Consider the following 52904-nt stretch of genomic DNA (forward strand, 5'->3'; position numbering starts at 1 on the left):
TGTGACGATGTGCTGAACCAGATTGCGGCTGTCCAGTCCGCCCTGAATGGTGTCGGCAAGCTGCTGCTGGAAGGGCATATGAAAAGCTGTGTCATTGAGCGCATGCAGGCCGGAGAGCCGGAAGTGATCGACGAGCTGCTGGTTACGGTCAAGAAGCTGATCCGTTAAGAGCAATACCCATACACATAAATCGGGTACATAAAGTACCCCGGAGGAGGAAACAGAAATGGCACAAGTAACGTTGAACGTAGAGGGCATGAGCTGCAATCATTGCGTGAAAGCAGTAGAAGGAGCCTTGGAGAAAGTCGGCGCTTCCGGCAAGGTCAGTCTTGAAGCGAAACAAGTGGCTGTAGAATACGATGAGTCCAAGCTGAACGTTGAAGCTCTGAAAACCGCAATTGAGGACCAAGGCTACGACGTCGTTTAAGTAAAGGATATGTAGCGCGTAAAAAAATTTGTTTTAAAGGAAAAGCTTCCATGAAGAGGCTTTTTCTTTTGAACATGAATATACCCCATGGGGGTATGTAGGAGGAGAGTAACCATGGAAAACCGTGTGACCGACGGTGACAAGCAGACAACGCTTCATATTACAGGGATGTCCTGTGCTGCCTGTGCCAGCCGTATTGAAAAGGGATTGAATCGAATAGACGGTGTGGCGCAGGCTAATGTGAATCTGGCTCTGGAGCAGGCGTCGATATCGTATGATCCGAAGCAGGCCGACATTCCGGATTTTCGTGATAAAATTGCTTCGCTTGGCTTTGGAACCGTGAGTGAGGAAGCCAATCTGAATGTGACGGGCATGACATGCGCAGCCTGCGCGACCCGGATTGAAAAGGGTCTGAACCGGATGCCGGGTGTGACGGGCGCTGCGGTGAATTTGGCGATGGAAACAGCGCATGTGGAATATGCGGCGGGAAGTATTGCGGTCAGTGATCTGGTGAGCAAGATTGAGCAGCTTGGCTATGGAGCCATCCCGCAGAGTGCCGAGGATAACATCGCAGACGTGCGCAGCAAGGATTTGAATCGTAAAAAATGGAAGTGGATCGTATCTGCGGTACTGTCACTTCCGCTGTTATGGGCGATGGTCACTCATTTTTCATTTACCTCATGGATGTATGTACCGAGCTTGTTTTTGAACCCTTGGTTCCAGTTCGCACTGGCTACGCCGATACAGTTTGTGATTGGTTGGCAGTTTTACGTAGGAGCATACAAGGCGCTGCGCAATGGCAGTTCCAATATGGATGTATTGGTTGCTCTGGGCACGTCTTCGGCTTATTTTTACAGCCTCTATCTCACCTTGCGTCCGTCGACCGTGATGGATGGCATGGGCGGTATGGCTGTTATGAAAATGCCTGAACTGTACTATGAAACAAGCGCGGTTCTGATTACGCTTATTCTCGTCGGTAAATGGTTTGAGGCAGTAGCCAAGGGCCGTTCGTCCGAGGCGATCAAGAGTCTCATGAGTCTTCAGGCGACGACAGCGCGTGTAGTACGTGATGGGCAAGAGCTTGATATACCGATTGAGCAGGTTCGCGTGAAGGACATTTTTATTGTACGTCCCGGCGAGAAAATCCCTGTAGACGGTGTGGTGGTGGACGGACGCTCGGCGGTGGATGAATCCATGCTGAGTGGCGAAAGCCTTCCGGTGGAAAAAGAGGCGGGTTCTGTGGTCACAGGAGCTACGCTCAATAAAAACGGTGTGCTTCGTATCCAGGCTGAGCGTGTCGGTGGAGATACGGCGTTAGCACGTATTATTAAGGTCGTGGAAGATGCGCAAAATTCCAAGGCTCCGATTCAGCGGATTGCTGACCAAATATCAGGAATATTTGTTCCAATCGTTGTAGCTATAGCTGTATTGGCCTTTATCGTCTGGTTTTTCCTTGTGACTCCGACTGATTTTGCAGGCTCCCTGGAGAAAATGATTGCGGTGCTTGTCATTGCTTGCCCTTGTGCGCTCGGATTGGCTACACCAACGTCTATCATGGCGGGATCGGGACGCGCCGCTGAATACGGCATTCTGTTCAAGGGCGGCGAGCATCTGGAGATGACTCGTTCGGTCAATGCTGTGGTGCTGGATAAAACGGGCACGGTCACGAACGGCAAGCCTGAGCTGACGGATGTTGTGGTCGGAGAAGGGAGCTTGGGCGAAACGGATTTGCTGCGGTTGTTGGCTGCGGCGGAAAAAAGCTCGGAGCATCCACTGGCGGAAGCCATTGTAAGGGGCATTGCGGATCGCGGCATTGAGCTAGTGGAGCCGACAGATTTTGAAAATATTCCGGGCTATGGCGTGAAGGCTCATGTGGAAGGCAAGCAAGTGCTGGCAGGTACACGTCGGCTGATGAGTCGTGAGGGCATCACGGTTGGCGAATCGGCCGAGCAGCATATGCATGAGCTGGAGAACGCGGGCAAAACAGCAATGCTGATTGCGGTGGACGGTTTCTATGCCGGACTGGTAGCCGTGGCAGATACGATTAAGGAAACGTCACGGGAGGCAGTTGCCCGTCTGCGTGCAATGAACATTGAGGTCATCATGATTACGGGTGACAATGAACGGACCGCGCGGGCTGTGGCTGCCGAGGCCGGAATTGATCGGGTGCTGGCTGAGGTGTTGCCAGAGGGCAAGGCGGAAGAAGTAAAACGCCTTCAGGAGCAGGGTCTGATCGTAGCTATGGTCGGGGATGGCATTAATGATGCGCCCGCGCTGGCTACCGCTGATATCGGGATGGCAATGGGCACAGGTACGGATGTGGCGATGGAAGCTGCGGATATTACGCTCATGCGCGGCAACCTGAACAGCATTCCCGATGCGATCGAAATGAGCCGCCGCACGATGACGAATATACGGCAAAATCTGTTTTGGGCGTTAGGTTATAACGTGATTGGCATCCCGATTGCAGCATTGGGCTTCCTTGCCCCGTGGCTTGCGGGAGCGGCCATGGCATTTAGCTCTGTTTCGGTTGTGCTGAATGCCCTGCGTCTCCAACGGGTGAAGCTGTAATCAGGTTTGTTTACCAGAGACGGGATACGAACAGCAGACATCACGATAAAGCGTGGACAGTTGTTCATCAGGCAAGTACGCAGGGATTTAATCTCCTGGGTGCTTGCCTTTTTGCTATGTTCAGCTTTTTTTATCAATGCTGTCCCCCTTCATCCTGTCGGGTTGCTTATCATTCCCGAAAGTTTCATAATACTTGTAGTAGTGCCATGCAAACATGCAGAAACCTCTTCGTATATGCACAGTTTGACACAGATAAAAAGCTTATATTATGGATTAGGAGTGAAGCAGTCATGAATGATACGATTTCCTTGTTGATGAATCATCGGTCTGTACGAAAATTCAAGTCAGATGCCGTTACTGACGAGCAGCTCGCAGCTATTGTGGCAGCAGGCCAGATGGCTTCCTCGTCCAGCAATGTACAGGCTTATACCGTCATTGCCGTTACAGAGCCTTCTTTGAAAACAAAGCTGGCTGAGTTGGCAGGTGGTCAGGCTTACGTTGAGCAATGCCCGGCGTTCCTCGTGTGGTGTGCAGATTTGTACCGCTTGAAGCAGGTCACGGTTCATCATCAACCGGGCAAGTCCTCCTATGAAGGTTCCGTCGAAAATTACACGGTTGCGACCATTGATGCCGCGTTAGCTGCACAGAATGCAGCGGTAGCCGCCGAATCGCTCGGTTTGGGCATTGTCTACATCGGGGGTATCCGTACAAAAATAGCCGAGGTATCCGAGCTGTTGGGATTGCCTGAGCTGGTATATCCGGTGTTCGGTATGTGTATTGGTGTACCGGATCAGGAAGAGGGCTTACGTCCACGTCTTCCACTGTCCGGTGTTTTGCATATGAACGGCTACGACAAAAATCAGACGATGAAAGCTGTGGATCTGTATGATCACACATCGGCTGAATATTTGAAGGAACGCACAGGTGGTCAGCGGTCTACCCCATGGTCAGAGCAGATGGCAGCAAGACTGACCGAGCCTACACGTTTGCAGATGAAGTCTTTTTTGGAGCAAAAGGGATTTTTGAAGCAATAAAGGTTGGGTAGGCGATAAAAATAACGCAGCAACATATAAATGGCATAAAGCCGTAGGTATGTTTGAAAAATACAAAGAACCTCCTTTTTGCGCATGATGAAGTCCGCGTAATAGGAGGTTCTTTGCTTTTGTTGTAAGCTTGGCTTGTATATCTTTTCAGGGAATAGCTGATATGACTTTATAAATTAGACAGTGCGTAAAAGCGTCTCGTATTGTCATAAAATAATTGCCGAACGACAGTTTCATTTTGACCTGTCAGCTTGCTGTACGCCCGAATGACTTCGGCGGTCATGCACGGATGGGTCTGTTGTCCGGCAAAAGGCCCTTCAAAGGGCCAAGGGCCGTCCGTTTCCGCCATCACCTGACCGGATGGATACTGTGTTGCCAAATTTCGGATTTCGTCCTCATACAAGAGATCCGGTGTGAGGGAGACATAATAGCCGTTACGGGCCATGCGTTCAGTCGTGGCGGCAGAGCCTTTAAACCAATGGAAATGCGCCTGCGTGACGCCGTGGCGTTCCAGTAAGTCGCAGGTAATGTCCGCGTCCTCGTAAACAGCATGCAGCACAATCGGCTTGTTATGTTTTCCCGCATATCGGACAAAACGTTCCAGCAGTTCTATGTAAGGAGCAAGGTCAAAGGAAACGCCTCTCTCCAAGGCTTCCAGCCGATTATAGTAGGGCAAGCCGACTTCGCCTACGGCAACCATATGCTCTGCATGCTTGTCCATCCAGTCGAACAACAGATCAAGCTCAGCTTGTGATGGAAGAGGCTGTTCGGGATGAAAGCCAAAGGCGGGTCGTACCAGCCCGGGAAAACGCTCAGACAAACGCAAATTGGCCCGGCTGGAGGCAAGTTGCATGGACACGGCTATGACGGCTTCGACGCTGCTATCTGCAAGCGAAGCGAGCAATAGCTCCTGCTGCTCAGGCGGATAGCTATCCACATGAATATGCGCGTCGATGAGCGGTGCGGGTGCTGGCGATGGTGTTCTCACGTCCAGTTTCATGTCCTTCAAGTCATTCATAACGGCTTTACCTCGTCACCTGAAGCATCCTCACGGACGCCTTCAGGGTTGCCCGTGTCGCCTTCCAGTCTGTGCTTTTCCTCGCGCATCCAGCCTGTCATTTTCCGCTTCCATTCGATAAATCGCGGGTCGAGGGTGATTTCTTCCCTGCGAGGACGGGGGAAGGGAACGTCTACGACATGTATCACCGAAGCGGGTCGTGCCGACAGTACGTAGATGCGGTCGGAGAGCAGCAACGCTTCCTCAATGCTGTGGGTAATGAACAGCACGGAGCGGCGGTTCTTTTCCCACATCCGCAGGAGCCATTGCTGCATGTCTCCACGCGTCAGCGCATCCAGTGCGCTGAACGGCTCATCCAGCAGCATCAGCTCTTGCGGACTGAGTAGCGCACGCAGGAAAGCCGCCCGCTGCTGCATGCCGCCAGAGAGCGTATGCGGATATGCCTTTGCGAATGGGCCAAGCCCGACCTGCTCCAGCCATCGCAGGGCATCCTCACGGCGTTCGCGTTCGCTGGCGTGCCGGGGCTGCGCCGCTGTATCTTTACGCGGCGCGTTTTCCTGCCCGAGCAGCACATTGTCCAGCGTGGTACGCCACGGAAAAAGCGCGGGCTGCTGTGGCATATAGCTGATATGCCCACGCTCACCGGTCACGTCTTGTCCGTGCATACGGATGTGTCCTTGCTGGGGCTTGAGCAGCCCGCCGATGATGTGAAACAGCGTGCTTTTGCCGCTGCCGGACGGACCGATCAGGGAGACGAATTCCCCGGGTTTGACGGTCAAGGATACATCCTTCAATACAGGCAGTGAGCTTCGCTTTTCACGGAAGGCCAGGCTGATGCCGTCCAGTTCCAGAGCTGGAGGAGTGGAGGAACGCTCCTGCTGTTCCACGGCCCCTTGGACTTGTTGTTCATCAGCCATATTTTGCGGTGATAAGTCAGTCGGATGCAGACTCATACGCACCACGTCCTTTCTTTGGTATCCTGCGGTTCCAGCGTATTCTGGTCATATCATTTGAAAGCTATTCCTGATCGGGTTTCCAGCGTACCAGCCATTTTTCCAGCAGTAGAATAGCTACGAACATTAGCAAACTGAGTGTAACAATGATGCCAATGGCGGCAAAAATCAGATCCGTACGGTAGGCTGATTTTTGCAGATTCATATAATATCCAATTCCTTCACTGGCTCCGATCCATTCAGCAATGATTGCGCCCATCACGCTGTAGGTGGCAGCAATCTTGATGCCCGAAAATACTTGTGGCAGGGAATGTGGTAACTCCAGCTTCATGAAAATAGTCATGCGGCCTGCGCCCGACATGCGCATATAGCTCATCATCGTGCGGTCCGTCCGTGTCAGCCCGTCCATGGCCGCTACAGCCACGGGGAAAAAGCAGACCAGTGTAATCACCATCAGCTTGGGCAAAACGCCAAAACCAAACCACACCATCAGCAACGGACCGAGAGCGATGGTCGGAATGTTTTGACTAAGAATGAGCAGCGGGTACAGAGCCGATTTGAGAAAAGGGATGGTATGAAGAACGATAGCGATCAATAGCCCTGTCGCTGTACCGATAGCAAATCCTGCCAGCGTTAAGCGAACGCTAGCCCAGGTATGTGCGCTAATCAGCACCGATTGGGCCATTCCTTCCTGCACGATCAGGGACGGAGCAGGCAGTATCCATGATTCCACATGCCAATAGGAAACCGCTCCCTGCCAGGCCGCTAAAAAGAAGAGGACCGCCACAAGGGGCGGCCATACGCTTTTCCACCAGGATGCGTTTTTGCCTTTCGGGTTCATGGGCGATATTTCTCGGTCAGCTTATCCATGCTGATACCCTGCGGGTTATGTGCGATTTTGATCTGTGAAATGACACTTGGACTGCCCGCTTCTGTCAGTGCCTCGTGCATGTCCTTAACCACTTTCAGCAGCTCATCCAGCTCACCTTCCATGGTTGTGTCCAATGGGTTCACCTGATGTTTGACACCAGAGCGCTGAATAACTTCAATCGCCTTATCTACATATGCGTAAGAGTCCTCGTTATTGGGGGTTTTAGGAATCACTTGAATACTGAGCAGTGTGTTAGCCATGTGAATTCACCTGTCCTTTATTTGGAGTGTTTTTAGGGAAATATGGTGGTTTAAGGGGGGGAGACCGCTTCGCGTTTCATTTGATCTTACGATCGCTGTTGCCGTGGGATTCTTTGAATAGTTTAAAAGGTGAGAATCCCACGGCAAAGGCGAACGCTGCGCTTCTTCAGATTCAAATGTAACGCTACGCTGCCAACCGCCTTAAAAGCAACATATTATCGGGTTTTGTTGGTGTGGAATTTTTACACATTTAGCGTTTTAACAAAATGATTAACGCTTGGGCAGGAAGTCGTTGGTAAAGGCTTTATCGACTTCCAAGGGTTTGCTGAGCAGCTTGCGCTCATACATCCAGTCGGAGTAGTTTTTCCATATCTCCGCTTTTTGTACGCCCCATTGGGTGGCATCGTCCTGATAACGTGGGCTTAGCCATTTTTGGCTGGCGAGCACCAGCTTTTTATCCAGCTCCGGAACCGCTTTGGTCAAGATGTCTGCGGCTTCTTCCGGGTGAGCGATGGTATATTCATAGCCTTGAGCGGTTGCGTCCATGAAGGACTTGACCAGCTCAGGATCATTTTTAATGGTCTGTTCGTTGCTCACGATGACAGGTGTATAGTAATCCAGGCTTTTGGAATAATCTTTTACATACAGCATATCCAGTGGCTCACCCCGTAATTGGGCTTCCATCCCGGTCCATGCGTAGAAAATCCAGGCAAAGTCGATATCCCGCTTCACGGCTGTAAAATAATCGGCATTGCCCATGTTGATGATCTTCACCTTGCTTACGTCGCCTTTGTCTGCGTCCATGATGGATTTCATGACCGCTTCTTCTACGGGCGAACCCCAGCCGCCGTAGGTTTTACCTTCAAAATCCTTCGGGCTCTTAATCCCGCGGTCAACCGGGGCTGCGAAGCCTGATGTATTATGCTGGATGACCGCAGCGATGGATACGAGCGGTACCCCTTGCGTACGAGCTTGTGTGACGCCCTCCTGATAGCTGATACCAAAAGGTACAGCATTGGAAGCAACCATTTGATCGGCTCCGCCTGAGCCGGGTTGAACGATCTGGACATTCAAGCCTGCTTTTTCATAAAATCCTTTGTCCTTGGCGACATAGAGGCCCGTATGATTCGTATTTGGCGTCCAGTCGAGCACGACTTTAACGTCCTTGAGTCCCTTTGTCGGGGAGGATGATTGGGTGTTGGCGGCAGGAGTCTCGCCTTGTGGGGCAGAGGGGGAGCTTCCGCCGCAGGCGGTCAGGGTCAGGGCCATTAACCACAGGCTGATCAGCCCGAGGCTTAACATTTTCATGCGCTTCATCGTTGTGTTCTCTCCTTTATTACCCGTAATCCGTCGGATCAGACAGCTTATGTTTCCCATTTCACAAAAATAACTTCTGCCGGACGCTATCTGTTCCAACAACATCATCTTCAACAAAAAAAGCGCCCCGATGTTCCGGGACGCTTGCGCATGTATATACCAAAGTAAGGGATGGGCCTGGTCAAAGAAAAGGCGCATCTTGCTTAAGCATTCCTACGCTGGCATTACCCAGATCAGGTTGTAAGGGTCAGTGTCTTGGGACACACTCTCAGCCGGCCGATTCCAGCACCCCTGGCATTGTATAGTCGAATGGGTTATTCATTCGGGTTTACTACGACGATTATATGCCTAGAAGGCGGGTCTGTCCAGCATATAGGAAGAAGTGGCGGTTCATTTGCCAAACGACAGGGTACACTTTTACTGTGAGCTTTGTTCTGAAAATGACCATGATTCAATCGCTTAAAGTTGTTTTTCAGAATAGCTACGCAGGTATGGTTTGATGAGCTGGTGTTGGATCATGGCATAGGCCTTCAAAGGAATTCTAATTTGCGAAAAGGAGTTGTTGTACCGTGGGTAAAACGGAATCATTGGATCGCAGCCAACTGGAACAAGCCATTGTAAAGGCTTTGGATAACAACAAATTTTGCTCGTTGGGTACGGTGGAGGGCGGCAAGCCGAAGGTACGCTATATGGCTCTTTTTAACGAAGGGTTGAACATCCATCTGGCGACAGATCGCAAAACACATAAGGTGGAGGAGCTCAAGGACAACCCAAACGCTTATCTGCTGCTGGGCTATGAGGTTGGCGGTACAAAGGAAGTCGTAGAGGTTGAGGCGACTGTCCGTGTAACGGCTGACGAGGGATTGCGCAAACAAGTGTGGAATGATTCGTTGAAGGAATGGTTTTCTGGCCCGGATGACCCCGATTATGTCATTCTGGATGTAAATCCTACTCGAATTGAGTATGTGGGCAAGCAAACCGGACGTCAGGTGTGGGAAAAATAGAAACGGATAGAGTATGAGAAAACCAGCAATTCTCCGAGTTTTTTGGGAGGCTTGCTGGTTTTTATGTTTGCGAAAAATTAATTATTTTTTCATAAATAAATAGGGTAAATGACTACTCTTTTGTCCCGCGTTGGATTAAAATAGAAATGGTGGGTTCTAAACTTACATATATGTGCAAAAGTATGTGTATGAGGCCTACACCTTAATGAGGAGGGATATATTTTGTTATTTCATAAAAAATGGTTTAAAGGGTTTACAGCAGCCGTCGTAGCCTGTAGTATGCTGGTGTTTTCAGCCGCTCCGTCTTGGGCTGCCAGCGAATCCAAGGATAGCGCTACAGTGAATTTGCGGATCATGGAAACAACGGATATTCATGCGGCCTTGATGAATTACGATTACTATGCGGACAAGGAAACGAACGAATATGGCTTGATTAACACAGCTGGACTGATCCAGCAGGCGCGCAGTGAAACGAGAAACAGCCTGTTGTTCGATAACGGCGACTTGTTGCAGGGCAATCCACTGGGTGATTATATGGCCAGAAGCAAAACCTTCGAGAAAGAAGGCGGTGTCCATCCGGTCTACAAGATGATGAACTTGATGGACTATGATGCGGCTACGGTGGGGAACCACGAATTTAACTATGGTCTCGACTTTTTGGAAAGATCGCTCAAGGGAGCTGATTTCCCTTACGTAAATGCGAACGTGTATTACGATGATGGGGGCCAAGGTACTAAAAATTATTTTACCCCTTATCGCATTCTGGATAAAGAAGTGACGGATGAAAAGGGTGAAGTTCATTCACTCAAAGTGGGCGTGATTGGCTTGGTAACACCACAAATTACGCAGTGGGATGAAAGTAATTTGAAGGGCAAAGTCGTTACCAAGGATATTGTGGAAACGGCGAAAAAGTTTATTCCTCAAATGAAAACCGAGGGTGCTGAAATTATTATTGTGCTGGCACACACAGGTTATGAGGATGTACCGCAAACTCCATTGATGGAGAATGCCGTTAAATATTTGAGCAAGGTAGACGGAATTAACGCTATTTTATTTGGACACGCGCATAAATCTTTCCCCGGCCCTGATTTTAAAGGAATGGGCGGTGTAGACCTGGATAAAGGAACCATTAATGGCGTACCGGCTGTAGAAGCTTCCTCATGGGGCAAGGAGCTGGGAATTATTGACCTGAGCCTTGAAAAGAAAAACCGCGTGTGGAATGTAACCAACTCTCAGTCGGAAGTGCGCCCGGTTGTGAATACTACCAATCCAGCGGTGCAACAGATCAAACCCGAATTCAAACTGACAGAGGCGGTCCAGGACGAACATAAAGGAACATTGGATTATGTTCGTCAACCGGTGGGAACAACGACTGCACCGATCAACAGTTATTTTGCATTAGTGCAGGATGACCCATCCATTCAGATTGTGACGAATGCACAAAAATGGTATGTACAAAACCATCTTAAAGGGACCGAATACGAAAATCTTCCCGTATTGTCGGCTGGCGCCCCATTCAAGGCTGGTGGTCGAAACGGTGCCGAGTATTATACCAGCATTCCTGAAGGCACGATAGCCATTAAAAACGTGTCCGATCTGTACGTGTACCCGAACACGGTTCAGGCCGTAGAAGTTACCGGTGCTGAAATTCAGGAATGGCTGGAATGGTCTGCGGGCCAGTTCAACCGTATCGATCCAAAGAAAACCGAGGAACAATCGCTGATTAACAAAGATTTCCCTACCTACAATTTTGATGTCATTGACGGTGTGAATTACCAGGTTGATGTGACTCAGCCTGCACGATATGATGCCAAGGGAACCGTTATTGATCCTTCTGCTCATCGTATCAAGGATTTACAATACAACGGGAAAGCAATTGATCCTGCACAGAAATTTATCGTAGCGACCAACAACTATCGTGCTTCCTCATCCAAACTGGCAAATCCAGATGGCAAACGTATTGTGATGGCAGCACCGGACGAAAGCCGCCAGGTCGTTATTGATTACATCCGTACGAACGGAACGATTAATCCGTCTGCGGATGGCAACTGGTCTATTGCTCCTTTCGGTGAGGCTAAGATTACCTTCGAATCCTCGCCTGATGCTAAAGACGTGCTTGCCGGAAACCAGCAGATTTCATTCCTCGGCAGCACGGCTGACGGCTTTGCTAAATATAGTCTTAAAGCTGGCGCGAAGCCCAATGCAGCAACGACACCTGTAAAGGAAACCGTGACTCCAGCGAAAGCAACAGCGAAGCCTGCCGTAAAAGCAACCAAACCTGCGGTGGTTAAACCAGCTAAAACAACCAAGCCAAAGGCTTCCAAATAAGTTTCTCAAATGTAATGTGTAAAACGGGATTTATATCTTTCAAAGGGAGTGTCAACAGCTATTACTAGATGTTGACACTCCCTTAATTTTAAGGATTTAGGTAATGAAGTGATTTGGTGGAGAGGGGACTGAACGTGTATTTGAAATGGGACAAAACTTATATTTCCCTTAAGTAGCTCTTTTATAAATGCGTGTTACATTATGCTTAGATCGTCTTGTTGTACGTCGTCGGCGTTGGTGTAATAATCGTTTCTTTTTAAATCTTGATTTTTCTTCGCGTTCATATCTATGCCGAGCTACAATCGAAACAGTGTGGCTTGGTGGAGCAGCCTGCTTGTTCGTAGGATTAGCCGCTGTTATGCGGTTGACTAAAAATGATTCTGGATAATACCACTTGCCATGCCATTCTTTTTGTAATCCAAGTTGGATGTATGCATTGTCTGGTGAATGCAAATCATAGATAAAGAACTCGCATGATAAAGCGCTTGTAGTACTTGGAACATACTTGATCATCAAAGAACCTGTATTCATTAGACGAGGTAAAAAATAAAAATGAAGCATTTTATCTTTCATAGGATTCAGATTGACACCTAAGTTACGTATACTGGCTTTATTTAATACTCCTTTAAAGATGTTATTTAGACCTCGCATACCTTTGTATTCTTTTAACTGTCTTCCACGTAGAGTCCGTTGTTGCTTTGCAGTCTTTTCAATGCCAACCAAGTGACAAAATTTATTTAAGTCAAACTTTAGCGTAATTGTTTCCCCCGTACTTAAGATAAATTCAAATGTGTAGGGATAAAGTTCTTTATAAAATAGCTCTCGCAGAACTGGTAAGTCAATGTCTGCGAAATTTGGTTTTTTATTTAAGCTGAGTAGCGTTGTCAAATCAAGCATTTATTTTTCCTTGTCCTTTAATATGTATAGTTGTAATGTCACAAAAAAAGCTCTGATGTATCCCATCAGAGCTTGCATATTTAAAGAATGGCGGCACATTTTGGATGAACAAGGTATTTATAAGACCCGCCCGTCGGGTACCAGACGCCACCAATGTCCGGCTCGGTTTCCTAAAAAACGCGACGTAATTTATTTGTGTTTCAGTGAAACCATAAAAGTTGATGTGATAGCCGTTTTAAGGTAAACAAGGTATTTATAAGACCCGCCCGTCGGGTACCGGATGCTATCTTATCCAGCTCGGTTTCGGAAGAAACACGACTACGTATTAATATCTACATTATAACGTAAAATATCCTCTTTGCCAACGGAGAGTTGTTCTAAAAAATAAAATAGGCAGAGGTTATATCCCAGAAAAATTATTTCAAGTTTAATCAATGATGTGATTAATTTTTAAACACTCCTTAATATTAGTTCAAAAGACTTTATTTTTTGTCGAATATACACTTAAGTCCTAGGTTGTAGCCGAAAATAACCTTATTTTTTGTAAAAACACGTAATTACATAGTACTTTTGTTCTAGTTATTTGTGATATAATGGTGAAAAAACCGGAAAATTGTTCCGAGGAGGACCATTATGACTTGCAGCAATTGCAGCATCATATTACCTATTAAGGACCAGGGGTTGCTAAAAATCAGGCATTCCAGGGTGTCGCTTACTCAAGCGTTGGACAACTTGGGTATGCTGTCGGAACAAATGAAACAGGAACAAGGGAGCGAGGACGACATTGCGTTTCGCTATGACAGTCCTTTAGAGCTGGAGCAATGGATGGACAGACTGGCTCTTCTGCCGAAGGAATGGTTGTTACATATGGAGGTTGTGGTGACCGGAACGTTTCATGTCGAAGGGTATGAGGATTGGCTTCCATTCAGCCAACTGCAAGCCCGAATCAAGCATCCGAATGTCATGGACATTATTGCGGATCAAAGCTTTTCCAGCCATATGCAGCCTATTGTTGACCACAAGCTGAATATTATCGGGTTTGAGTTTTTGCTGCGTCCGTCACATGCAGAGAGACCTTTTCAGCCTTTCCGGCTGTTTGAAATCGCCCGTGAAGCTGGCTTGCATGCTCATCTGGATCGCTCGGCTCGTATTTCCGCTATTGAAAAAAGTGCAACATGTCTTTCAGCGGGAATTAAACGTTTTATTAACTTTCTCCCTTCCACCATTTATAATCCGGCTTATTGCTTGAATCACACTTTTGAGACGATTGATCGGTTATCCATGAATAGGAAGGATTTTGTATTTGAGGTCGTAGAAACGGAAGAGATAGACGACCTTAATTTTTTGCATCATATCTTTGATCAATATCGCAATCGAGGAGTTTCGGTTGCCCTGGACGATGTGGGGGCAGGTTATTCTACGACAGAGCTGATGAACTGTCTCCAGCCGGATTATGTCAAAATTGATCGCAGTTTAATTGATGGCTGTTATCGCAACAGTGATCAGAAGCGACAAATTACAGGGATCGTGGAATCGGCTTCTCGTTTTGGCGGCCAGGTACTGGCTGAAGGCGTTGAACAGATGGAGGATTTTGAATTTTGTCGTGAAGCAGGTGTGTCCCTGGCGCAGGGTTATTTGTTTGGCAAGCCGGAGTCGAGTCCGCCCCCCAATTTTATGCTTAGTAGCGTAATATAGTCAGGAACAAATTTAAGGAGACGTAGTTTATAAAAATTGGAGCTAGAATAAGGCTGTTGCATAAGCAAATTCCAATTCTATTGGACAGCGCTTATATCACCATTAATGTAAAAAAACGCGAGTTGCAGGGGTGAAAAAACCTCTGCAACTCGCGTTTTTTGGTCTATGCTTGCCCACCTGAGCAAGTTCTGGACAAGCGAAGCCACCCAGTCTCCAATTTTACTTGGTAAGGAACGTTAAAAGCCCGGAAGCAGTTTACGACCGTTTTTATTTTTAAAGTAAAGATTGACGTCTTGAATACAATTGGATACAGTGTATTATATAAGAAACAGTGTTTCTTGCGTAATACACCGTATCCATACTAGGTAAAAAGTTTAACATTACAGGGAGGACAACCAAAATGAAAGCAGTGCAACTGAAAAACGGTTTTGGCTTTGAAGAGTTAACCTTGACGGAACTTGACATACCGGTGCCGGGACGGCTGGAAGTTCTGATCCGCATAAGGGCAGCGTCCCTAAATTATCGAGATTTGGTCATACTCAATGGAGTAATGCCGATCGGCATTCAATTTCCCTTCATTCCGTTATCCGATGGAGCGGGTGAAATTGTGGCTGTGGGCGAAGGGGTGACAAAATTTCAGATTGGACAAAGGGTAGCGGGAAATTTACAACAGAAATTCATTGGCGGGAGCACGAGAGCGGAGGTATTAAAGGACAGTCTGGGAGGCCCGCTCAGTGGAGTGGCGGCTGAATATATCGTTCTGCATGAAGAAGGGGTCGTCGCCATTCCGGATCACCTTTCTTGGGAGGAGGCTTCCACTTTGCCGATTGCGGCATTAACCGCATGGAGCATGCTGATGGAATCCGGCGGGCTGCGAGCGGGGGATACGGTGCTCTTGCAAGGAACAGGCGGTGTTTCCATCTTTGGGCTTCAATTCTCTCTGATGGCGGGAGCACGGGTAATTATCACATCGAGCAGCAATGACAAGCTGGAACGGGCAAAAGCTCTCGGCGCATGGCAGACAATCAACTATTCGGAAGTTCCCGAGTGGGATAAGGTGGCCCTGGAGCTGACAGGCGGCGGAGTCGACCATGTCCTGGATGTAGGGGGAGCGGCAACAATGGCGCAATCCATCAATGCACTTCGTACCGGAGGGACAGTGAGCATGGTCGGATTCTTATCGGGCTTGACCATTCCTGAGTTCGATGTCACCAGCATTTTGCAGAAGGCTGCGACGATTCGCGGCAGCCAAGTCGGTAACCGGGAATATTTCGAAAACATGAATCGCGCCATTTCCCACCATCGTTTACATCCTGTCATCGACAGGGTATTCCCGCTCAGCCGAATCGGCGAAGCCTTCGCACTTTTGGCTGAAGGAAAACAGTATTTCGGTAAAATCGTCGTTCAAATATAAATATTATTCACATCACATAGGAGGCACTCTAATGCCCAGTAAACCTGATTTGTCTGTCAAAGATTCTCAAGGAAGAAAGAATAAGAAACCGCGTAAATGGGTACGCAGAACCGGATTATCGCTGCTGGCGGTAATCCTTCTGGGAGTGGTTATTTTTATGCTCATCCCTTCCCCTGTCCAGCCTGCAAAATGGCTTGCACCTTCGGCCCCCTCTTTTGAACAAGCGGGGCCATGGCAACAAAACAATAAACTCAGCTCCGCAGAGCTTATTACAGATGCTCCTAAGTTTCCGGAATTTATCACCTTTGACAAGAAAGGAAATTTATATACGGGAGACTCCGACGGGAAAATTTATAAGGTTGCCTTTGATACAAAGGGCAATCCGCAAAAGGCCCAGCTATATGCAGATACCAAAGGAACGCCCAATGGACTTATGTTTGACGCAAGTGGAAATCTGATCGTTACGGATGTTAAGAAGGGGCTGCTGTCGGTAGATCCTTCCGGAAACGTGACGGTGTTGGCCAATCAAGTCGACGGCACACCGATCTATTTGGCCAACGAGCTGGATATTGCCAAAGATGGTACCATTTATTTTTCTGACACCTCCAATTATGGCAGTGTAGTCTTCAAAGAAATCGCCGAGAACAAGCCGCATGGACGTTTGCTGAAATATGATCCGGCGACCAAGCAGACGACAGTTCTGTTGGAAGGCCTTTATTTTGCGAACGGGGTTGCCTTGTCTGCGGACGAAGATTTTGTGCTTGTGGCAGAGTCGTATCACTACCAATTGACCCGATACTGGCTCAAAGGGCCGAAGAAGGGGACTTCGGATATTTTTGCGGATAATCTCGCCGGTTTTCCGGATAACATTACGCGTGATGATCAAGGCCATTTCTGGGTCGGTCTCTTCACGACACGTATTCCCTTTGTAGATCAGATGCATGGAAGCCCGTGGCTGGCTGGAATGATGGCCAAATTGCCTCAATCGCTGCTCAGCGGTGCAAGCGCACCTGTGAAGCATGGGCTTGCTGTGGAGCTTAATCCGCAGGGTAAACTCATCGGAAGCTGGCATGATCCTGAAGGCTCGCTTTATGGGGTAACCACGGCTGTAAACCATGACGGATATTTATATATAGGTACAGCTCCTGGAGGCAGCCAGGGTGTTCATCGCGTGCTTTTAACCAAATAAGCTTGGGGAGGGTTTAACATGATATTGGATGAGTTGAAATTATCCTGGAAAGCGAAGGAAAGCCTGGCCGGGAAAGTAGCTTTGGTAACAGGCGCAAGCAGCGGCATTGGGGCATCGATTGCAAAAAAACTGGCAAAGCGAGGCGCGTATGTAGCTGTATTGGCCCGCCGTCAGGAACGATTGGACGAATTGGTTCGCGACTTGCACCAAGAGGAATTGTACGAGGTCATGGCAATACCTGCCGATATCCAAAAAGCGGAAGACGTACAGCAGGCGGTGCACGCCATTCTTGAACGCTGGGGGCGGCTTGACATTATCGTTGCCAATGCCGGCTTCGGGTATCGAAGCCCACTGGCAGAAGTGGATCTGGAAAGATGGGAGGAGCTTTACAAGACGAATGTGCACGGTCTTGTCCTGACACTGAAGTACGGGCTTCAGCCAATGAGGGAACAGGCCAAGGGGGATGTTGTCATTGTCTCCTCTATTGCAGCGAAGGAAGTGGTTGCCGGAGGAGGACTATACAGCGCTACCAAGTACGGCGTTAGCGCCATAGCCTCCGCATTGCGTTTGGAGACCAGTACACAAGGAATTCGTGTAACTGCGATTCACCCCGGGGCGGTGGCGACGGAATTTTCGCAGGTGGCCGGATATCCCGAGCAGGAAATTCGGGCGTTTGCTTCGAGCGTTTTGCCGCTGCATCCCGATGATGTTGCAGAAGCTGCCCTTTATGCACTGGAGCAGCCGGAGCATGTCAATATTCCAGAGTTGACCATTATGCCTTCGAGGCAGGTCCAGCGGTTCAAATAGAGCGATATTTATTCTGACACAAACCGGGTATGGTCATCGCCGATGCCGGTATGGCGGCGAAGAGGACTACGTGCCTTCGCTTGACCATAACCTGCTCAATTGGGTGAGCATGAACCAAAAAGCGCGAGCTACAGGGGGGAATAACCCTTGCACTCGCGCTTTTTTACATTAATGACGAAGCGTGACAGCTCCATTTACTATAGAGCAGACCATATCCTGTGAAAATTTTGGCCCCACGTTCGCTCATCCAGTCATCGTGAGCACAGCTATAGTGTAATGACGTACAGACCTAGCGGCGTAGTTGCACTGCCGGCGACCATGAAGCTGAGAGAATAGCTGGATCTGCCGGGAGGGACGCTGATATCAGCCAATCGGCATACCTTGGTATTATCTCGTAGCAGAGGGATACCATATACACGATCATCCACACGCACAGACCCGGCGAACGCTCCGCCACGCGGATTGGCGTAGATGCGGACCGTACGTTCCTCGTCATCATCGTTAACGATGGGAATGGTTGCGTTATAGATAACACCGAATTGTCCGCGGTTATCAAGTGCAGGGCCCAACTCGCTGCGGGTCCCGGTAAACAGCAGATCGGCGGGAGTCTTACCGTCCAGTTTTTTGGTGGCACATGTCCGGTAGTTGGCACTTTGCCCGACCACGTACTCCGGCATCCGCGCGTTCGTTTCGGAAAAGGACCATGCACCACGCGGATGTGCCTGCGGCGGTGGTACGGGTGGTAGCGGCTCCGCATGAATCCCGCGCAGGTCGGTCTGTATATCCTTGCTGACCACAGTGCGAATGACATAATCCAGCGTACCGTGGCCTTCGGCATATTCTACGGTGAAGTCATAGGTGAATCCGGCAAGGGACCCCTCGGGAAGTTCGAATTCTTCCAGCAGCGCTGTGCCTTTGCCAAATTTATGACGGTCTACTGGCTTCAAGCGCTTCATCGTACCGGCCAAACAGCTTTTGGCAATCGACTGCCCGACATCCATAATCCAGTTACCATCCTCAGGCGCAATCTCAAGAGCTCGCTCGATATGACGTACTTCCAGCGCAGCATCGCTTTTGTTCTCTACGGTGATGCCCAGTTTGACGGGTCCGCCGATTTTGTTGTAATGCCAGCCGAAAATGCGATGCTTGACCGTCCGGGTTGTCGTGCGCACCACGTCATGCCACAGGGTAGCTTGCCGGTCAGGTACAGTCACGGGGGTGAGCGTCTCCGGGTTATCGCTAAGCATCAGGCGGCGCTTTCCTCCTTCGGTGGCTGATTCCACATCCACATTGATATTCGGCGGGATCACAGCCGACTCCACAATCAGATCCTTTGGTTCTTTCGGGCGATGGTTCATGTGACTTCCTCCTTTGATTTAGAGAATGGGACCGCTTCTGGTTCATAGATAGGGCGGTTCATATTTATAGGTAACGCCGGAGTAACTTTTACAACCTGTTTTTAAAAATGTTATTTCAATCTCCCTTCTCCCCATCATACAAACGATTCGCCAGCAGGTATTGCGTGTATGTTAAGAGCATATGCTATTGGATGTACAGAGAAGCTACAGGAGGGAAACATGCCTAAAAAGATATGGTGGAAGGAAGCCGTTGTGTATCAGATTTATCCGATTAGCTTTCAGGATTCGGACGGAGACGGAAAAGGAGATTTGCGAGGCATTCTGTCCAGGCTGGACTATCTGAGTGAGTTGGGCATTGATGTCATCTGGATTTGTCCGGTGTATAAATCACCCAATCATGATAACGGCTACGATATTAGCGATTATTATGCCATTATGGATGAGTTCGGAACAATGGAAGACTTTGATAAACTCCTTCACAAGGCGCATGAACGAGGCATTAAAATTATGATGGATATGGTTTTAAATCATACATCGGATGAGCATCCGTGGTTTACGGAATCACGCTCGTCCAAGGATAATCCGAAACGGGACTACTACATATGGCGAACAGGCAAAAATGGCGGATATCCAAACAATTGGGAATCGTATTTTTCCGGTTCTGTGTGGAAATATGACAAGCTTACAGACGAATATTACATGCATCTGTATTCCGAGCATCAGCCGGATCTTAACTGGAACAATGAAGAAGTGGTCGCTGAATTGTACCGCATGGTGGAATGGTGGCTGAAAAAGGGAGTCGATGGCTTCCGGTTTGACGCCATAGCCCATATTGTCAAAGCCGAAGGGCTGCCGGATGCCGATAATCCCGAGAAGCGGACATTGGTACGGGCCTATCAGCTCTTTTCCAATTTGGAACAAGTGCATGTGCTTCTTCGCATGCTGAATGAAAGAGTGCTGGAGCGGTACCCCTTAATGACCGTCGGTGAAACATCGGGTTTGGGTCCTGAACAGGCACTCGATTATGTGGGAGATCAGCGGCATGAGCTGAATATGGTTTTCCAGTTTGAACACATGTTTATAGATGCCCAGGGACAGGGAACAGAAAAATGGAAATCCAAGTCGTGGACACTGGTAGAGTTAAAAAAAATTATGAGTCGATGGCAGACGGTGCTTCATCAGGAGGGGTGGAATGCGAATTATCTGAACAACCATGATCAGCCGCGCGCCCTCTCACGATTCGGGAATGATGGACAGTACCGAGTGGAGTCGGCCAAAATGCTGGCAACCTTCACACATATGCTTGAAGGTACGCCGTACATTTATCAGGGCGAGGAAATCGGCATGACGAATATCGCGTATTCGTCGATTGATGATTACCGGGACGTGGAGACATTGAATTATTATGAGCAGCAGCGGAAGCTGGGCGAACCGGAAGAGCAGATTATGGCGGCAATTTGGAGAAAAAGCCGGGATAATGCGCGGACACCCATGCAGTGGAATGGAGGGCGTGCGGCCGGGTTTACCGATGGAGAGCCGTGGATGAAAATCAACGATAATTACACGCATATCCACGTTGAAGCGGAAAGACATAACCCGGATTCGATTTTTCACTATTATCGCAAGCTGATTGCCCTGCGTAAACAGCTTGAGGTAATCGTTTATGGTGAATATAAGCTGCTGCTGCCGCTGGATACCGAGCTGTATGTGTTTACCCGCACGTTGGAGAAGGAGCAGCTGCTAGTTATTTTGAACTTTTTTGGTCGTAACCCGGTATTCCACTGGCCTGAGGAGGAGGGCTATCCTGCCGCCAAAGCAGAGCTGCTTCTGTCCAACTACGAGTCGGTAAAAGGGGAGAATCTGAACGCCCTGAAGCTGCGTCCTTATGAAGCCAGAGTGTATAAGTTAAACTTGGAATAGGCGTGCTTTTTTTGCGCCCGCTTGCCGATATCCAGATTGTTGAGTATAGGGTGATTGGCTGCGCCTGTATAGGCATAATCCCAATCGCTGTCGATCAGATAGGCGGTTTGATGTTCCTCCAGGAGTGCAAGCAGGGCTTCCGCCACTTCCGGCAAGAAGGCTTTCACATGAGTCACAGTTATCAGTGAACCGTTCCCGCAATCAGGGCATAGGAATGAAAACGTTCAGGAAGCACAGGCAGCATGTCGCGGATCGGCCGGGCCGAGGGTCCTCCAAATATTTGTCCGATCTATTATATACAAACCCTTCTTTGAACGTAAAGTAAAAAGCCCGATCCCACTGTCTATACCAGGCAGTGGGATCGGGCTAGTACATACAAGACTTACCGGATTAAGATGCTTCTCTAGTGGTAATGCTTGACCTTAAGGTCGTCCAGACTTTTGAATTCATACCCTTGCTTGCGAGCTTCGTCAATGATAGAACCAAGCGCTTCGGCATTGTCCTTGGACACGGAATGGAGCAGAATGACCGCTCCGGGGTGGAGCTGATTCATGACCTGACGATAGGCATAGTCTGTACCTTGCTGGATATTCGTATCCCAGTCCTTGTAAGCCACAGACCAGAATACGCTTGTATATCCGGCTTCCCGGCAGGAAGTCAAGGCTTTTTCGCTAAAAATGCCACGTGGCGGTCGGACGTATTTCATTTCTTTTTGTCCGGTCAATTCGGCCGACGCGCTTCGTACCTTATCTAGTTCCGACCGGATCTGTGCCGAAGAAATTGTACTCATATCAGGATGGCTCCACGAATGGTTCCCGATGATATGACCTTCGCTGGCCATACGGCGCATCAAGGCAGGCTGGTCTTTTACAAAATGCCCAGTCACAAAGAAGGCAGCCGGGACTTTTTTAGCCTTCAATACATCCAGCACTCTGGGGGTAAATCCATTCTCATAGCCGTTGTCAAAGGTGAGATACAGTTCTTTTTTGGTCGTATCTCCCAGAAAGATGCCTCCCTGTCTTTCGATCAGGTGCATAAAGCCCTCTTGCGCGATGGAAGGCAGCTCGCCTCCTTTGCTTTTTTTAAATCCAAAATGATAAGGCTGTCCGTCAACAGCCTGCGTAGCTAGTGCGGGTTGACTCGTAACTACCAACATGCCAACCATCGCAGTGCATAACCATAAGGCAAATATTCGCTTCATCTATGTTCCTCCGTTTCTCCGTCCCGTTCGGGTAAGGTGTGTATGCATATTCCATAGATTCTGCAAAACGGTTCTTTTTTATGCAATATGAATTAATGGGAAGAGTGACTGTAATTCCCTCTAATCTTAAAACTTGGTTTTTTGATGAGATATGTATGATATTAATTCATAGAAGAGGAACGTAAATGATAATGTGTATTAAAAAACTCATATTGACATGAATATTAATTCCAAGTAGTATACTTTTTAAAACATACTTCATTACTCGGATTTGGATATAAGCAAAAATTGACCTGTACGTTTGTTGCTAGCGTTGGCAGAATCCGCATTGACAGGTCTGGAGGACGAATTAATAGAGGTCGGAACGGAAGGGGCTCCCAGTAATGATTGAACTCAAAAATGTATCCAAAACCTATGTAAGAAAAGGCTTAAGCATAGAAGCGTTAAAAAATATAAATATCAAAGTGGATAAAGGTGATATCTTTGGCTTTATCGGATTCAGCGGCGCAGGTAAAAGTACGCTGATCCGGTTGGTTAACCGTCTCGAAAAGGTCACCACCGGGGAAGTTCTTGTCGAAGGAGAGCGGTTGAATACTTATTCGACATCGGGGCTTCGGAAGGTAAGGAAGAAGATCGGAATGATTTTTCAGCATTTCAATCTGTTGGAGTCGAAAACGGTGTTCGACAATATTGCGATTCCGCTGGTGCTGCTCAAGCGCAACAAACGGGAGATTGAGCAACGGGTAAAAGAGTTGCTGGAGTTCACAGGCTTGTCCGATAAGGCGAACAGCTATCCGAGTGAGCTGTCCGGCGGACAGAAGCAGCGTGTCGGCATTGCGCGGGCGCTGGCAAGCAACCCTTCCATTCTGCTCTGTGATGAGGCCACTTCGGCACTTGATCCGCAGACCACGCAGTCGATTCTGGATTTGCTTCGTAAAATCAACAAGGAATACAAGATCACCATTCTGATCATCACGCATGAGATGTCAGTCATTCAGCGGATTTGCAACAAGGTGGCTGTGATGGAAAAGGGTGAAATCATCGAGCAAGGCAATGTGCTGGAGGTATTCGGACAGCCACAGCACCCGACAACGCAAAGCTTTGTGCGTACGGTTATTCACGATACGGTGCCGGATAGTGTACTGCAAACGTTCGAACAGCAAGAAGCACAGCGGATTTACAAGCTGGAATTTATCGGACAGGCTGCTTCCGAGCCGGTGGTTCATGAATTGATACGGCACCATGAGGTCTATGTCAATATTTTGTTTGCCAATATGACGGAAATACAAGAGACGACCATTGGCTATATGACAATCCAGGTGCGCGGGGAGGAGCATGCTGTCCAGCAGGCTGTTGATTTTATCAAGAGTAGAGGGGTCAACATTCAGGAGGTGAAGGCCATATGATGATTACAGGAACCTCTATAACCTGGGATCAACTGTGGGAGGCTTTATATCAATCCTTGCTCATGGTCAGTATCTCGCTGTTCATTGGCGCATTAATCGGTATACCTATCGGTATCTTGCTGGTCATTACCCGTCCGGGCGGGATTTTGGAGAGCAAATGGTTTTATGGCATTTTTAATCCGATCATTAATATTGTTCGTTCCTTGCCGTTTATCATATTGCTGGTAGCGATCATTCCGTTGACGCGTCTGATTGTGAATACATCGATTGGAACCAGCGCGGCGATTGTACCATTGATTTTCTATATTGCGCCATATATCGGCAGACTGGTCGAGAATTCGCTGTTGGAGGTTAATCCAGGCATATTGGAGGCAGCCGACGCGATGGGAGCGACCCCTTTTCAGGTTATTCGTTACTTCTTGCTCCCCGAAGCGTTCAGTTCCCTCATTCTGTCGTTAACGACAGCCGCAATCGGCTTGATTGGAGCCACTGCCATGGCAGGCGCAGTCGGAGGGGGCGGGATTGGCGATCTGGCGATATCGTATGGTTATCAGCGGTTCGATACGGTCGTTACGCTCATTACCGTCGTAATTCTTGTTGTATTTGTACAAGTTGTTCAGTCCTTGGGTAACCTATTGTCCCGTAAAGTACGCAGGGGTTGATTTTTATAATGAATTTATGGACTTTAGTTGTGAACCCGCCAATATTGGCGGGTTTTTTCGTCGCGGACGACAAAGCCCGGCACGTGGAGAGAAGCAAAGATCGTTCTTATATTTTGACTTGCGGTTGTTAGGGAAGGTCTGTAGTTACTTATATTAGTGGGGGGGAATGATGCTGACATCCAATGAATGTGGAGCCATTCCGATGTACAGCGACTCCATCGCATCTCTTCAATACTATTTTAGGGGGAAACAAATATGGAAAGAACCGCAAAAACCTATGCAGCAGCAATTGACTCTTTAAATGTTGAATCCAATTATTTACCTAAGGGGGGTGTTAGTCATTGTAACGAATTTGCACAAGATGTAATGAAGAAGATGTCGGCCGCCCTGCCTGGTGGTTTAGCTAATGAAATGGCAGATGCATTGAGTAATAAAAAAGCTCCCGGTTGGTATGCTGTCACATTCAGCGACGCTCAAAAAAGGGCCAACCTCGGTTATCCAACAATCGGTATCAAAAAAGAGACAGGTCATGGTCACGTGGTGGTGGTCAGACCTAAAGGCTCATCCATTACAGCATTGAAAGAAGTACAGGTTGCACAGGCAGGTACTTCTAATTTTAACAGTAAAACGATCAATTGGTCGTGGAAGGCGGCAGACCTGCCAGGAGTAAAATTTTATACGCACGATTAATTAGGCTGAAAGCAGCAGTAAACAACTCAAAGGCGCGGCTTTATGCTTTCCGCACCTTTGAGTTATAAGATTTACTTTGAAGGTAAGTGCTTGGTAAGGAGAAATGCAATACCCTGTTCTTTCGATGCCACGGCGTAGCCATTTGCAAAAGAAGAGGATATATTCAAATATTGAAGTTTGGTCAGCAGCTTGCCTTGGCGGTCAATGTAGCCGAACTTACCGTCAGAATTCGTTCCAACACCCACGAGGGCAATGCCTTCCTTGAAAGACTCGGCTCGGGTATATTTCTGATAAACAATGACCAATTTTCCTTTGGGATCAATGAAACCGACTTTGCCGTTTTGATTATAAACAGCGGCTAAACCTTCGCTAAAATAATTTGCATCCGTATACCGAAAAGGAATAACGTTCTTTCCCAGCTTATTGATAAAGCCCCACTGACCTTTGGTGTTTTGCACGGCAGCCAGCCCTTCGGAGAAATCGCCCCCGGATTTATATTGCAGAGGAATAACAACTTTCCCTGTCGTATCAATGTACCCATACATTCCTTTACTGCTTTTAACCAGAGCCAGCCCTTCGTAAAATCCACGGGAAGTGGCATAGTGATAAGGAATAGCTAATTGTCCTTTTTTATTGATAAACCCGATTTTATCGCCTTTTGGATTGTATACCAAAGCCAAGCCATATGTGAAATGATAATCTGAACTATATTTTTGCGTCAAACGGGTAACGGTCTTTCCTGTTCGGTCGATGAGGAAATCGCTTTTGTTATCTGCTGTTATTACGTGGGCCAAGCCTTCGGAGAAATTAGCTGCATCTGTATATTGGCAAGGAATAGCCAGTTGTCCTTTCGTGTTAATGAAGCCGTACAAATTCGTTTTATTGTTTTTAACCAGCGCACGTTGCTCGTTAAAATCGCTGACAGGTGAAATATAGTCGGGAAGGGTAAAGGCTTCTTTCCCTTTCGCGTTATAGTACACGAGCGAGCCGTTGGATTGTTCCGCAAATAACAAGCCATCATGAAAGTTCCCGTCACTTTCAGGTATAACCATATTATAATCGAGAGGTGTTTGAGAAACTTCAAGAGTTGGCGTGTTGCTAGATGCGAAGCCTGTGCTCGTCGTTGTGAATGCAGTACATAACAGTAGTAAAGCTAATGCTAACTTTTTTTTCATTTCAATGCTCCTTCATGGGTTCCATTTTATAGAAAATAATTCCATGGATATAGACGAACAATTTGTAAATAAGTTTCTTTATACTGTGTTTTTTATTCAGGGATATGAAATGATTTCAAATAGTTTTGGATATCGGTCTGAGGGGTTTTAAGCAAGCCCAACAGTAACGATTGCAGGGTATGCAGCGTGTCTATATGGGCTTCAATCTCAACAATCTTTTTTTGAACAATTTCCCTCAATGTGGTTTTGTCCATCTCCTGACTGAGCAGTTGGAGCGTTTCTTGTATTTCCTTAAGTGAATATCCTAAGGATTTGGCATCTTTAATAAACTTGATCTTTACCAGATAGTCATCCGTATATATACGGTATCCATTCGCAGCCGCTTGGGAGCAGGCAAAACACCATTATTCTCGTAATAACGAATGGTTGCCATGCTCAATCCGGTACGCTGTGACAGCTCGCCCCGTGTCATTCCCTCCATGCCTGAACCTCCGATTTTCTAGTAAAATTGCTACTTTTTATATCAGAAACAGTTATGATCTCTTTTTCGTATATGTGGGATCGAACGACACTACAATATAGCCATGACTCACCAGTTCCTCCACAGCCGTCATGCTCTGAAATCGGGTAGAACGGATACCGGGTGAGAACAGCAGCACCGGATATTTTGCCTCAGCGTTTGATATTTCTGCACCTTGGACGACGTGTGTAGGAATCGTTGTGAGGTAACTGAACAGTTGCTTCGGTATCCCGAACACAAGACTGATGGCTTCTCCCAGCTCAGCAGGGTAAGGCTCTTTCGGCTTTTGCTTTGCTACATCGGGATCAACAGGATACCAGACATTGATCATCAATTCCCGCTTGTCGCCCGGTGTCGCACTGAGGGTTTCGTCACGGCTTTGATCGGTCAAATGCTGCGAAATGGTGCCAATGGCATATTTCCCCGTCGGTTCAGGGAGGGAGAAGGCAGGCAATACATGCGCACTTTAGATGGGTTCCTGGTAATTCTAAGGATGAATCCGATGATAAGTATCCATGCAACAAGATAGGTCGGAAGCATTTGCAAGCGAAAATGACTCATAATTCCATGCAGCAGCACAGCGATCTCAAGTGTCCTCATGATGTAAGACCTCCATCCTTTAGATCAAGCATAAACGTTGAAGTATACTACAAGGTCAATCACCTAATATTTTTCAATCCGTAGCCTCTTTTCTCTATGATCTGCTATTCGCCGATACAACTTCTCCTACTCTAGCATATTCATATAACATATCTCTTCGCAGTTGAGATCGACTCAAGGATGGTTTATATCCGTCTGAACAGGGGACTCGCAAATGAGAGATTTAAAGGAAAATCAATGTATTTAATCAATGTATTTTAAGGAGGTAATTGTTTTGGGAAGAAAGAGACGAAGCGGTTTTAAAAATAAAAGAATTTCGGTAGACGTCAAACAATCTTCTTCAGCTCAGACAGGACAAGGTGGCAACCCCATTTCTATCAATGCTTCTGATGTCGGGGTCGTAAGAACAGATATTCAAAATAAGTAATCAGATAAAAAAAGCTATGCAAACAACGCGTACCAGTACATAATCGGCGCGCGTTGTTTGAGTTTAGCCTGAAAGCATGCTATTCATCATCTTTCAAGTACATTCCGGTCATTAACCTCTTATACTCTGCATCAGTCTCACGGGAAGCAAATAAGCGAAAACGTTCATATAGCCCTATACATTTGATTGTATACGATTTATTGTCGACTTCCAGGGATTTGTCCAAGCCGTCGATTAAATAGCTAAAGCCAAGGTCAAAGGCTCCTCTGCTTAAATAATAGTGAGCCAGCTCATGCAGAAATAGAATATATAAATCTGGCGTGATCTTGTACGTATACGTAACGATAGCTTTTTCCCGCGCCATAAAGGCTGTAATGTCTGTTTCGAACTTTTTAAGAAAATAATCTACCTTGATATCCTGCTGATTGGCAGCTCTGACGATTTTAAATAAACCCGGTATCAGCTCCGTTTGTGAAGCCTCAATGCATGTAACATAATCCAAAATAGCGCTTACATCTCCGGTTAGCATTTTATATAAAAATATACTGGAGCGTGCCCATTCTTTGCATTTGTTCAGCCAGTATTGTGTTTCCTCATCCGTTTCCTTCACCCAGCTTAGATCAGCATACGCGTACGTATATTGTAGCGCTTGCTTGTAGTCTCCCTGGGCCTCGCAAATATTCGCACGAAGATAGTTAGAGTAGGCCATATAAAAGAACATCGGTCTTTGTGGCTTTTTGAGTGGTTCCTGATTAACCATATTGGGCTGGTGCATAAGAAGGTATTGAAAATTAGCCTCATCGTCCATATCCTGAGCCAGGTCCTTGGCTAAATCCCACAATTTCCTTTGGATATAGGCAATCGCCAGTTCTCTTAATGCGTCAAGTCGGTCTATATCATCAAGCTGATCCAAAAGTGGAAAAACCCGGTTAGCAGCATCGACGTTTTGTTCTTTATCGGGTCCCAGCCCAAGAATAAACAGGCGATACTGGCACAAGGCCAGTCGTTCTGAACGTCGGCCTCCCTCCCTTTTGACGATATTTTTGTAGAGCAGGGCTGCGGCGGCATGTTTGTCATGTATGAAAAAATCCTCAGCTACTTCGAACAACAGAGGGGCGTAATTCGTGTTATCCAACCATAAATAGCTGGTTTGCCGAATACACTCCAGCTTGCCCAGTTCTTCACATCGGTATAAAAAAGGTTTAATGTGACGCCAATCAGGTAAGGATTCGACCAGATATTCTTCGATGTAATGCTCATAAAAATGGCCTGGATTCAGTCGCATACCGTATGTAACCCGATCCAGTTGCTCTACCGAGAATGGCATTTTTTTGCCCAAAATAGCATGGACTGTTTCCGTTTCTACATCCGCCATTTCGCAAAATTGGATAATGCTTAGGTCTTCTCGTGCCATGAATTGCTCCAGCTCTGTGCGTATCGTGGTTGTATGTTCCAAATGAACCACCCCTTTCACAATCCGGATGCTAAATCAGCGATTATCTGAATATATTATACCACCGTTTTGGGAATGTTTGTATATAGATAGGAGTGGCCTCAAGGGATGAGACTACTCCGTTTATTAAAAGGAGAGCGTCTATTCCACCCGCTTCGCAGGCGCTGCCTTCAGCACGGCGTAGCCATAGGCTGGAAGCTCAGCGCGTAAGCCCTTCGCTCCTGCGGACCACTGGCTTTCGCCAAAAGCCAATTCCCATTCCTGCTCGGGAATGTCCAGCTCAAACACGTGGCTCTTACCGGAACGGTTAAGCAGCACGAGCAGCACCTCTTCCTCGCTGCTGCGTTCGTAGGCGAGGGATGTGCCCTCCGGCTCTGCCTCCAGAAAAGTGAGGCTTCCCGCGGCACGCAGCGCCGGGTGCTCCTTACGCAGCGCAATCAGCTTGCGGTAAAAGTCGAACAGCTCGCGGTCCTGCTTGTCAGGGTCCCACTCCATGCACTTGCGACAGCCTGGATCGGCATCTCCATCCAGACCGATTTCATCACCGTAATAGATGCAGGGCGCGCCCATGTACGCGAACTGGAACAGAGCGGCCAGCCGCATCAGCCGCTTGTCATCGCCACACAGCGTCAGGAGGCGCGGCGTGTCGTGGCTATCCAGCAGATTGAAGGCCACTTCAGAGGCCTGCTGCGGATAGCGGGCCAGCTGCCGTCCAATAGCAAAAGCGAAGCTTTGGGCATCGGTTTCTTTTTTGACGAAAAAATCATTCACCGCGTAAGTGAACGGATAATTCATCGTCGCATCAAACTGGTCGCCCTCTAGCCATTCAGACGATTCATTCCACATTTCACCCAGAATGTACGCATCCGGGTTAGCCTGTTTGACCGTGGTGCGGAACTCCCGCCAAAAGGCGTGATCCACCTCATCTGCCACATCCAGCCGCCACCCGTCGATGCCGATCTCTTCGATCCAATATTTTGCCACATCCAGCAGGTACTTTTTCACCTCGGGATGCTCGGTGTTCAGCTTGGGCATCATCGGCTCCAGCCCGAAGGTATCGTAGGTCGGTGTATCATCAACGACTTCCAGCGGGAAGCTATGTACGTGGAACCAGTCCTTGTAAGGGGAGGCTTCGCCTTTTTCCAGTACGTCCACGAACGGCTTAAAGGTACGTCCCGAATGGTTAAACACTGCATCGAACAGTACCCGGATTCCCCGGTCGTGGCAGGCATCCACCAGTTTTTTTAACGTCTCCTTGTCCCCAAAATGCGGGTCCACCTCCATATAATCCTCAGTATCGTATTTATGATTGGTCGTCGCCTTGAACACAGGAGTCATATACAGGGCGTTAATCCCCAACTCGTTCAGGTGGTCCAGATGATCTATGATCCCCTGTAGATCGCCGCCGAAAAAATTGTCGGTTTGCGGCGTGTCGCCCCATGCCTCGGTACCTTCCGGGCTAATAGAGGGGTCACCGTTTGCGAAGCGTTCCGGGAAAATCTGATAAAAAACCGCATCCTTCACCCATGCAGGTGGTTTGAGAATATCAATTGGATTCAAAAACGGGTATTGGAACAGGCCGTCTGCATTTTGAGGTTCTTGGGTGGTAAAGTCGTTCTCGTTCATCCATAGTTGTTCTTCTTCGTCTTCCAGCAAAAATCCATATTTCAGCCGGCGATGAGTGGGCTTTACGGTACACTCGTAGTAATCAAATCTGCCGTCGGTGGCGAATTTGGACATCGGAATGAGCTGTCGGGTGCGATCCCAGTCGTATTTGTCTCCGGTTAGAGCGTGTACAGCGGTCAGGTCATTTTTCTTCACACGAAGCCGTAAAAATAGGGTTGCATCATCATAACCAAAAGCCCAATTGCGCTTCGGATGATGGTATATCGCTTCCAGCAGCATATGGTATTCCTCCTATTTTGCAAGCAGTAGAATTTGAAATCATATAGCATATGTCGTATAAGGTAGTTATTAACCTTTTTATGCGGGTTATGTACCATCAATGCTATAATGCCCATTACTATAAAAGAAAAACGATAAGTAGGTGTGCGTGAATGAAAACAAATGTGTTATACATCGAGGACGATCAGGATATCGGCGCTTGGATGCATCGGTATTTGGAAGAGCGGAATTACGCTGTGGTGTGGCTGCGCAGCGGGGATGGAGCTGTGGAAGCATCCCATACATGCCAGCTTGTGATTCTGGATGTGATGCTGCCCGGTCTGGATGGATTTACGATTGGAAAAAGGCTCAAGAAGGAGCGGCCGGAGCTTCCGATTCTTATGCTGTCCGCCCGAACCTCCATTGACGATAAGCTGCAAGGGCTGGATTTTGCCGACGATTATGTGACGAAGCCCTTTCACCCGGACGAGCTGATTGCACGTATGGAGGTTTTGCTGCGTCGATCAGGTACGGTGCCCGAGGAATCCTTGCAGTTGGGACATCTGACAGTGTACCTTCCCGATAACCGTATTGTGAACCGTGATACCGGGGAAGAAATTGCGCTGACAGGCAAGCAATATCATATTTTTGCTTATTTGCTGCGGCATTTGGGCCAGATTATGACGAAGGAGCAAATGTATGAAGCCGTGTGGGGCGATCCGTATATCGACGGGGACAAAACCTTAATGGTCCACATTCGACATCTGCGCGAAAAGCTGGAGGTTGATCCTGCCACTCCCCGCATCATTGAGACGATCCGTGGCGTAGGCTATCGGGTGAAAGCATAATGAGCAGGACGCGCAAGAGTTGGGCGAGGTTGCGTCGCAGCTCCAGGCCAGGTCAGGGAGGTCGGTTTCGCAGTTCACTGTTGTTCCGCTATCTGGTCATTATTGTGGTTGCTATGATGCTATTGCCGATTATGTTGCCTGCTACGTTAATTGTAAGTAGTGTCTTGTCTGCTTGGGTTACGGATATGAAGCCTGCAAATTCACATTATCTCTCCAGTTCACGGACCGAAGATAGCTGGCATCGTGAAGCTGTAGCCTTAAAAGGAGCCACCCCGGAGCAAATCTCAACCCATTTAAAAAAAATACAGGGAAATACGTTTCCCGATTCACAGATATTTTGGGTGGATGCAGGGGGGAAAACAAGGCTGGAGTTGCCGACACAACCAGACCTTCCAGAGCATTGGGACGCGATGCAAGCTATTACATTCATGAAACAAGCAAGCTATCAGGGGCCGTTTACTGTAGTCGCATTTATTGGTGGTGGCCAGAAGAACGCCGATCAGGGCTATATGGTATTGAAAGTTCCTCGTTCGTTTTTTGATCAGTCGCGTACGGACAATAGCATGGCACTGTACTATCTCTTTTTTATTTTACTGATACTCGCAGCATTTATATTCGTATCTCTCCTGTTTTTTGGAGGCATTCGGCGCAGACTGGTGCGGCTTCAGGCAGCCATGTCGCAGAGGGGAGAGGATGGATTACCCATTTTCGTCAGCACCGGACGACCGGATGAAATCGGCAAGCTGGAGGAAGCGTTCAACCAGATGGTTGAGCAACTGGCCGAGAGTCGAGGACGTGAGCGCCAAGAGGAAGAATTGCGAAAAAGGCTGGTCGCCGATCTGTCACACGATATCCGGACACCGCTTACCGTCGTGCGCAGCCATCTGTACTCATTGGACGACGAAAACCTGAGTAACAGGGGAAGGCAGTCTATTACACTGATGGAAAACAAGTTAAAAGACCTCGGAAGCCTGATCGACAACCTGCTCGCCTATAATCTTCTTTCCAGCGGCAAATATACATTGAATAACGAACCGCGTGATATCCTGCGGCTGGTGCGGGAATGTGCGGCCAGCTGGTATCCGGTTTGGGAGAAGGAAGATTTGGAGGTGGATATCGACTTGCCTGAGCATAGTATCGTGTGGAAGGTCGATGAGCAGGGCTTCCGCCGTTTGCTGGACAATCTCTTTCAAAATGTAGTTCGCCATGCTGCCTCAGGCCGATATATTGGTATCCATGTAGAGGAACTTAACGGGAAAGAGGCATTAGTCATTGCGGATAAAGGACCGGGAATGGAGCAGCAATCCAGTGAAAAAGGAGCCGGGATTGGCTTGGCGATTACAGAATTACTGGCCCGTGAAATGAATCTGGAGAGGGATATTGTCAGTTCATCCGCCGGGACACAAATCCGTTTCTTAAACAAAACTTAAACTAAGAGTTCCCTTGGCTTTAAACTTGGCACGTTACGATAAGTGTCGAGGTGAGGAACTTGAACGAATACATTATTGAAACGAACAGTCTCAGCAAAATATACAAAGGCCGCCCTGCGGTCAATCAGCTGGATCTGAAAATAGGGCGGGGAGATATTTACGGCTTTCTCGGTCCGAATGGAGCCGGGAAAACGACAACCATTCGCATGTTACTTGGACTCATTCGCCCGACAAGAGGAACGATCCGCATATTCGGTAAGGATATCCGCAGACATAAGCTGGATATTTTGCGTAAAGTCGGCTCGCTGGTCGAATACCCTTCGTATTACGGTCATTTGAACGCAGTGGAAAATCTGGAGGCCATTCGTCGCATTTTAAATGTGCCCAAAGAGAACATTGCGGAAGTGCTGGAAGTCGTTCGACTGACCAAGCATGCCAAACGCCCGGTCAAGGGATACTCGCTGGGGATGAAGCAACGGCTTGGTATCGCCGCCGCGCTGCTAGGCAATCCGGAATTGCTTATTTTGGACGAGCCTACCAATGGTTTGGACCCGGAGGGCATTCAGGAAATGCGCGCATTGATTCAGGCGATGCCCAAGGAACGAGGAATCACCGTGCTGGTATCCAGCCATCTGCTGAGCGAAGTGGAGCATATGGCGAATACGGTGGGAATTATCCGCGAAGGAGAACTGGTTTTCCAGAATACGATTTACAATCTCCGTCAGGAATCCGCAGGGGGCATTCGTATTGTGACGTCGGACCCGGAAACAGCCCAGCTCATTGCACGTGAGCAGGGTTATCATTCGGTGAGGGACGGGGCTGCTCTGGATTTTGAAAACATGAATGATGCGGCTGTGGCGCTATTGGTCAGAAGACTGGTCGAAAATACGCATGCTATATACCGTGTAGAGGAACGCCGCAAATCCCTGGAGGATATGTTCATGCAGGTCGTCGGCAAAGGAGGGACTTCCCTATGATGCTGCGAGCGCTGACTGCGGATCTGCTCAAAGCGCGCAGGAAGGGGATCTGGTTTCTGGTGTTCCTTGGACCCCTTGGGCTGGTGGCGATGCAGGCGCTGAATTTCGGGCTTCGTTATGATTATCTGATTCCGCGCAGCAAGGGTCATCTGTGGGAAGCCCTGATGGGTAACATTGCTATTTTCGTTCCCCTTGCGCTGGTGTTAGGGGCCACGATGGTCGCTTCCATGCTGGCGAATGTGGAGCATTCGTCCAACTCTTGGAAGCAGCTATTGGCCTTGCCTATCTCCAGATTCAGTGTCTATATGGCCAAGCTGACGCTGGCTATCGGGATGCTGTGTGTATCCTGCCTGCTCCTTACCGTTGGAACATGGGGACTGGGGATGATACTTGGCTTCGGGGGAGAGCCTGCTCCAATAGGAGAATTGCTGCGGATCGGGTTTTGGCCCTTGGGAGGAACACTGCCCATGCTCGTACTGCTACTGTGGCTAACGGTCACGTTTCATAATCAGGCGCTGCCTGTAACACTGGGCATTACGCTAGGGATCGGCAGCCTGTTTGCTTCCCAGCTATCTGAATGGTTTCCGCTGGCTTGGCCGCAATTCGCATGGGTTGCGCCTCAAGCGTGGATGTTTGCGTCCATCGGCTGCGGAACGGGTGTGCTTCTCAGTCTGCTGACGGCGGCTCATTTTAGCAGAAAGGATGTGGCGTAATGTTCGGAGGATATGTACGACTGCTTTCTGTCGAACGTTTGAAAATAGCCAAGTCGCCCGTCTGGTTGCTCGCGCTCGTCAGCCCGGCGATTGCCGTCCTGATCGGACTGCTGTCGAACCCCGGAGGAAATTGGCTGGCACTACTCTCTAGCATGCTCACAGTGCATGCGCTGCTGTTCATGCCGATGCTGACCGCCGTATTTGCATCCATGGTCTGCCGATTCGAGCATGGGGGCGGCGGCTGGAAGCAACTGCTGTCGTTGCCATTATCCCGCACCAGTCTCTACGCAGCCAAGCTGACGATGATTATGGCTTTGGTGGGGCTGACTCAACTATTGTTCGGGGGAGCGCTGCTGGGTGTTGGAGCTGTGCGAGACATGAATGGGCCGATCCCTTGGTCAGTCATCGCCCAAAGTCTGCTCGCAGGCTGGGTAGCCTGTCTGCCGCTGGCTGCGTTACAGCTAATGGTGTCTTTCCTGTGGTCCAGCTTTGCCGCGCCGCTCGCCTTGAACTTTGTTTTCACAGTGCCCAATATTCTGGTCGCCAACTCACAGACCTACGGTCCGTACTATCCGTGGGTACAGCCTGTGCTGGCGATGATGCCTGCCGGAAGAGACAGTTTCGGGGCATTCATCGTACCAGCCGATACGCTGATTACGGTTGTCCTGGGTAGCTTTGTTGTGTTTGGGATTGCGGGCCTGACGGTATTCCGTCGTAAAGAAATATAGGACGGAATATGAGGATTCAGCTCTATCTGTTTTTTCAAGGGCTCTATTAAAACAAATGACCCTCTTATGGGTCATTTGTTTTAAAGTTATCACTCTTCCGGGTCACATTTCAGCGTTGGTACATAGAGATCATTCAACTTCTAGCTCGGGAAGTTATTATAAATGTGGCATAGGTCATCAGGGCATAAATAATACCGTACATCGCCCCTGCATCCAGGTTAGATTTAAAGGTAGCAATATTTGTTCAGATGAGCAGAGTGGGGACAAGGGGGTTCAGTTGGTGAAAAACTAAATAGATCATAATTACACCTCGCTTTGAAGGAGTGTGGCAACTTTGACCATTATTCTAGTTTCTGCACACCTATAATATCTCCAGTCGGGCTGTAGCTTACAAGATCAGCACCTTCCTTCATTGCGTCAGAGTAGATGGCCACAAAGCCTTTTTCAGCGGTATTCAGTTTTATACTTTTTGAGAGGGCACTCATAGATTGATTAGAATTTTCGGATGATTTATTTTCTCTACAGCTTTTAGAATGAAGATAGTGTATTTGATAAGTGGAGTTTTTTTGAAGTATACATCGCGCCGGATTGATAAAATACGATAATACATTTCAATCCGGCGTATGACACAATTTAAACTAAGCCCGACATGGCACGGATATTATCGCTGATGAAGCGGCAGGAGGCATCGAACTTGGCTTGTTCTTCCGGGCTTAGCTCCAGCTCGATGACCTCCTGAATTCCTTTGCTGCCGATGATCGCCGGAACACCTGTGCAGACATTCGTGTGCCCGTACTCGCCATCCAATACGGCAGAAACCGCTATAATTTTACCGTCATCATTTAAAATGGAACGGGTAATGTACGCCAGCGCATTGGCAATACCGAAATAAGTAGCCCCTTTGCGGGTGAAAATCTCCCAGCCTGCATCCTTCGTTTTGCGGGCGATGTCATCCAGATCGACGTGGCTGAAACGCTCCTTATGCTGGCGCAGAATATGCAGGATCGGCTTGCCGCCAATGGTCACGTGTGACCATGCGACGAATTGCGAATCGCCGTGTTCGCCAAGAGCATACCCCTGTACGCTGCGTGGATCTATGGAAAATACCTCGGAAAGCAGCGTTTTAAGCCGGGACGAGTCAATGGAGGTGCCAGTGCCGATTACCTTGTTGCGTGGTAGACCGGATATGCTTTGTACGAGATAGGTCACAATGTCGACAGGATTAGCCGCAATGACGAAGATGCCGTCGAAGCCGCTCTCCATAATCGCCGTTACAATTTCGCGCGTAATGATCACCGCATCATCCAGTACAGACAAACGATCTTGACCTGGTTTGGGGTTAGCCCCGGCCGTGATAATGACAACATCCATATCCGTGCAATCTGCATACGTTCCTGCGTGTACCTTGGTACGTGTAGACGTAAAATCCATACAATGGGACAGATCCAGTGCATGGGCCAAAGCTCGATCATATGTGCGGTCAATCATCATAATTTCGTCACAAATGGACTGATTGACCATTGAGTAGGCACAGCTCGAACCGACCATCCCTGCGCCGACAATAGCTACTTTCCTTGCCTTCCCCTTCATTTATGTTTCCTCCTCGTTCCAGCGAACGTTAATATGCTACAAATTATGTCTGAAACCCATTTTACGTTACATAACATAACATATTGCTGATCTTTTGGAAATATCCATCGTTTTGCCTTTATTCCGAAAAATATAGAAATAACGATCACCAGAGGCACATGTATAGGCTGTAATATAGAAGATACATGGAATACGCAGTATTTTTGCAGGTATGTATTGCAGGGAGTGAGAAGCTTCTTTTTGAGGCGGTATCCGCATTGATTGTGCTTTACGCCGCGCTGATGGTAGAAATAATGCCATAGGATCATGGGGAGTGTGACATTTATGTGACGTTTCTAAAAAGGACACCCTATTGAATGGGAAATAGGCGAGCTACCACATACTTTGTCAGATTTTAAATGCTGCTGGTTTATCCAACAATAAGCTATATAAGCCGAACTCGAAAAATGAACAAAAACGGAGTAGGCGGAATGGTGCTGTACAAGCGAAGCGGTCGCTTAAAAAGCTTTCCGTAGGAAAGTGCCCTTCGGAGGCACCATCCGACTGCGCAGTGGCACAATAGGAAACTTTTAAGCCAAGCTTATATGGCAATATGAAGTCGCTTCTTGCATTTTTATAAAATATTCGCTTATGACAAAGGTTCCTAGCAGTCCGCAATATTAGAACATTTTTGCCAAAGGGTTTCCATTTGATTCCGCGAATTGTACATATACAAGCTTATTTCTTTCCATACCATCCAGGGAGGTAATGATCAATGGAAGAAAGCAGATCGACGACGGAAGCAGCAAAGCAGTTGGGAATCGGGGCCAGTACCCTTCGTAAATATGCGGCAGCGCTGGAGGAGCAGGGCTATGTGTTCCCGCGTTCCGCCAACCAATCGAGAATGTTCAGTCCAGAGGATGTAGAGTGCTTAAAGGTGATGCGAGGGGCGTTGCGTGAGGAGCATTTGACGATGGAGCAGGCGGTTCAGGTGGTGCTTGAGAGGGTAACCGCACCCTTCCAAATCGAGGATGCAGGCATCCGCTTGCCATCCGTATCGGATGGTGAGTCGCTGGCTGCAACCTGGGAGGAAATATTGGCTGCGGCAGAGGGCAGAGATGAGTCTGTGATGCAGGCGCAAGCCGCCGCTACTCTTGAATCGGCAGGATTAGAGGATGAAGTTAGCGTACAGGAACAGTCAGAAGGCCCGATGCAGCTACAACCGCAGGAACAACAGACGCATACCTTGGCGTTAACGATTGAGCACAGGCTGGAGCAAACAAGGGAGAGGGAAAAAGAAGAACTGGAACAAACACCCGTACAGATACAAACGCAGGAGCCTATAGAGTCCCAAGCACTGACGGAGATGCAAATTATGGTGCAGAGCGCTCTACTGGAGATGAGGATTCGTTTGGAAGAGCTGGAAGTGGAGCATAGCCGGTTGGTGGAGAAGAACACCAGCCTTTCCAATCAGTTGGAGGACCAAAAGCGCTGGATGAAAGAACGGGTGGAAGAGGAACGGGATCGGCAGTTAATCACCAATTTGCGCACCTATCAGGGCAGACAGCGAAAGTCCCGCGGTTCGCTGCTGTCCTGGCTCGGTTTGGCACCACGCAGACGTAGAGAGGCATAGGCATGATAATGATAAGACCATCAGACCTACCCGGTTCTGATGGTCTTATTGTGGATGGTATAATAGCGGAACAGACCGGAGTGAATGGATTTAGGGCACCTATATAACATGCCGCAGCGTGTATAGGAAAGGGATATTAGAATGTTTACTTGGTTACGGAATGTTTATGAATCTTGGATAGATTACCCGAAACAGCCCGGCGATCTGCTGGGTGGACGTTATCATATCTTGTCGCTGCTGGGTATGGGTAGCTATGGTCTGACCTACCTTTGTTTGGACAAGCACAGCGGGCAGGAGGTGGCGGTCAAGCTACCCAGACCGAGCAAGCGGGCGAAGGGTGTTCAACTGTTGCAGCGTGAGGCCGACATTATGCGACAAATGGAACATCTCTATATCCCGAGGCTGCTCGAAAGTGTGGAGCATCGGAATGGAATGTACCTGGTCATGGAATATATCTCCGGCATGACGCTGGAGGAGCTTATATTTGAACAGGGGCGTTCTTTTACCGAACAGGAATGTATTGTCTACACCTTAGAGCTGATGGAGCGGGTTCTGCATGTGCATGAACAGGGCTACATCCATCGGGATATCCGCATTCCCAATGTGATCCACCGCGAAGGGAAACCGTACCTGATTGACTTTGGCCTTGCACTGGCGATGGGCGAGCAGCAGGAAGATGTATTTACCGAATCTATGCTGGAAAAGCGTGTAGCCGAACGGCAGGATGTCGCTATCTACAGCGATTTGTACGATGTCGGGCATTTGATGCTTTTTATGCTGTACAGCAGTTACGAGCCTCAACCGGATCAACCGCCGGGAAGCTGGCAGGAAGAATTGAAGTTGAGTCCACCTGTACGCCATCTGCTGGAACGTCTTTTTCAGATTGGCCCCAGGTATGAACATAGTCGCCAGTTTATGCTGGAGCTGGAGAAGGCGTTGGTGCAGCAGGAGGGCTAGTCCATAAAGATCGTCCATAAAGATCATCCATAAAAATACGGGCATTCGCCGCAAAAATGGGGGAATGCCCCCCTTACGCATCTGACCATATCTACATACAATGATCCTGTAAATGAGCGAAAGGAGTGTTGTAAATGAGTCATATGTGTGGAATGGGCGGTATGGGGTACGGCGGAGCTTGGACCTCTGTAGGAGCGATTCTGGTTCTGTTTATTTTGATGGTAATTATCTCCAAAACTCTATTTCTGTAATTTTGTTAATAGACGGTTTCCTGTAAAATGCAGAGATGTTGCCCTGCATAGCGCCGGGCGCACAACAATAAAGCGAAGGCCCTTGATGAGAAGGGTCTTCGCTTTATAGGGTTTGAAGGAGCCACTGGCTTCCTTCCTATGCCTGGTTTCATTCGTCGCAGTTCTTTACTTACGAACTGGAGTAATGACGGCGTTTGTCCTTGTAATATTGGTGCCCGTTATGGCTGTTCTTGTATCCTAAATCGGATGAAGAGCGGCGTTTACGTTCGTAATAACGGTCCGAGCTACTGTATTTCCGCTTATGAGAATGAGAGGTGGAATGTAGCAGGCGGTGCAATAGTTTTTTGAGCATCGTCTAATCCTCCTTCTTAATCCTGTCCGACTGATTTTTTAGATCATTTTCTGACATAGACAGGTTCTTATGAAACGGTAATACGCAGCGGTGTTGGAATGGGTTCCACTAATTTAAAGGTTTTAAGGATTTGGCCTGAAACTCGGCAATATCCTTGAATTCCTCTTCAAATTTACGCGAAATGCGGATATAGATTGGCAGTAAATCACGGTAAATATCCACATGCTCCGCCACGGGCTTATGCTGGTGAGTGGTGCCGATCATATCGGATACAGCGTCCAGCGAATCAATTCGTCCCAGTGCGTACAAGCCCAAAATAGCTGCGCCAAGACAGGAGCTTTCCAGACTTTCCGGGATAATGACCTCCTGATCGAAAATATCCGCCATAAGCTGTCGCCACAGCTCCGAGCGTGCGAATCCGCCAGTGGCGTGAATGACCGAAGGTCTGTCGATGACCTCTTCCATGGCCAGCATAACCGTGTACAGGTTGAACAGCACACCCTCCAGAGCGGCGCGGATCATGTGCTCTTTTTTGTGACGCAGGGACAAGCCGAAGAAGGAGCCGCGGGCATTCGGGTCCCACAGGGGTGCACGTTCTCCGGACAGATACGGGAGAAAGAGCAGGCCGTCCGAGCCGGGGCGTACCTGTTCCGCGATTTGGGTCAGCACATGGTACGGATCAAGCCCTAATCGTTTGGCGGTTTCCACCTCGGAGGCTGCAAATTCATCGCGAATCCAGCGGAAAACGATGCCGCCATTGTTCACCGGGCCGCCGATCACCCACAGCTTTTCGGTCAATGCGTAGCAGAAAAAGCGTCCCTTGGCATCGGTCAACGGCTTATCGACCACAGTGCGGATGGCTCCGCTGGTACCGATCGTGACAGCGACAACTCCCGGTTTGATGGCATTCACACCAAGGTTGGACAAGACACCGTCACTGGCTCCGATGACAAAAGGAGTCGTCTCCAGCAAGCCCATGTCATGCGCATAGGTCGCATCCAGTCCCTTCAGGACATGAGTCGTAGGCACCAGCTCAGACAACTGCTCCTTCGTCACACCGGCAATACGCAGTGCTTCCTCGTCCCAATCCAGTTGCTCCAAATTCATGAGGCCGGTAGCGGAGGCAATCGAATGATCCACGACATATTGCTGGAACAACCGGACAAATACGTATTCCTTGATAGAAATATATTTGTACGTTTGTGCCGCAATATCCGGCAAATCCCGTGTAATCCACATCAGCTTCGTCAGCGGCGACATGGGATGAACGGGTGTCCCTGTGCGCAAGTAAATGTCATGTCCGTTGTATTCATGTTGGAGCGCTTCAGCCCACTTGGCGCTCCGGTTATCTGCCCACGTGATGGAGGCGGTCAGCGGCTTGCCGTTCTTATCCACCGCCAGAACGCTGTGCATGGCCGAACTGAAGGAGACGAACAATACATGCTCGGCTGCTACTCCGCTTTGTTTCATGACCTCCTGCACCGTTGTCACGACGGCTTTGAAAATATCCTCCGGGTCCTGTTCCGCCGCATCCGGCTCAGGTGTGTACAGCGGATAGCCTACATGATGCTGGGCAGCAATATTGCCGTTTTCTTCGAAAAGCACCGCTTTGGTACTGGTCGTACCGATATCAACGCCGATCATATACCGAGTGTCTGTCATATTCAATCTCCCCTTCACTTACCGTTATTAGCTCATTACCGTTAAATTAACACACTCAGCAGCATAATCAAACCGAAGGCGACCAGGGAGAGGATGGTTTCCATCGCGGTCCATGATTTGAGAGTCTGGGGAACCGTCATGTTGAAAAATTCTTTGATCATCCAAAAACCGGCGTCATTCACATGCGAAAGGATCAGCGATCCCGCCCCTGTAGCAAGGACAACCAGCTCGACATTCACGCCGGGTGTAAGTGCCAGCACAGGTGCGACAATACCGGAGCCTGTCGTCATCGCAACCGTAGCGGACCCGGTGGCTACACGAATGAGCGCAGCGACCAGAAAAGCAAACACGATTACATTCATATGCGCCCCCGTAGCCACCGCTGCAATGGCCTGACCTACGCCGCTGTCGATCAATACGGTTTTAAACGCGCCCCCACTGCCGATGATTAAAATAATAGAGGCTGTGGGTGCCAGACATTCACTGGTAAAACGGGATAAATCCTCTTTCTTCAAGCCGCGTGCGTAACCAAGTGAGAAAAATGAAAATACAGCCGCAATCAGTAACGCCATAACCTCATCACCGATAAATTTGAAAAATACCGTAAGTGGATGCGTATTGGACGGGTCCACAATTTCAGCGACCGATCCGCTGAGCATCAGGATAACAGGCAGCAAAATAGTAGACAAGGTAATCCAAAAAGGCGGCAATGGCCGTCCTGTTGTATTGGTGAACTGCTCGTCCAGCTTCTCGGAGGGTCTGACCATAATTTTTTTGCCAATCCAGGCACCGAAGACCGGACCTGCAATAATAGCGGAAGGAATACCGACGATGAGCGCATACCCTATCGTGCGTCCGATATTGGCGTTAAAGGCTTCAATCGCGATCATCGGAGCCGGATGGGGCGGCAAAAGTCCATGTACCGTCGATAGCCCCGCCAGCATGGGAATACCGATTTTCAGCAGAGACATATTCATTTTACGGGCGACCGTGAACAGAATCGGAATTAATAAAATAATGCCAACTTCGAAAAATACCGGAATACCCACGATAAAGCCTACGATCATCATGGCCCAATGGACACGTTTTTCACCAAACCGATCCATAAGTGTAGTTGCAATACGCTCGGCACCGCCGGATTCCGCCATCATTTTACCAAGCATGGTGCCCAGCCCGATGACGATGGCGATGGAGCCAAGTGTGCTCCCGAGGCCCTTGGTGATGGAGGCAGTAACAACATGTCCCGGCATCCCGTTAACCAGCCCGAGAAATACGGAGGAAAGCAGTAGTGAAACAAAGGGATTCCATTTAAACTTGGCAATCAGCAAAATCAAAAGAATGATGGTAATTAGCGCCCACGTAAGTAGTGAAGCGTTATGGCTCAAGCCGAATAGGGTGTTCATGAAGTAATGCCTCCTTATGCGTTAATGTGTAGTACATGTATACTTGTCGACAACTTTAGTCTAAAAAGGAACTGCGCCAGCTTAGAACACCTAAAGCGCGGTGCAGCGGCTCCTTTTATACATTTTGCGGATTAGGGCAGACTCTTGCGGTAAGGGGACAGAACGCTGTCGTTTACCGCGTTGCGGGTGTCCCGGTAATGATCCTCGATAAATTCGGACAGCTCCTGAGCGCTCCCTTGGTTTAAAGCGTTTGCAAAGGTACGATGTTTGTGAATCGTGACTTGGGATTCTTCAATCTTGGACGTAAAGCGCTGTTCTGTGGCAGCCAGCATGACCGTCAGGATCAACTGCCTCATTCCGTTCCAGGTGTGGAGAATACGAGTATGGCCTGCTTCCAGCACCAGAGCCTCATGAAAATTGAAGTCCTGAAGAGAAAATTCAACGACGTCTCTGTGCTTGAGAGCGACTTCCATTTTATCAATCATCCGGTTTAAAGCGGTCACCAACCCGGCATTGTCTCTATGTACAAATCTTTGTACAACAAAATGCTCAATCAGCATTCGCACATCGAAAAGCTCCTCCATATCAGCGGGCGTCATGCCTATGACAATCGCCCCCATGCGTTCCAAGCGAAGCAATCCTTCACTGGAAAGCACTTTTAACGCTTCACGAACAGGAGAACGGCTGGTGCCAAAATCGGCAGCAATCTGATTTTCAGATAATACCGTGCCGGGTGTCTGCATGCCACGGATAATCTGAAGTCGAAGCTCACAAGCAATCCTTTCACCAAGCGATGCACCCTGTAGCCAGATTGACGGATATTTCATAGGCATACTCCTTCTTGAAAATTTAGGTTGCCTCTTTCGGGCATACTTGTATACAAGTTATGAAGTATTATATACCCCGTAAAAGATACTTGTAAACGGTGTCAATGGACATCGGTTCCATTTCAATGCTTTTAGCGTTACAATAGAAGCAGAAAAGAAGCAGAAAAAAGCAGCAGTGAAAGTGGAACGAACACGGAAAAGAAGGAGACCGTTTAATGATTATTATTAAAACCAAAGAACAAATTGAAAATATGAAGAAAGCTGGCGAAATTTTGGCTGCTTGCCACCGGGAAATTGCCAAAATGATCAAGCCGGGTATTACAACACTGGAAATTGATGCCTTCGCGGAATCGTTTATGAAAAAGCATGGCGCAACGCCGGAACAAAAGGGCTACAACGGCTACCAGTTTGCGACTTGTGGATCGCCTAACGATGTCATTTGCCACGGTTTTCCGAACAAGACACCGTTGAAGGACGGGGACATCGTGACGATTGACATGGTCGTAAACCTGAACGGCTGGCTGGCGGATTCCGCCTGGTCGTATGCAGTGGGTAATGTTTCCGAGCAGGCACAAAAGCTGCTGGACGTTACGAAGGAATCCCTGTACAGAGGGATTGAGCAGGCTGTAATCGGTAACCGAATCGGCGATATTTCCCATGCGATCCAAACCTATGCGGAAGCGGAAGGCTTCTCAGTTGTACGCGAATTCATCGGTCACGGTATCGGAGAAGATATGCATGAGCAACCGCAGGTGCCGCATTATGGACCACCGCATCGCGGACCGCGCCTGAAAGAAGGCATGGTCATTACGATTGAGCCGATGCTGAACACGGGCACCTACCGCAGCAAAGTGGATGCAGACGGATGGACGGCGCGTACACTGGACGGCGGTTTGTCGGCGCAATACGAGCATACGCTGGCGATTACAGCGGACGGCCCGATTATTTTGACACAGCAATAAAAAGCAGACATTTAACCAGGTAGCGTATAGATTAACGGGTTGAATGAATTTTCCGTCCTGCGATGCAAATATAAACCAAAAAGACACGACACCCCGTGGGGAGAACGTGTCTTTTTGGTTTATGCAACAATATGCCATGATACATGTAAGCATCCGTTTGTCAGATGCGGACTTCCTTCTCGTCCGGAACAAATTGACGATATTGAAAATACATACGAAGTCGCCAGTGCAGCAATGTCCCGAACGCGAGGATGAAAAATAGCCCCGCCGTCTGTGGAATGGTAATGTAGCGCTGGATAAACTCATGCAGCAGCAGGCGAACGATTAGCAGACTGATCAGGATAAAAAAGAAGGTGCGTGAGCGTTGTACAAAAACTTGTCCTTCTTGCATCTCAAACTTGGTGCTGCGGATCAGCGGATACGAGAAAATAAACCAGCCAACCAGAAAAGCGCCCATCGCCCAAAGCAAGGGAACCCGTACCTCTGGCACGATAAACATCATAAAGCCGGTGCTCATGCCGAGCGGAGGGATGATAATCTTTTTGGCGTTAACCGGGCGGTGACCTGTCTTCATACGGATGAAAATAGCCGAAACAGCGATTAAGATCATGCCGAAGGTTGCGCCATATTGCAGAATTGGGGTGCTGATATGAAACATGGCCTGGGCCCCCTCTATAAGAAATGTAAGCGTTATTGGCCAGACTGCAAACCTTTTTTATTATATCACATATGTAATGGATATATTTAGTTACAGTCTTTCCTCCGGCAAGCGGATTATACGCTCGATTGTGGTGACTGGCCCAACGATCTCGGGTCTCTATCATACTTATGCAAGATGCTCTGCTTGTACCTCTCCTTGCGCCGATTTTTTCTCCTGATGCATGATATAACCCATGGCTGTAATAATAAGGATAAAAGCGATGAGTGCGAGAAAAGGAATGGTAATAAAATCAAACCAGTTCAGGTAATCCTGCTCACAGGATACTCTTCCACAGGACGTTGAAGCCTGCGTAGCCGCTTTGGCGGCTGCATGGATGCGCTGAATCACAAAATGGTAGGCCGAAATACCGCCACCAATGATCGCCAGCGGCATGACATAACGCCGTATTCCTGTATCTCCCCGAAAATAAGCGATTCCGAGCAGCAGAGTCAGGGGATACATCAGAATGCGCTGAAACCAGCATAGCTTGCAAGGCTCATACCCCAAAATCTCGCTGAGATAGAGGCTGCCTAATGTGGCCACACAAGCCACAACCCAGGCGGCAAACAAAGCAATATCCGTTTTTTTAAACGATCCAATCATAGTAACGCTCCTTTTTTGATTCAAATGAGAACAAAATGAACTCACCGTGTCTTGTCCGATCGGGCGGGCATCTACCGATATGGATGTCTTATCCATATTGTACTGTATTTTGAGTGCAGGGTCATACTTAAACATATTGACATCATTCACTATCGTTTTTATAATTACAATAGTTTGGGAAGTTAATAAGGATTCAAGATTCAGATATATATACTATGAGAAATGTAGGAGTGTGTCCAGAATGTCAAGTATCCAAAAAAACGAAACTCTGTCTGTCATTAGTGAAAGACATGCGGTAAAAAGTTATGTTAAGGATTTTAAATTGCCAGAGGAAGATCTGGAAGCTATTTTGACAGCTGCGATAGAAGCTCCTTCCGCCTGGAACCTTCAACACTGGAAATTCCTCGTGATTGAAACCGAAGCTGACAAGCAAAAGTTGCTGCCTATCGCCTACAACCAAGGTCAAGTAGCGGAAAGCTCCGTAACGATTGTCGTATTGGGTGATTTGGAAGCGAACCGTAACACAGTTATTTATGATCAAGCGGTAGAAGCAGGCTCATTGCCAGCAGAAATCCGTGACGCCTTGGTAGGCCAAATCAACGGTGCTTACCAAAACGCACAAGTAGCTCGCGATGCAGCGATCCTGAACTCTGCTTTTGCGGCACAAAACATTATGCTGGCTGCTAAATCGCTTGGCTATGACACTTGCGCTATAGGTGGTTTCATTCCTGCGCAATTAATTGAGCAATTCAACATTCCTGCACGTTACCTGCCAACGATGCTGATTACGGTAGGTAAAGCACAAGTACCAGCACGTCCATCAGGACGTTTCCCATTGTCTGAAGTTGTTGTAAAAGGTAGCTTCTAAGAAGGATTTTTAACATAAAAAGGGTGTTCCTGCAACCGTCGTGATTGGGGAACACCCTTTTGTTATGCCTGTCTTGCGTTGCAAGAAAGCTTTTACTCTAATCCGAACGCTTGGAAACGAGATATACCAACTCCAGCGTCAGAATAGGCAAAAAGACAGAAGCCGGATAGGCCAGATAGCGTGGCTCCCATTGCGGCTTGAACTTATCCTTGAAGCGGCGCAGCCCTTGAAAACCGTAAAAATGTCCTCCGTATTGGAAAACGAGTCGAGCCAGCTTTTCCTCGCGCAACGCTTTTTCGCTTTGTCCTACTTGGGACAGCGGAGCCATACCCAGATTGAATGTCGAATACCCGCTGTCTTTGGCCCACTCGATCACTCGTGTGAACAAGTAGTCCATCGTGCCATTTGGCGTATCAGGCAGATGACGCATCAGGTCTATGGAGACCGTCTGTCCACAGTCATAGGCAGGGGCCATTGTCGCGAAGGCGATGATCTTTCCTTCAGGGTCCTTTAACAGCGCAATCGGGGCTAACTGAAGATAAGGCTCCTTGAAACAGCCGAGCGAATAGCCCTTCTCCTTCCGTCCGTCCAGCCAGATATTCGAAATGTGATGAAGCTCCTCAATTAATGCTCTATCCAAAGGCGGCTGGATCATTTCGAATGTGTAACCCTCACGGTCAAAGCGGTTCTTGGCACTGCGCAGCACCTGATTGCTTTTACCTGTCAGTGTAAAGGACTCCAGCGGCACCAGCGCTTCCTCGCCGAGCTTGAAAAACCGATAGCCGTTCTCATGGTAGATGGACAAATACTCCGGTGATGCCTGATAAAATACAGCCGTTAACGCATACCGGTCTGCGAAGCGCTGAAATTCCTGAATCGCTTCGCTCACACGTTCTTCCGGACCCAGCGGGTCACCTAACACAATCAGTTTGTCCCGGCTGCGGGCATAGGGAATAACCACTTGTTCGTTCTTGGTCCAATACAGATATTTATCACCTAGAAAGAGCATATGAGAAACCAAATTTCCGCCTTGCTTTTCCAGAAATTCTTTTAGCTTATCCAGTTCCTGCGCATCAGGTAGATTGCCGATTCCACGCTGGGGACGGAGGAAGAAATATACCGTCAGGAATACCCACGCCAAAATCAGACTGAACACCGCTGTAACCCCGTAATCGCTGCGGTTCATAAAAAAGTCCAGATGGACCTTGGCGTGCAGATGGCGCATAAACGGAGTATTGGAGCCTGCCCCTATTATAAAGTAAGCGCCGGTCACGAGCAGAGACAATCCGCCCCATATTAAAATATTGTGCCGATTCAGCGGCGCACTAACCCGATAAAACCGCGAGCGCGAGACCCACAGCATCAGCGCTACGAACAACAGGAATAGAGCTTCCTCGAAATCCAGACCCTTAATGAAGGTGAAAATGGACCCCGCAAGCAGCAGTACCAGCGTCAGCCGCAGGGCTCTGCGAATGCGCAGGGATATGCCGTGAGACAGCACTACGAGCATAATCCCGATGACGACTGAGATTTCGTGCGACAGGCGCATGACGGGCAGACTGAGCAGATGCTCGGCAAAACGCAGTCGATACAGCAGACCTGGCGTAGCCGCCGACAGAAGAAGCACCACGCCGGAGATGAGTACCAGCTTGCCGAGTGCCCATACCCCGAGGTCGGCCAGAAAGCGGAATTGACCGGGCCAGCCCCATACCTTTTGCCAAGCGTTGAGTGAGGTTTCCCAACCCGTCTCTGCCAGTTGGCTCAGACGTTCGTTGCGCGGTATCATTTCCAGCGCAGCCAGCACCAGGCCGATCAGCCATGGAATGATGTAATAAAAGACGCGAAAGGCCAGTAGTACAGCCAATGCCCGATCTGAGTTGGCGCCTGCCATTTGCAGCCCGAGCAGGGCAATGATGTCGAATGCGCCGACCCCTCCGGGTGCCAGACTGATCAGCCCGGCAATCGCGGCAATCACATAAATGCCGAACACGGCATTTATCGGCAGCTCATGCAGCAAGTGCGAGCCGATCCATGCAAAAGTAAGACCAGCCAGCAGCCATTCCAGCAGCGAAGCGCCGATGGAGGCGGAGATGGTGGACCAGGAAAGCTGGCCTTCTCCCTTGTTGAACCAACTGGCGTATCGTTTGGAGCGCTGCATAATCAGAAACAGCGGCAGGTACAGCGCCATTCCCCATAACGCCCAATGAAGCCACGGATGAGCATCCAGCACGGGCTGTACCGGATACAGATGGGCGATCGCGCCCCAGGCCAGCAAAGACAGACCCGTAATGACCACAGGCGAAAGGAACACGACCGCAGAGGTGATAACACCCAGCGGCACGCCGCTTTTTCTGTACAGCACCGTGCGCAATCCCGCTCCTGTAAAGCCTGCAAAGCCAAAGACGTTATTGAAGGTGTTCGAAATCCAGGCGTACCGGAATGTCGCTCCGGGCTTGACCTGTAGTTTGAAATGATGCCTGATCACGTAATCGTATGCGCTCATGGCGGCCACGGCTATCAGTGAGAACAAGCCGATTTCGATGAGAAAGGTAGCATCCATTCGCCGCAGCTCATGAAGCATACGTGCCAGATTGAAGCTTTTCAGCTCTCGTCCGGCCTCCCATATAATAAAAGCCAATACAGCCAGTGGAAGCAAAATACGTGTCAGCCGCTGCCTGTAGATGGTCATCATGAACTGTACGATTTTAAAGGATTGGATCGGTTTGTGATTTGAATTCATAGATTCACCTGCCTGAAAAATAATGAAATAGATTCTGAATGATACACGGAAATATCATGCCCAATGAAAGGCTACTATATATTATACCTGTAATAAACGAACGAATAACAACAGAAGGGTTACGAAAACCGGATTTTCAGATTGATTGCCGTAAATAATTCCAATATAATGATAAAAAGCCTAGTCATTTGCTTGGTAATGGAGTTGAACGGACATGAGTATATGGGATCGTGATCTTTTTGTACGTCGATTGGAGCTGATGTGGCCGCAGGATGCTGACGAGAGTCAATATCCCTTTAACTTAAAAGCCATGCGTCAATGGAATGAGCTGAAATTTAACCCGTCTGTTACCTATATTGTTGGAGAAAACGGTGTGGGTAAATCAACGCTTATGGAAGCGATAGCGGTCGCGTGGGGATTTAATCCGGAGGGCGGCACCAAAAATTTTAATTTCTCCACACAGGCCACGCATTCATCGCTGCATGAGTATGTCCGGCTGGTGAGAGGGGCCCGCAAGCCGCGGGACGGTTTCTTTTTCCGGGCAGAAAGCTATTATAATCTGGCGACTCATATCGACGAGTTGGATCGGGAAAGAGGGGGCCCGCCCATCCGAGACTCCTACGGGGGAAAATCGTTGCATGAGCAGTCGCATGGCGAGTCTTTTTTTGCTGCATTTTTGCATCGGTTTGGAGGTCAGGGGCTGTATATTCTGGATGAGCCAGAGGCTGCGTTATCGCCCCTGCGCCAGATGGCCATGCTTGCACGTATCCACGAGCTGGTACAGCAGGGCTCGCAGTTCATCATTTCTACGCATTCCCCGATTTTGATGGCCTATCCCGACTCCGTCCTGTACCACCTGACACATGAAGGCATAGACACCCGGACGCTGGAGGAAACCGATCATTTCATCATCATGAAACAATTTATGAACAACAAGGAAAAGATGATGCAGGAGCTATTCGAAGATCCCCAATAAGGAATGGGTGACCTCAATAGCAGCCGCTTGGATGAGGAGGAAACAGTATGAGTTCAAATGTATAAAATACCTTTAGTGAACGAGGGCTACCCGTACTCGTATACAACTTAGACTTTAGCTACAAGTAGGCGTCCTATACGTTGGTCTAAGCAGATGGGATCGAAGTTTGTCTTTTGCCCAAACATTCACCGGATCTGCACCTTATTATTGGTTATCATGCTCATTTATGGTATATGTATAAGGGAAAATAAAATGAGTATACTGCTCTTTTGATGAGGTGCGAATGTGAAGCTCACATAAAAACCCCGGATCCTTCGCACCTCGAAATTTGTCGAAAAACATTAAATCAGTTTTCTTCAGTAGAAGTCAATGGTTGATTCAAGCCTTTTTGGCATCGTTTTTTGCTAAAATGTATGGAATTGATATCATTAAGGTATGAATTACTGCATTTTCGCTGTCGCACTCTATATGAGTGCGTGGATTGAAATTTCGTACTCCAGCTTCGGAAGGTCATCCGTTTTGGAGTCGCACTCTATATGAGTGCGTGGATTGAAATTATTCGAGCTGACGATAATAACGCGGTCGCCCAGTCGCACTCTATATGAGTGCGTGGATTGAAATAAACTCCTCAGCGGTAAGCCTTACGCCGACACGTTCGCGTCGCACTCTATATGAGTGCGTGGATTGAAATCAAAGTTGGTTGCCGCTGGTTGTTTGTTCGGTCTATTGTCGCACTCTATATGAGTGCGTGGATTGAAATTTGTTTCGTACGGGTTTAGAGCAAGCTAATCTATGTCGCACTCTATATGAGTGCGTGGATTGAAATGTTCCAATTAAAAACGCCTCCATTCGTAATTATCGTCGCACTCTATATGAGTGCGTGGATTGAAATTGCATAGCAGTTACCCCATAGGGCTAAATGCGTAGTCGCACTCTATATGAGTGCGTGGATTGAAATCATGATCCTCGTACCGTCTTTGGTGGTTGCCGAGTCGGTCGCACTCTATATGAGTGCGTGGATTGAAATCCTGATAAAATCACATATTTGTTCAACCAAAACCGTCGCACTCTATATGAGTGCGTGGATTGAAATAATCGAACAATCGGCATCCATATCTGGCATAAAAGTCGCACTCTATATGAGTGCGTGGATTGAAATATTGCCTACTTTGCAAATTGGTGCGAATAAACTGAGTCGCACTCTATATGAGTGCGTGGATTGAAATTATCTCTACAAGCGTTACATCTTATGTACAACCAGTTGTCGCACTCTATATGAGTGCGTGGATTGAAATAGGCTACGGGAAAGGAGTATCCAGAAGGAGCGCTAAAAGTCGCACTCTATATGAGTGCGTGGATTGAAATCAATATAACAAAATGAAAAGCGGCATCCATTTCAAAGTCGCACTCTATATGAGTGCGTGGATTGAAATAGTCTCTTAATGCCATCCACGGTGACCCAAGTATTAAGGCTTCTTCGCTAAAGTGAATGTTAGATGTCTGTTTAATAGAGAAAGTGTCCATACTGTCTAGTAATAAATAGGAAGAGGACGGGATGGAACATGTGGACCCCATTAAGCAAAAAGGATAATCTAATGAATGATGTGTTCAAGTT

50 protein-coding genes, 1 pseudogene, 1 CRISPR repeat array and 1 riboswitch (1 of these 53 only partly in view) are annotated in these 52904 nt (G+C 48.3%); of the genes and pseudogenes, 26 read left to right on the forward strand and 25 right to left on the reverse strand.

The annotated features are described in order from the left end of the window. The 4 genes from E0698_RS16410 to nfsA form a co-directional block, all read left to right on the forward strand. Window positions 1–168, forward strand: the 3' end of a protein-coding gene (locus E0698_RS16410) for a metal-sensitive transcriptional regulator (RefSeq protein WP_025683235.1). It extends 183 nt beyond the left edge of the window; only the last 168 of its 351 coding nucleotides appear in the window; the start codon falls outside the window, past its left edge; it ends in the stop codon at window positions 166–168. A 58-nt stretch (window positions 169–226) separates the two neighbouring features. Further along, entirely contained in the window at window positions 227–427 is a 201-nt protein-coding gene (locus E0698_RS16415; RefSeq protein WP_025683234.1) for a copper ion binding protein, read from the forward strand. A gap of 114 nt (window positions 428–541) precedes the next feature. After that, on the forward strand, window positions 542–2998 hold the full coding sequence (locus E0698_RS16420) for a heavy metal translocating P-type ATPase (RefSeq protein ID WP_192512234.1): 2457 nt from the start codon (window positions 542–544) through the stop codon (window positions 2996–2998). 290 nt (window positions 2999–3288) lie between these two features. Next, entirely contained in the window at window positions 3289–4032 is a 744-nt protein-coding gene (gene nfsA / locus E0698_RS16425) for an oxygen-insensitive NADPH nitroreductase (RefSeq protein WP_134911462.1), read from the forward strand. A 178-nt stretch (window positions 4033–4210) separates the two neighbouring features. On the opposite strand, the gene E0698_RS16430 is transcribed toward nfsA, so the two are convergent. From E0698_RS16430 to E0698_RS16450, 5 genes are all read right to left on the reverse strand, one after another. Then, window positions 4211–5059: a TatD family hydrolase gene (locus E0698_RS16430; protein WP_192512235.1), complete on the reverse strand. Its 849-nt coding sequence runs from the start codon at window positions 5057–5059 to the stop codon at window positions 4211–4213. Beyond that, window positions 5056–6012 carry an ABC transporter ATP-binding protein gene (locus tag E0698_RS16435; protein WP_192512236.1) on the reverse strand — a complete coding sequence of 319 codons (957 nt, stop codon included), beginning with the start codon at window positions 6010–6012 and terminating at the stop codon, window positions 5056–5058. The genes E0698_RS16430 and E0698_RS16435 overlap by 4 nt, the downstream gene beginning before the upstream one ends. A gap of 64 nt (window positions 6013–6076) precedes the next feature. After that, window positions 6077–6853: an ABC transporter permease gene (locus E0698_RS16440; protein WP_192512237.1), complete on the reverse strand. Its 777-nt coding sequence runs from the start codon at window positions 6851–6853 to the stop codon at window positions 6077–6079. Next, on the reverse strand, window positions 6850–7143 hold the full coding sequence (locus E0698_RS16445; RefSeq protein WP_134911458.1) for an MTH1187 family thiamine-binding protein: 294 nt from the start codon (window positions 7141–7143) through the stop codon (window positions 6850–6852). The genes E0698_RS16440 and E0698_RS16445 overlap by 4 nt, the downstream gene beginning before the upstream one ends. A gap of 270 nt (window positions 7144–7413) precedes the next feature. After that, window positions 7414–8460 (reverse strand): ABC transporter substrate-binding protein, encoded by a 1047-nt coding sequence (locus tag E0698_RS16450; protein ID WP_192512238.1) that lies wholly within the window; start codon window positions 8458–8460, stop codon window positions 7414–7416. Between the two features lie 193 nt (window positions 8461–8653). Further along, window positions 8654–8763: riboswitch (TPP riboswitch) on the reverse strand. Window positions 8764–9029: 266 nt separating this feature from the next. On the opposite strand from E0698_RS16450, the gene E0698_RS16455 reads away from it, so the two are divergent. Together E0698_RS16455 and E0698_RS16460 are read left to right on the forward strand one after the other, a co-directional pair. After that, window positions 9030–9464, forward strand: coding sequence for a pyridoxamine 5'-phosphate oxidase family protein (locus tag E0698_RS16455; RefSeq protein ID WP_192512239.1), 435 nt, complete (start codon window positions 9030–9032; stop codon window positions 9462–9464). Between the two features lie 222 nt (window positions 9465–9686). Next, the gene (locus E0698_RS16460) at window positions 9687–11792 is read left to right on the forward strand and encodes a bifunctional 2',3'-cyclic-nucleotide 2'-phosphodiesterase/3'-nucleotidase (RefSeq protein WP_192512240.1); all 2106 of its coding nucleotides are present in this window, start codon (window positions 9687–9689) and stop codon (window positions 11790–11792) included. A 168-nt stretch (window positions 11793–11960) separates the two neighbouring features. Here the strand turns inward: E0698_RS16460 and E0698_RS16465 are convergent, their stop codons facing one another. Continuing rightward, on the reverse strand, window positions 11961–12689 hold the full coding sequence (locus E0698_RS16465) for a PBECR4 domain-containing protein (RefSeq protein WP_238354030.1): 729 nt from the start codon (window positions 12687–12689) through the stop codon (window positions 11961–11963). Between the two features lie 633 nt (window positions 12690–13322). Here E0698_RS16465 and E0698_RS16470 point away from each other — a divergent pair. From E0698_RS16470 to E0698_RS16485, 4 genes are all read left to right on the forward strand, one after another. Continuing rightward, window positions 13323–14384 carry an EAL domain-containing protein gene (locus E0698_RS16470; protein WP_134911454.1) on the forward strand — a complete coding sequence of 354 codons (1062 nt, stop codon included), beginning with the start codon at window positions 13323–13325 and terminating at the stop codon, window positions 14382–14384. Window positions 14385–14784: 400 nt separating this feature from the next. Then, window positions 14785–15798 carry a zinc-dependent alcohol dehydrogenase family protein gene (locus E0698_RS16475; protein WP_192512241.1) on the forward strand — a complete coding sequence of 338 codons (1014 nt, stop codon included), beginning with the start codon at window positions 14785–14787 and terminating at the stop codon, window positions 15796–15798. A gap of 31 nt (window positions 15799–15829) precedes the next feature. Next, window positions 15830–16987, forward strand: a complete 1158-nt coding sequence (locus E0698_RS16480; RefSeq protein ID WP_192512242.1) for an SMP-30/gluconolactonase/LRE family protein — start codon at window positions 15830–15832, stop codon at window positions 16985–16987. An 18-nt stretch (window positions 16988–17005) separates the two neighbouring features. Next, a complete protein-coding gene (locus E0698_RS16485; RefSeq protein WP_149096059.1) occupies window positions 17006–17794 on the forward strand; it encodes an SDR family oxidoreductase in 789 nt (262 codons plus the stop codon). A gap of 266 nt (window positions 17795–18060) precedes the next feature. On the opposite strand, the gene E0698_RS16490 is transcribed toward E0698_RS16485, so the two are convergent. After that, window positions 18061–19152 carry a hypothetical protein gene (locus E0698_RS16490; RefSeq protein WP_192512243.1) on the reverse strand — a complete coding sequence of 364 codons (1092 nt, stop codon included), beginning with the start codon at window positions 19150–19152 and terminating at the stop codon, window positions 18061–18063. A 219-nt stretch (window positions 19153–19371) separates the two neighbouring features. Between E0698_RS16490 and E0698_RS16495 the strand changes: the two genes are divergently transcribed. Next, a complete protein-coding gene (locus tag E0698_RS16495; protein WP_192512244.1) occupies window positions 19372–21072 on the forward strand; it encodes a glycoside hydrolase family 13 protein in 1701 nt (566 codons plus the stop codon). 11 nt (window positions 21073–21083) lie between these two features. Here the strand turns inward: E0698_RS16495 and E0698_RS16500 are convergent. Both E0698_RS16500 and pdaA read right to left on the reverse strand, forming a co-directional pair. Further along, window positions 21084–21337: pseudogene (locus E0698_RS16500) on the reverse strand (HAD family hydrolase); the annotation flags it as partial. A gap of 138 nt (window positions 21338–21475) precedes the next feature. Beyond that, window positions 21476–22273, reverse strand: a complete 798-nt coding sequence (gene pdaA / locus E0698_RS16505) for a delta-lactam-biosynthetic de-N-acetylase (RefSeq protein WP_134911448.1) — start codon at window positions 22271–22273, stop codon at window positions 21476–21478. Between the two features lie 383 nt (window positions 22274–22656). On the opposite strand from pdaA, the gene E0698_RS16510 reads away from it, so the two are divergent. Both E0698_RS16510 and E0698_RS16515 read left to right on the forward strand, forming a co-directional pair. After that, entirely contained in the window at window positions 22657–23679 is a 1023-nt protein-coding gene (locus E0698_RS16510; RefSeq protein ID WP_192512245.1) for a methionine ABC transporter ATP-binding protein, read from the forward strand. Beyond that, complete coding sequence (locus E0698_RS16515; protein ID WP_044646264.1) at window positions 23676–24341, forward strand: methionine ABC transporter permease; 666 nt, start codon at window positions 23676–23678, stop codon at window positions 24339–24341. Before E0698_RS16510 ends, E0698_RS16515 begins: the two co-directional genes overlap by 4 nt. Before the next feature lie 23 nt (window positions 24342–24364). Here E0698_RS16515 and E0698_RS27705 read toward each other — a convergent pair whose 3' ends face one another. Further along, window positions 24365–24565 carry a CysS/YqeB C-terminal domain-containing protein gene (locus E0698_RS27705; RefSeq protein WP_443146917.1) on the reverse strand — a complete coding sequence of 67 codons (201 nt, stop codon included), beginning with the start codon at window positions 24563–24565 and terminating at the stop codon, window positions 24365–24367. Between the two features lie 31 nt (window positions 24566–24596). On the opposite strand from E0698_RS27705, the gene E0698_RS16520 reads away from it, so the two are divergent. Then, window positions 24597–25031, forward strand: coding sequence for a hypothetical protein (locus E0698_RS16520; protein ID WP_192512246.1), 435 nt, complete (start codon window positions 24597–24599; stop codon window positions 25029–25031). A gap of 71 nt (window positions 25032–25102) precedes the next feature. Here E0698_RS16520 and E0698_RS16525 read toward each other — a convergent pair whose 3' ends face one another. The 5 genes from E0698_RS16525 to E0698_RS26975 form a co-directional block, all read right to left on the reverse strand. Beyond that, window positions 25103–26206 (reverse strand): WG repeat-containing protein, encoded by a 1104-nt coding sequence (locus tag E0698_RS16525; RefSeq protein ID WP_192512247.1) that lies wholly within the window; start codon window positions 26204–26206, stop codon window positions 25103–25105. A 92-nt stretch (window positions 26207–26298) separates the two neighbouring features. Next, window positions 26299–26568, reverse strand: a complete 270-nt coding sequence (locus E0698_RS16530; RefSeq protein ID WP_337916315.1) for a MerR family transcriptional regulator — start codon at window positions 26566–26568, stop codon at window positions 26299–26301. Continuing rightward, a complete protein-coding gene (locus E0698_RS27505; protein WP_337916311.1) occupies window positions 26544–26687 on the reverse strand; it encodes a MerR family DNA-binding transcriptional regulator in 144 nt (47 codons plus the stop codon). Before E0698_RS27505 ends, E0698_RS16530 begins: the two co-directional genes overlap by 25 nt. A 52-nt stretch (window positions 26688–26739) precedes the next feature. Then, window positions 26740–27117: an alpha/beta hydrolase gene (locus E0698_RS26970; RefSeq protein WP_238354031.1), complete on the reverse strand. Its 378-nt coding sequence runs from the start codon at window positions 27115–27117 to the stop codon at window positions 26740–26742. After that, entirely contained in the window at window positions 27114–27326 is a 213-nt protein-coding gene (locus tag E0698_RS26975; RefSeq protein ID WP_238354032.1) for a hypothetical protein, read from the reverse strand. The genes E0698_RS26970 and E0698_RS26975 overlap by 4 nt, the downstream gene beginning before the upstream one ends. Window positions 27327–27600: 274 nt before the next feature. On the opposite strand from E0698_RS26975, the gene E0698_RS16540 reads away from it, so the two are divergent. Beyond that, window positions 27601–27753: a hypothetical protein gene (locus E0698_RS16540; RefSeq protein ID WP_187644946.1), complete on the forward strand. Its 153-nt coding sequence runs from the start codon at window positions 27601–27603 to the stop codon at window positions 27751–27753. 79 nt (window positions 27754–27832) lie between these two features. Here the strand turns inward: E0698_RS16540 and E0698_RS16545 are convergent, their stop codons facing one another. Then, a complete protein-coding gene (locus E0698_RS16545) occupies window positions 27833–29209 on the reverse strand; it encodes a tetratricopeptide repeat protein (protein WP_192512248.1) in 1377 nt (458 codons plus the stop codon). 138 nt (window positions 29210–29347) lie between these two features. Then, complete coding sequence (locus E0698_RS16550) at window positions 29348–31111, reverse strand: alpha-glycosidase (protein WP_192512249.1); 1764 nt, start codon at window positions 31109–31111, stop codon at window positions 29348–29350. 152 nt (window positions 31112–31263) lie between these two features. Between E0698_RS16550 and E0698_RS16555 the strand changes: the two genes are divergently transcribed. From E0698_RS16555 to E0698_RS16575, 5 genes are read left to right on the forward strand one after another with little or no spacing between them, the layout of a single operon-like run. Next, window positions 31264–31938, forward strand: a complete 675-nt coding sequence (locus tag E0698_RS16555; protein WP_192512250.1) for a response regulator transcription factor — start codon at window positions 31264–31266, stop codon at window positions 31936–31938. Then, window positions 31938–33368: a sensor histidine kinase gene (locus E0698_RS16560; RefSeq protein WP_192512251.1), complete on the forward strand. Its 1431-nt coding sequence runs from the start codon at window positions 31938–31940 to the stop codon at window positions 33366–33368. Before E0698_RS16555 ends, E0698_RS16560 begins: the two co-directional genes overlap by 1 nt. A gap of 59 nt (window positions 33369–33427) precedes the next feature. After that, window positions 33428–34345, forward strand: a complete 918-nt coding sequence (locus E0698_RS16565; RefSeq protein WP_192512252.1) for an ABC transporter ATP-binding protein — start codon at window positions 33428–33430, stop codon at window positions 34343–34345. After that, complete coding sequence (locus E0698_RS16570) at window positions 34342–35058, forward strand: ABC transporter permease (protein WP_192512253.1); 717 nt, start codon at window positions 34342–34344, stop codon at window positions 35056–35058. The genes E0698_RS16565 and E0698_RS16570 overlap by 4 nt, the downstream gene beginning before the upstream one ends. Further along, window positions 35058–35786: an ABC transporter permease gene (locus tag E0698_RS16575; RefSeq protein ID WP_192512254.1), complete on the forward strand. Its 729-nt coding sequence runs from the start codon at window positions 35058–35060 to the stop codon at window positions 35784–35786. The genes E0698_RS16570 and E0698_RS16575 overlap by 1 nt, the downstream gene beginning before the upstream one ends. 633 nt (window positions 35787–36419) lie before the next feature. Here E0698_RS16575 and E0698_RS16580 read toward each other — a convergent pair. Next, the gene (locus E0698_RS16580; protein WP_134911438.1) at window positions 36420–37376 is read right to left on the reverse strand and encodes an L-lactate dehydrogenase; all 957 of its coding nucleotides are present in this window, start codon (window positions 37374–37376) and stop codon (window positions 36420–36422) included. Window positions 37377–38130: 754 nt separating this feature from the next. Here E0698_RS16580 and E0698_RS16585 point away from each other — a divergent pair. From E0698_RS16585 to E0698_RS26980, 3 genes are all read left to right on the forward strand, one after another. After that, complete coding sequence (locus tag E0698_RS16585; RefSeq protein WP_192512255.1) at window positions 38131–38988, forward strand: MerR family transcriptional regulator; 858 nt, start codon at window positions 38131–38133, stop codon at window positions 38986–38988. Window positions 38989–39129: 141 nt separating this feature from the next. Continuing rightward, a complete protein-coding gene (locus E0698_RS16590) occupies window positions 39130–39945 on the forward strand; it encodes a serine/threonine protein kinase (protein ID WP_192512256.1) in 816 nt (271 codons plus the stop codon). A gap of 134 nt (window positions 39946–40079) precedes the next feature. Further along, window positions 40080–40196 carry a YjcZ family sporulation protein gene (locus tag E0698_RS26980; RefSeq protein WP_238354033.1) on the forward strand — a complete coding sequence of 39 codons (117 nt, stop codon included), beginning with the start codon at window positions 40080–40082 and terminating at the stop codon, window positions 40194–40196. A 169-nt stretch (window positions 40197–40365) separates the two neighbouring features. Here E0698_RS26980 and E0698_RS16595 read toward each other — a convergent pair whose 3' ends face one another. The 4 genes from E0698_RS16595 to E0698_RS16610 all read right to left on the reverse strand — a co-directional run bounded on the left by E0698_RS16595 (window position 40366) and on the right by E0698_RS16610 (window position 44440). Beyond that, entirely contained in the window at window positions 40366–40548 is a 183-nt protein-coding gene (locus tag E0698_RS16595; RefSeq protein ID WP_044646279.1) for a hypothetical protein, read from the reverse strand. 108 nt (window positions 40549–40656) lie between these two features. Next, a complete protein-coding gene (gene gntK / locus E0698_RS16600; RefSeq protein WP_192512257.1) occupies window positions 40657–42210 on the reverse strand; it encodes a gluconokinase in 1554 nt (517 codons plus the stop codon). 41 nt (window positions 42211–42251) lie between these two features. Next, on the reverse strand, window positions 42252–43613 hold the full coding sequence (locus E0698_RS16605) for a GntP family permease (RefSeq protein ID WP_192512258.1): 1362 nt from the start codon (window positions 43611–43613) through the stop codon (window positions 42252–42254). 131 nt (window positions 43614–43744) lie between these two features. Further along, the gene (locus tag E0698_RS16610; RefSeq protein ID WP_192512259.1) at window positions 43745–44440 is read right to left on the reverse strand and encodes a GntR family transcriptional regulator; all 696 of its coding nucleotides are present in this window, start codon (window positions 44438–44440) and stop codon (window positions 43745–43747) included. Window positions 44441–44655: 215 nt separating this feature from the next. On the opposite strand from E0698_RS16610, the gene map reads away from it, so the two are divergent. Beyond that, window positions 44656–45402: a type I methionyl aminopeptidase gene (map, locus tag E0698_RS16615; protein ID WP_044646282.1), complete on the forward strand. Its 747-nt coding sequence runs from the start codon at window positions 44656–44658 to the stop codon at window positions 45400–45402. Window positions 45403–45562: 160 nt separating this feature from the next. Here map and E0698_RS16620 read toward each other — a convergent pair whose 3' ends face one another. Together E0698_RS16620 and E0698_RS16625 are read right to left on the reverse strand one after the other, a co-directional pair. Next, window positions 45563–46060 carry a CcdC family protein gene (locus E0698_RS16620; RefSeq protein WP_025686276.1) on the reverse strand — a complete coding sequence of 166 codons (498 nt, stop codon included), beginning with the start codon at window positions 46058–46060 and terminating at the stop codon, window positions 45563–45565. A gap of 168 nt (window positions 46061–46228) precedes the next feature. Continuing rightward, a complete protein-coding gene (locus E0698_RS16625) occupies window positions 46229–46705 on the reverse strand; it encodes a disulfide oxidoreductase (protein ID WP_192512260.1) in 477 nt (158 codons plus the stop codon). Window positions 46706–46946: 241 nt separating this feature from the next. Between E0698_RS16625 and E0698_RS16630 the strand changes: the two genes are divergently transcribed. Beyond that, on the forward strand, window positions 46947–47573 hold the full coding sequence (locus E0698_RS16630; protein WP_192512261.1) for a nitroreductase family protein: 627 nt from the start codon (window positions 46947–46949) through the stop codon (window positions 47571–47573). A gap of 97 nt (window positions 47574–47670) precedes the next feature. On the opposite strand, the gene mprF is transcribed toward E0698_RS16630, so the two are convergent. Further along, complete coding sequence (mprF, locus tag E0698_RS16635; protein ID WP_192512262.1) at window positions 47671–50313, reverse strand: bifunctional lysylphosphatidylglycerol flippase/synthetase MprF; 2643 nt, start codon at window positions 50311–50313, stop codon at window positions 47671–47673. Between the two features lie 214 nt (window positions 50314–50527). Here mprF and E0698_RS16640 point away from each other — a divergent pair, with 214 nt between their 5' ends. After that, window positions 50528–51289: an AAA family ATPase gene (locus E0698_RS16640; protein ID WP_192512263.1), complete on the forward strand. Its 762-nt coding sequence runs from the start codon at window positions 50528–50530 to the stop codon at window positions 51287–51289. A gap of 456 nt (window positions 51290–51745) precedes the next feature. Next, a CRISPR array of direct repeats spans window positions 51746–52722; the repeat unit is 32 nt; unit sequence GTCGCACTCTATATGAGTGCGTGGATTGAAAT. Window positions 52723–52904: the final 182 nt, after the last annotated feature.

The sequence above is a fragment of the Paenibacillus sp. 23TSA30-6 genome, assembly GCF_014858585.1.
Lineage (GTDB): Bacteria > Bacillota > Bacilli > Paenibacillales > Paenibacillaceae > Paenibacillus.

Coding starts and splice junctions, on each gene's coding strand:
- mprF (WP_192512262.1), bottom strand. CDS start 50,313: ATGAATTCAAATCACAAACCGATCCAATCCTTTAAAATCGTACAGTTC.
- E0698_RS16570 (WP_192512253.1), top strand. CDS start 34,342: ATGATGCTGCGAGCGCTGACTGCGGATCTGCTCAAAGCGCGCAGGAAG.
- E0698_RS27705 (WP_443146917.1), bottom strand. CDS start 24,565: ATGCGATGGAGTCGCTGTACATCGGAATGGCTCCACATTCATTGGATG.
- E0698_RS16485 (WP_149096059.1), top strand. CDS start 17,006: ATGATATTGGATGAGTTGAAATTATCCTGGAAAGCGAAGGAAAGCCTG.
- E0698_RS16575 (WP_192512254.1), top strand. CDS start 35,058: ATGTTCGGAGGATATGTACGACTGCTTTCTGTCGAACGTTTGAAAATA.
- E0698_RS16560 (WP_192512251.1), top strand. CDS start 31,938: ATGAGCAGGACGCGCAAGAGTTGGGCGAGGTTGCGTCGCAGCTCCAGG.
- E0698_RS16610 (WP_192512259.1), bottom strand. CDS start 44,440: ATGAAATATCCGTCAATCTGGCTACAGGGTGCATCGCTTGGTGAAAGG.
- E0698_RS16590 (WP_192512256.1), top strand. CDS start 39,130: ATGTTTACTTGGTTACGGAATGTTTATGAATCTTGGATAGATTACCCG.
- E0698_RS16475 (WP_192512241.1), top strand. CDS start 14,785: ATGAAAGCAGTGCAACTGAAAAACGGTTTTGGCTTTGAAGAGTTAACC.
- nfsA (WP_134911462.1), top strand. CDS start 3,289: ATGAATGATACGATTTCCTTGTTGATGAATCATCGGTCTGTACGAAAA.
- map (WP_044646282.1), top strand. CDS start 44,656: ATGATTATTATTAAAACCAAAGAACAAATTGAAAATATGAAGAAAGCT.
- E0698_RS16510 (WP_192512245.1), top strand. CDS start 22,657: ATGATTGAACTCAAAAATGTATCCAAAACCTATGTAAGAAAAGGCTTA.
- E0698_RS16585 (WP_192512255.1), top strand. CDS start 38,131: ATGGAAGAAAGCAGATCGACGACGGAAGCAGCAAAGCAGTTGGGAATC.
- E0698_RS26980 (WP_238354033.1), top strand. CDS start 40,080: ATGAGTCATATGTGTGGAATGGGCGGTATGGGGTACGGCGGAGCTTGG.
- E0698_RS16605 (WP_192512258.1), bottom strand. CDS start 43,613: ATGAACACCCTATTCGGCTTGAGCCATAACGCTTCACTACTTACGTGG.
- E0698_RS16440 (WP_192512237.1), bottom strand. CDS start 6,853: ATGAACCCGAAAGGCAAAAACGCATCCTGGTGGAAAAGCGTATGGCCG.
- E0698_RS16470 (WP_134911454.1), top strand. CDS start 13,323: ATGACTTGCAGCAATTGCAGCATCATATTACCTATTAAGGACCAGGGG.
- E0698_RS16450 (WP_192512238.1), bottom strand. CDS start 8,460: ATGAAGCGCATGAAAATGTTAAGCCTCGGGCTGATCAGCCTGTGGTTA.
- E0698_RS16625 (WP_192512260.1), bottom strand. CDS start 46,705: ATGATTGGATCGTTTAAAAAAACGGATATTGCTTTGTTTGCCGCCTGG.
- E0698_RS16515 (WP_044646264.1), top strand. CDS start 23,676: ATGATGATTACAGGAACCTCTATAACCTGGGATCAACTGTGGGAGGCT.
- E0698_RS16555 (WP_192512250.1), top strand. CDS start 31,264: ATGAAAACAAATGTGTTATACATCGAGGACGATCAGGATATCGGCGCT.
- E0698_RS27505 (WP_337916311.1), bottom strand. CDS start 26,687: ATGGAGGGAATGACACGGGGCGAGCTGTCACAGCGTACCGGATTGAGC.
- E0698_RS16415 (WP_025683234.1), top strand. CDS start 227: ATGGCACAAGTAACGTTGAACGTAGAGGGCATGAGCTGCAATCATTGC.
- E0698_RS16480 (WP_192512242.1), top strand. CDS start 15,830: ATGCCCAGTAAACCTGATTTGTCTGTCAAAGATTCTCAAGGAAGAAAG.
- E0698_RS16620 (WP_025686276.1), bottom strand. CDS start 46,060: ATGTTTCATATCAGCACCCCAATTCTGCAATATGGCGCAACCTTCGGC.
- E0698_RS16520 (WP_192512246.1), top strand. CDS start 24,597: ATGGAAAGAACCGCAAAAACCTATGCAGCAGCAATTGACTCTTTAAAT.
- E0698_RS16550 (WP_192512249.1), bottom strand. CDS start 31,111: ATGCTGCTGGAAGCGATATACCATCATCCGAAGCGCAATTGGGCTTTT.
- E0698_RS16420 (WP_192512234.1), top strand. CDS start 542: ATGGAAAACCGTGTGACCGACGGTGACAAGCAGACAACGCTTCATATT.
- E0698_RS16435 (WP_192512236.1), bottom strand. CDS start 6,012: ATGAGTCTGCATCCGACTGACTTATCACCGCAAAATATGGCTGATGAA.
- E0698_RS16495 (WP_192512244.1), top strand. CDS start 19,372: ATGCCTAAAAAGATATGGTGGAAGGAAGCCGTTGTGTATCAGATTTAT.
- E0698_RS16640 (WP_192512263.1), top strand. CDS start 50,528: ATGAGTATATGGGATCGTGATCTTTTTGTACGTCGATTGGAGCTGATG.
- E0698_RS26975 (WP_238354032.1), bottom strand. CDS start 27,326: ATGAGGACACTTGAGATCGCTGTGCTGCTGCATGGAATTATGAGTCAT.
- gntK (WP_192512257.1), bottom strand. CDS start 42,210: ATGACAGACACTCGGTATATGATCGGCGTTGATATCGGTACGACCAGT.
- E0698_RS16580 (WP_134911438.1), bottom strand. CDS start 37,376: ATGAAGGGGAAGGCAAGGAAAGTAGCTATTGTCGGCGCAGGGATGGTC.
- E0698_RS16490 (WP_192512243.1), bottom strand. CDS start 19,152: ATGAACCATCGCCCGAAAGAACCAAAGGATCTGATTGTGGAGTCGGCT.
- E0698_RS16430 (WP_192512235.1), bottom strand. CDS start 5,059: ATGAATGACTTGAAGGACATGAAACTGGACGTGAGAACACCATCGCCA.
- E0698_RS16445 (WP_134911458.1), bottom strand. CDS start 7,143: ATGGCTAACACACTGCTCAGTATTCAAGTGATTCCTAAAACCCCCAAT.
- E0698_RS16525 (WP_192512247.1), bottom strand. CDS start 26,206: ATGAAAAAAAAGTTAGCATTAGCTTTACTACTGTTATGTACTGCATTC.
- pdaA (WP_134911448.1), bottom strand. CDS start 22,273: ATGAAGCGAATATTTGCCTTATGGTTATGCACTGCGATGGTTGGCATG.
- E0698_RS16465 (WP_238354030.1), bottom strand. CDS start 12,689: ATGCTTGATTTGACAACGCTACTCAGCTTAAATAAAAAACCAAATTTC.
- E0698_RS16630 (WP_192512261.1), top strand. CDS start 46,947: ATGTCAAGTATCCAAAAAAACGAAACTCTGTCTGTCATTAGTGAAAGA.
- E0698_RS16595 (WP_044646279.1), bottom strand. CDS start 40,548: ATGCTCAAAAAACTATTGCACCGCCTGCTACATTCCACCTCTCATTCT.